This window comes from Granulicatella balaenopterae, assembly GCF_900111135.1.
GTDB classification, from domain to species: domain Bacteria; phylum Bacillota; class Bacilli; order Lactobacillales; family Aerococcaceae; genus Granulicatella; species Granulicatella balaenopterae.
The window spans coordinates 1-40,685 of sequence record NZ_FOGF01000018.1; the positions used below are offsets into that span (position 1 = coordinate 1).

The 40,685-nt window shown below is 32.5% G+C and carries 39 protein-coding genes, 1 tRNA gene, 1 rRNA gene, 1 pseudogene and 1 riboswitch; of the genes and pseudogenes, 30 read left to right on the forward strand and 12 right to left on the reverse strand.

The window, feature by feature from the left end:
• Positions 1-137 precede the first annotated feature (137 nt).
• From rrf to BMX09_RS05220, 3 genes are all read left to right on the forward strand, one after another.
• A 5S ribosomal RNA gene (gene rrf, locus BMX09_RS05210) occupies positions 138-253 on the forward strand.
• A 288-nt stretch (positions 254-541) separates the two neighbouring features.
• Positions 542-841 (forward strand): DUF1827 family protein, encoded by a 300-nt coding sequence (locus BMX09_RS05215; protein ID WP_089746648.1) that lies wholly within the window; start codon positions 542-544, stop codon positions 839-841.
• 92 nt (positions 842-933) lie between these two features.
• Complete coding sequence (locus BMX09_RS05220) at positions 934-2,259, forward strand: DEAD/DEAH box helicase (RefSeq protein WP_089746649.1); 1,326 nt, start codon at positions 934-936, stop codon at positions 2,257-2,259.
• Positions 2,260-2,489: 230 nt separating this feature from the next.
• On the opposite strand, the gene BMX09_RS05225 is transcribed toward BMX09_RS05220, so the two are convergent.
• Complete coding sequence (locus tag BMX09_RS05225; RefSeq protein ID WP_089746650.1) at positions 2,490-3,275, reverse strand: DUF1189 family protein; 786 nt, start codon at positions 3,273-3,275, stop codon at positions 2,490-2,492.
• A gap of 205 nt (positions 3,276-3,480) precedes the next feature.
• On the opposite strand from BMX09_RS05225, the gene BMX09_RS05230 reads away from it, so the two are divergent.
• From BMX09_RS05230 to metK, 7 genes are all read left to right on the forward strand, one after another.
• Positions 3,481-4,500, forward strand: coding sequence for a rod shape-determining protein (locus BMX09_RS05230; protein WP_089746651.1), 1,020 nt, complete (start codon positions 3,481-3,483; stop codon positions 4,498-4,500).
• Positions 4,501-4,529: 29 nt separating this feature from the next.
• Positions 4,530-5,375 (forward strand): rod shape-determining protein MreC, encoded by an 846-nt coding sequence (mreC, locus tag BMX09_RS05235; RefSeq protein WP_089746652.1) that lies wholly within the window; start codon positions 4,530-4,532, stop codon positions 5,373-5,375.
• 1 nt (position 5,376) lies between these two features.
• Positions 5,377-5,931 (forward strand): rod shape-determining protein MreD, encoded by a 555-nt coding sequence (gene mreD, locus BMX09_RS05240; protein WP_089746653.1) that lies wholly within the window; start codon positions 5,377-5,379, stop codon positions 5,929-5,931.
• 115 nt (positions 5,932-6,046) lie between these two features.
• A complete protein-coding gene (locus BMX09_RS05245) occupies positions 6,047-6,619 on the forward strand; it encodes a xanthine phosphoribosyltransferase (protein WP_089746654.1) in 573 nt (190 codons plus the stop codon).
• 202 nt (positions 6,620-6,821) lie between these two features.
• Entirely contained in the window at positions 6,822-7,274 is a 453-nt protein-coding gene (locus tag BMX09_RS05250; protein ID WP_245711130.1) for an N-acetyltransferase, read from the forward strand.
• Positions 7,274-9,241 carry a S9 family peptidase gene (locus tag BMX09_RS05255; RefSeq protein WP_089746656.1) on the forward strand — a complete coding sequence of 656 codons (1,968 nt, stop codon included), beginning with the start codon at positions 7,274-7,276 and terminating at the stop codon, positions 9,239-9,241. Before BMX09_RS05250 ends, BMX09_RS05255 begins: the two co-directional genes overlap by 1 nt.
• Before the next feature lie 98 nt (positions 9,242-9,339).
• Positions 9,340-9,431: riboswitch (SMK box riboswitch) on the forward strand.
• Positions 9,429-10,610, forward strand: coding sequence for a methionine adenosyltransferase (gene metK, locus BMX09_RS05260; protein ID WP_089746657.1), 1,182 nt, complete (start codon positions 9,429-9,431; stop codon positions 10,608-10,610). (Overlaps the previous riboswitch by 3 nt.)
• 45 nt (positions 10,611-10,655) lie before the next feature.
• Here the strand turns inward: metK and gloA are convergent, their stop codons facing one another.
• Positions 10,656-11,036 (reverse strand): lactoylglutathione lyase, encoded by a 381-nt coding sequence (gloA, locus tag BMX09_RS05265; RefSeq protein WP_089746658.1) that lies wholly within the window; start codon positions 11,034-11,036, stop codon positions 10,656-10,658.
• A gap of 169 nt (positions 11,037-11,205) precedes the next feature.
• On the opposite strand from gloA, the gene BMX09_RS05270 reads away from it, so the two are divergent.
• The 13 genes from BMX09_RS05270 to BMX09_RS05330 all read left to right on the forward strand — a co-directional run bounded on the left by BMX09_RS05270 (position 11,206) and on the right by BMX09_RS05330 (position 24,551).
• Entirely contained in the window at positions 11,206-12,051 is an 846-nt protein-coding gene (locus BMX09_RS05270; protein ID WP_089746659.1) for a hypothetical protein, read from the forward strand.
• A gap of 265 nt (positions 12,052-12,316) precedes the next feature.
• Positions 12,317-13,513, forward strand: a complete 1,197-nt coding sequence (locus BMX09_RS05275) for an FtsW/RodA/SpoVE family cell cycle protein (RefSeq protein WP_089746660.1) — start codon at positions 12,317-12,319, stop codon at positions 13,511-13,513.
• A 15-nt stretch (positions 13,514-13,528) separates the two neighbouring features.
• On the forward strand, positions 13,529-13,885 hold the full coding sequence (locus BMX09_RS05280; protein ID WP_089746661.1) for an arsenate reductase family protein: 357 nt from the start codon (positions 13,529-13,531) through the stop codon (positions 13,883-13,885).
• 2 nt (positions 13,886-13,887) lie between these two features.
• On the forward strand, positions 13,888-14,220 hold the full coding sequence (locus BMX09_RS05285; protein WP_089746662.1) for a glycine cleavage system protein H: 333 nt from the start codon (positions 13,888-13,890) through the stop codon (positions 14,218-14,220).
• A gap of 147 nt (positions 14,221-14,367) precedes the next feature.
• The gene (locus tag BMX09_RS05290; RefSeq protein WP_089746663.1) at positions 14,368-16,146 is read left to right on the forward strand and encodes an ABC transporter ATP-binding protein/permease; all 1,779 of its coding nucleotides are present in this window, start codon (positions 14,368-14,370) and stop codon (positions 16,144-16,146) included.
• Entirely contained in the window at positions 16,136-17,809 is a 1,674-nt protein-coding gene (locus BMX09_RS05295) for an ABC transporter ATP-binding protein (RefSeq protein ID WP_089746664.1), read from the forward strand. Before BMX09_RS05290 ends, BMX09_RS05295 begins: the two co-directional genes overlap by 11 nt.
• Positions 17,810-18,400 (forward strand): MptD family putative ECF transporter S component, encoded by a 591-nt coding sequence (locus BMX09_RS05300; RefSeq protein ID WP_089746665.1) that lies wholly within the window; start codon positions 17,810-17,812, stop codon positions 18,398-18,400.
• The gene (locus tag BMX09_RS05305) at positions 18,400-19,092 is read left to right on the forward strand and encodes an energy-coupling factor transporter transmembrane component T (RefSeq protein WP_089746666.1); all 693 of its coding nucleotides are present in this window, start codon (positions 18,400-18,402) and stop codon (positions 19,090-19,092) included. Before BMX09_RS05300 ends, BMX09_RS05305 begins: the two co-directional genes overlap by 1 nt.
• Positions 19,093-20,466, forward strand: coding sequence for an ABC transporter ATP-binding protein (locus BMX09_RS05310; protein ID WP_245711131.1), 1,374 nt, complete (start codon positions 19,093-19,095; stop codon positions 20,464-20,466). It begins immediately after the preceding gene.
• Positions 20,467-20,752: 286 nt separating this feature from the next.
• Entirely contained in the window at positions 20,753-21,601 is an 849-nt protein-coding gene (locus BMX09_RS05315) for a hypothetical protein (protein WP_089746667.1), read from the forward strand.
• Positions 21,602-22,030: 429 nt separating this feature from the next.
• On the forward strand, positions 22,031-23,053 hold the full coding sequence (locus tag BMX09_RS05320; protein WP_089746668.1) for a DMT family transporter: 1,023 nt from the start codon (positions 22,031-22,033) through the stop codon (positions 23,051-23,053).
• On the forward strand, positions 23,053-23,331 hold the full coding sequence (locus BMX09_RS05325) for a hypothetical protein (RefSeq protein ID WP_089746669.1): 279 nt from the start codon (positions 23,053-23,055) through the stop codon (positions 23,329-23,331). The genes BMX09_RS05320 and BMX09_RS05325 overlap by 1 nt, the downstream gene beginning before the upstream one ends.
• Before the next feature lie 107 nt (positions 23,332-23,438).
• Positions 23,439-24,551 carry a M20 metallopeptidase family protein gene (locus BMX09_RS05330; RefSeq protein WP_089746670.1) on the forward strand — a complete coding sequence of 371 codons (1,113 nt, stop codon included), beginning with the start codon at positions 23,439-23,441 and terminating at the stop codon, positions 24,549-24,551.
• Between the two features lie 40 nt (positions 24,552-24,591).
• Here the strand turns inward: BMX09_RS05330 and BMX09_RS05335 are convergent, their stop codons facing one another.
• The 8 genes and pseudogenes from BMX09_RS05335 to BMX09_RS05355 all read right to left on the reverse strand — a co-directional run bounded on the left by BMX09_RS05335 (position 24,592) and on the right by BMX09_RS05355 (position 30,587).
• Positions 24,592-25,419, reverse strand: coding sequence for a mechanosensitive ion channel family protein (locus BMX09_RS05335; protein ID WP_407645250.1), 828 nt, complete (start codon positions 25,417-25,419; stop codon positions 24,592-24,594).
• Between the two features lie 163 nt (positions 25,420-25,582).
• Positions 25,583-28,054 carry an ATP-dependent Clp protease ATP-binding subunit gene (locus BMX09_RS05340; RefSeq protein ID WP_089746671.1) on the reverse strand — a complete coding sequence of 824 codons (2,472 nt, stop codon included), beginning with the start codon at positions 28,052-28,054 and terminating at the stop codon, positions 25,583-25,585.
• A 168-nt stretch (positions 28,055-28,222) separates the two neighbouring features.
• Positions 28,223-28,333: a hypothetical protein gene (locus BMX09_RS10275; protein ID WP_177159549.1), complete on the reverse strand. Its 111-nt coding sequence runs from the start codon at positions 28,331-28,333 to the stop codon at positions 28,223-28,225.
• Complete coding sequence (locus BMX09_RS10280; protein ID WP_245711132.1) at positions 28,318-28,512, reverse strand: hypothetical protein; 195 nt, start codon at positions 28,510-28,512, stop codon at positions 28,318-28,320. Before BMX09_RS10280 ends, BMX09_RS10275 begins: the two co-directional genes overlap by 16 nt.
• A gap of 188 nt (positions 28,513-28,700) precedes the next feature.
• Positions 28,701-28,883: a helix-turn-helix domain-containing protein gene (locus BMX09_RS10285; protein ID WP_177159548.1), complete on the reverse strand. Its 183-nt coding sequence runs from the start codon at positions 28,881-28,883 to the stop codon at positions 28,701-28,703.
• A gap of 63 nt (positions 28,884-28,946) precedes the next feature.
• A pseudogene (locus tag BMX09_RS10290) lies at positions 28,947-29,081 on the reverse strand (IS607 family transposase); the annotation flags it as partial.
• 56 nt (positions 29,082-29,137) lie between these two features.
• Positions 29,138-29,623 carry a CtsR family transcriptional regulator gene (locus BMX09_RS05350; RefSeq protein ID WP_089746672.1) on the reverse strand — a complete coding sequence of 162 codons (486 nt, stop codon included), beginning with the start codon at positions 29,621-29,623 and terminating at the stop codon, positions 29,138-29,140.
• 88 nt (positions 29,624-29,711) lie between these two features.
• Entirely contained in the window at positions 29,712-30,587 is an 876-nt protein-coding gene (locus BMX09_RS05355; protein WP_089746673.1) for a helix-turn-helix domain-containing protein, read from the reverse strand.
• Positions 30,588-31,288: 701 nt separating this feature from the next.
• Between BMX09_RS05355 and tadA the strand changes: the two genes are divergently transcribed.
• Positions 31,289-31,798, forward strand: coding sequence for a tRNA adenosine(34) deaminase TadA (tadA, locus tag BMX09_RS05360; RefSeq protein WP_089746674.1), 510 nt, complete (start codon positions 31,289-31,291; stop codon positions 31,796-31,798).
• 78 nt (positions 31,799-31,876) lie between these two features.
• On the opposite strand, the gene clpP is transcribed toward tadA, so the two are convergent.
• Both clpP and BMX09_RS05370 read right to left on the reverse strand, forming a co-directional pair.
• Positions 31,877-32,470, reverse strand: coding sequence for an ATP-dependent Clp endopeptidase proteolytic subunit ClpP (gene clpP / locus BMX09_RS05365; protein WP_089746675.1), 594 nt, complete (start codon positions 32,468-32,470; stop codon positions 31,877-31,879).
• Positions 32,471-32,948: 478 nt separating this feature from the next.
• A tRNA-Arg gene (locus BMX09_RS05370) sits at positions 32,949-33,020 on the reverse strand.
• 243 nt (positions 33,021-33,263) lie between these two features.
• On the opposite strand from BMX09_RS05370, the gene BMX09_RS05375 reads away from it, so the two are divergent.
• From BMX09_RS05375 to eno, 6 genes are all read left to right on the forward strand, one after another.
• Positions 33,264-34,298, forward strand: coding sequence for a sugar-binding transcriptional regulator (locus BMX09_RS05375; RefSeq protein ID WP_089746676.1), 1,035 nt, complete (start codon positions 33,264-33,266; stop codon positions 34,296-34,298).
• A 31-nt stretch (positions 34,299-34,329) separates the two neighbouring features.
• The gene (gene gap / locus BMX09_RS05380; protein ID WP_089746677.1) at positions 34,330-35,328 is read left to right on the forward strand and encodes a type I glyceraldehyde-3-phosphate dehydrogenase; all 999 of its coding nucleotides are present in this window, start codon (positions 34,330-34,332) and stop codon (positions 35,326-35,328) included.
• Between the two features lie 185 nt (positions 35,329-35,513).
• The gene (locus BMX09_RS05385) at positions 35,514-36,704 is read left to right on the forward strand and encodes a phosphoglycerate kinase (protein ID WP_089746678.1); all 1,191 of its coding nucleotides are present in this window, start codon (positions 35,514-35,516) and stop codon (positions 36,702-36,704) included.
• A gap of 80 nt (positions 36,705-36,784) precedes the next feature.
• Positions 36,785-37,540 carry a triose-phosphate isomerase gene (gene tpiA, locus BMX09_RS05390; RefSeq protein ID WP_089746679.1) on the forward strand — a complete coding sequence of 252 codons (756 nt, stop codon included), beginning with the start codon at positions 36,785-36,787 and terminating at the stop codon, positions 37,538-37,540.
• Positions 37,540-39,069, forward strand: coding sequence for a 2,3-bisphosphoglycerate-independent phosphoglycerate mutase (gene gpmI, locus BMX09_RS05395; RefSeq protein WP_089746680.1), 1,530 nt, complete (start codon positions 37,540-37,542; stop codon positions 39,067-39,069). The genes tpiA and gpmI overlap by 1 nt, the downstream gene beginning before the upstream one ends.
• A gap of 106 nt (positions 39,070-39,175) precedes the next feature.
• Positions 39,176-40,477, forward strand: a complete 1,302-nt coding sequence (gene eno, locus BMX09_RS05400) for a phosphopyruvate hydratase (protein WP_089746681.1) — start codon at positions 39,176-39,178, stop codon at positions 40,475-40,477.
• Positions 40,478-40,685: the final 208 nt, after the last annotated feature.

Here is a 40,685-nt window from a genome sequence, read left to right on the forward strand (position 1 = left end):
AAGTATGGAGCGGACTAGTACTAATCGGTCGAGGACTTAACCAAAATATTGGTAGTCTCAAGAGTAATACTCTATGGTAAGTAATGGTAAGTAATACAGATTCAGTTTTGAAAGAGCAAAGCTTTTTTAAATAAAAGTGTGGTGATGATGGCAAGAAGGACACACCTGTTCCCATCTCGAACACAGAAGTTAAGCTTCTTAGCGCCGATAGTAGTTGGGGGTTTCTCCCTGCGAGGATAGGACGTTGCCATGCATATGATAGAAAGTTCAAGCAGAAATGTTTGAACTTTTTTGGTATTTTTTGAAAAAATTACTATTTCGGGTCGCTATTCAGTGATGATAAAGGTAAAATATAAGTGGCTGAAAGAGCTATAAATAATAGTTGTAAGATAGTATTATAAAATGAATTTTTTCTATAAAACAGATATATTTTCTTAAAATGAGAGTAATTTTTTTATAAGTTATTAGTATTTAATATTGGAAGATTTAAAGAAAAAGCGTATAATAGGAATTAAGAAAACGATTCTTGGAGGGGAAAATCATGAAACTGATCAATATTACGAATAGTCATTCTGAACTAGTGAAAGAGCAATTAGCGAATACAGATGCATCATTTGTAAAAGTATATTCTTTAGGTCAAACTACTGTTGTCTATACTGGTGCACCAACGCATCAAGATGTTCTTATCGTCAATCATAAAAGACGTATTAAAGAGACTGAGGTAGAGTATGTCGTTAAACGATTATTACATACGACTGTTGAAGGTCTTGATGTTATCTATTGTGATAATTGTGTTGAAATTTATATCCCTATTATTCAAGAAAAACCAGTTTTTGAATGAATAAAAAGCTCATTACTTACGCTTATACAGTGTGTAATGAGTTTTTTTATGTTATACTTAATAGTGCTAAATGAGAAAAGAAGGAGATATACATGTTATTTAAAAATTATGAATTAAAGCCATTTTTACAAGAGGCTTTAAAAGAGTTACATTTTACTACTGCTACACCGATTCAAGAGGAGATTATTCCTTTATTATTGGCTAAGAAGAATGTTATTGGGCAATCGCAAACGGGGACAGGGAAAAGTCATAGTTTCCTAGTACCATTAGTAAATCAAGTAGATCCTAATAAAGATTATTTACAGTTAGTAGTTACTGTGCCTAGTCGTGAGTTAGCGGAACAATTGGTATCGGTTTGTCAGCAATTAATTAGTAAGTCGGAACAGCCAATTCTTTTAGAAAAATGTATCGGTGGTACGGATAAGAAACGTCAAGTTCAAAAATTAGCAGCGCAACAACCGCATATCGTTATTGGGACACCTGGACGTATTTTTGATTTGATGAAGGAAAATGTTTTATTTGTACAACAAGTATCAATGATGGTTATTGATGAAGCGGATATGACATTTGATTTAGGTTTCTTAGCAACAGTGGATGATATTGCTTCACGTATGCCAAAACACTTACAAATGTCTGTCTTTTCTGCGACAATTCCAGAAAAAATTAAACCTTTCTTGAAAAAATATATGGGAAATCCAGTAATGGTTCAAATTGAATCAGAACAATTATTGTCAACAACTATTGATAATCAATTATTAGTAACAAAAGGTAAAAATCCTGATGAAGCTTTACTTGAATTAATGACGATGGGGCACCCATATTTAATGTTGATTTTTGCGAATACAAAGCAAAAAGTTGATGAGTTAACAAAATTAATTCGTTCTCGTGGATTGAAAGTGGCTGCTATTCATGGTGATATTCCTGCTCGTGAAAGACGCCGTATCATGAAACAAATTCAAAATATGGAATACCAATATGTTGTAGCGACAGACTTAGCAGCTCGTGGTATTGATATTGAAGGGGTATCTCATGTTATTAATGTGGAAATCCCAACAGAATTAGAGTTCTTTATTCACCGTGTTGGACGTACTGGTCGTAATGGTTTATCAGGAACAGCTATCACTTTCTATACACCGGATCAAGAAGAAAATATTCAAATTCTTGAAAAAAAAGGAATTGAATTTAAAACTGTTGAATTGAAAAAGGGTGAATTAGTAGAAAGTTACGATAGAAGACGTCGTGAAAAGCGTAAAGGCACGAATAAGCAAGAGTATGATGCTCGTGTTGGTGGTATGGTTAAAAAAGCTAAGAAAAAAATCAAACCAGGTTATAAGAAAAAATTAAACTTTGAAATTAAGCGTCAAAATCAAAAGAAACGTCGTGCAGCAAATACTAAAGGTGGCGGAAAGCGTAAATAAAGTAAGGGTTGAAGGATAGGGTGTATACTTTATCCTTTTTTATTATATGTTCGTTTTGGGGATAATGATTATATTTACTAGAAAATATAAGTGAATTCTTGAAGAAGATAAAGCTTAGGAGAGTTCTTTTTAATTGATTTTATAATTTCCTTTCTATAAAAAATACCCCCTCAAAGCTAGATGTGTATATCTAACTTTAAGGAGGTGGTACAAATTACTGTACAGATAGGCTATTTTAATTTTTTAGCAAGTTCTGTATTACCAATAATAAATTGAATAGCGCCCATAAAGACAATTAATTCAACTGATCCAAAATAATTAATTTGGAATAATCCTAGTAGCGCATAAATTATTACTGGGAATATGGATGAAGCGACTGTAATCTGCCAAATCGAGCGACCTTTATAAGGTGATTCATTTTTGAAAAGAATCATCATCAATAATTTTATCATTAATTTTAATAAAACTAAGATTACTAAGAAGAATAGTAATTGAACTACATAAAAACAAGCGATAATAAAAATTGTAAACATAAATGATTGTTGTTTAACAGTAGTCATTGTTTCTTTAAATGTTGAAGAGTTTAAGTCGCTAAGAGTATCATATGGGATATCCATTTGATTGATAGAAAAATCTAGAAAAATTTCATCTTTTAAGAAACCAACAGCAGGTGTTCCCATTTTAGCATCTAGTGCAATATCTTCTTTTGTTTTAGTGCCTGATGGATCAAAGATAAACGTAAATGAATCGGCTTTGTATAACAAACCTTTTGATTGCGAGTCTAGTTGGTTATCCTTAATACTAAATTCTGGTATTACTTCACTAAGTTCAGTAGTATCTTCTACCATTTGAGAGATTGTTTCTTGGATGGTAAATGCACCCGGTAACATTAAAATTAGTGTTAAAATCATAATTAAGCCTTTTGTTGATCGTAATGGTTTGTCTTTTAGTAGCCATAATTTTTTGGGGTTTTTAAGACAAATTACAAATAATTCTTTTATAGTGATAATAATCATCTCCTTCAAAGAGTAGTCTAATCTACCTAAAGAAAAATATCAAGTCAGGTATTTTAAAAATTTTTGGAAATATTTGCAAAAATTGCTTATTTACTTAAAAAAATTTTTAAAATCTACTAAAATGCAAGCGTAAAAGGCTTAGGTCTGTTATAATGAATTAGAATTCTCACAATTAGAGTGGAAGAATTATGAAGGAGGAAAAAACGTGTTAAGTGCATTTAATTTTAACCCTCAACGTATTGGTATTGATTTAGGAACTGCTAATACGATTGTTTTTTTAGAAAATCATGGAATTATAACAAGAGAACCTTCTGTTGTATCAAAAAATATGGTAACAGAAGAGATTATAGCAGTCGGCAAACAAGCTTATGAAATGATTGGGCGTACACCAGAAAATATAGAAACTTTGCGCCCGATGAAAGATGGCGTCATTGCCGATTATCCAACTACAACTGCAATGTTAAAATATTTTATTCAATCAACAGTTGGTAAATCATTTTTTAAGCCAACCGTGATGATTTGTGTTCCATCTGGCATTACAGATGTTGAAAAAAGAGCCGTATTAGACGCTACAAAATATGCTGGTGCTAAGGAGGCTTATGTAATTGAGGAACCTTTTGCGGCGGCTGTAGGGGCAGGGTTACCCGTTCAGGAGCCAACTGGTAGTATGATTCTAGATATTGGTGGTGGAACGACAGATGTTGCAGCTATTTCTTTAGGTGGAATTGTCACAAGTCGATCAATTCGTATAGGCGGCGATAAATTAAATGAAGCGATTATTCAATATGTGCGTAAGAAGCATAATTTGTTAATTGGGGATCGTACGGCTGAAGATGTAAAAATTAATTTAGGTGCAGCTGATAGTCGATATGCAGAACAATACGGTACAATGAATGTTCGTGGTCGTGATATGGTTAGCGGGTTACCTAGAACAATTGAATTAGGTGCTGTTGAAGTTTGTGAGGCGATGGCTGAAAATATTAGTCAAATTTTACAAACAATCAAGGAAGTCTTAGAACTAATGCCACCAGAGATTTCTGCAGATATTATTGATCATGGGATTGTGATTACTGGAGGCGGTGCAATGCTTAGAAATTTAGCTGATCGTATTATGGAAGAGACACAAGTACCATCATTTATTGCACAAGAACCATTAGATTGTGTGGCTTTAGGAACTGGAATGATTTTAGCGAATCCTAGTTTAATGAAAAAACGCTCAATTTAAAGATAGACGAAAGAGGAGGGAAAAATCCATTGAATCCATTTTTTTCAAATAAAAAATTACTCGGAGTTGTAGTGACAGTCATTGCATTAGGGAGTATTTTAGCAATTTCAATGGGAGCAGGTAGCACATTCATTACGCAAGGTGTTAATGATGTAACATCTATTTTAGGACGAGTAGTTGCATATCCTATTAATAGCATGAAAGACTTTATTGAAGATATACAAGATATTTCTGATACATATGCAGAAAATCAAGAATTAAAGCAAAAGATTGAAGCGGTCTATGAACTAGAAGTAAAATTACACGATTTAAAAAAAGATAATGAAAAGATGAAAGAAACACTTGATTTACAAGATACGTTAAATGATTATAGTTTAATTAACGCTTCAGTTATTGCGCGCAATCCTGATAGTTGGACAGATATGTTAACCATTAATAAAGGAAGTACGGATGGAATTGAAAAAAATATGTCCGTAATGAGTGGTAATGGCTTGATTGGTAAGGTATTAGATGTTAACGCGACAAGTGCAAGAGTAGTATTATTATCTAATTCTGATAATACATTAATTAGAGTAGCGGCAATGATTCAAACAGAGAGTGATCCGATTTATGGGATCATTACGGGCTATGATTTTGATACTGATCAATTAATTATGAGTCAAATTAAAGCTAATCAAGATATCCAAATCGGTAATAAAGTAGTCACTTCTGGATTGGGTGGTATGTCACCGAGTTCATTATATATTGGAACAGTTGAAGAAGTTGCGATGGATAGACAAGGTTTGTATAAAGAAGTGAAAATCAAACCAGCAGCTGATACAAATGATATCCGTTATGTGACAGTAGTGAGACGACTAAGTGAAGGCGGCGAGTAATATGACAAAATTTTCATCTACGCGCGGTTATTGGATTCCATTAGTATTAATTATTGCGATGCTAGTGGATGGTGTATTAGCAAGTGTATTTTCGCCATGGTTTATTGACGGTGGTAATATTTTATCACCTCATCTTGTGATTATTGCCTTAATTGTCTTTAGTTTTTTTATTGAAGATAATTCGATGTGGCGTTTAAGTTTAATCATTGGTTTTTTATATGATTCATACTATACAAGTTATTTAGGTGTTTATATGGCAGCTTTTGCGATTATTGTGCGTTTTATTTTGCTTTTTAGAAGTAAAATGAAAATAAATGCTTTTACAATTGGTTTATCATTAATATTTTTATTATCTTTTGTAGAAATATTTGTGTTTTTATTTTATTCTATAATGGGCTTATCACATTTAAGTTGGAGTGTTTTTATTGCTAAGCGTTTAGTGCCAACAGTTATTTTAAATATTGTGTTATATTATATTATTTATTTACCGATTCGCAATTTATCAATATGGATTAATGGTGAAAAAAATTATTTACCACAAAAACGATATAAGTAAAGTTAGTCTATTTGGGAATGTAACTTCTCAATAGACTTTTTTGATATAGGTGCTTGACGAAATCATTTTCATTGGCTAGTATAATAGTACAAAATAGAAAGGTATGGTGTGCACAATGGAATTATTAAAAGAGACAATTTTAGAAAGAGGTCAAATCTACCCAAATAATTTATTAAAAGTAGATTCATTTATTAATCATCAAATCGATCCAATGTTAATGGCAGAGATTGGTAAAGAATTTAAACAATATTTTGGTGATCGTGAAGTGACAAAGGTTTTAACGATTGAAGCATCAGGTATTGCTCCTGCAATGACAACTGCATTTGAATTCCAAGTTCCTATGGTGTTCGCTAAAAAAACATTACCTTCAACATTAATGAAAGATAAAGTATATAGTGCGGATGTTTTTAGTTTTACTAAGAATGTTACGAGTAAGGTTGTTGTAGCAGAGACATTATTAAATAAAGGCGATAAAGTCTTAATTGTGGATGATTTCTTAGCAAATGGTGAAGCTGTTTTAGGCTTAAAAAAATTAATTGAAGATGCTGGTGGCGAAGTAGTTGGTGTTGGTATTTTAATTGAAAAATCATTCCAACCAGGACGACAAAAATTAGAAGATAATGGTTTAGATGTGTATTCATTGGCACGTATCAAATCTATTGCAGATGGCAAAGTAACCTTTAAGTAAAAAAATAAGAGGATTAGTTTAGCGGAAAACATTACCAATATTCGTTTTGGTTTTTCGTTTGAAACTGATGCTCTTTTTTTACTATTGAATATTGAATTAGGAAAGGTGTACAATTAAGTTAAGTTTTTGCAAGTTTTTATTAATAAAAAGGAGTTGATGCATCATTATTTATTTAGCAGGAGAAAAAGATTTAGATAGAATAATGGAAATTTATCAAGAAGCTAAAAAATATATGGTTAAGGAAGGGAATCTAACGCAATGGGATGATACGTATCCAACGCGAGAGATCTTATTAGCAGATATCGCACAAAATGAATTATTTGTTATTAAAATCAATGGGAGTATTCATGGTGTATTTGCGTTTATCATTGGTGAAGACGAGACTTATCAAGAGATTTCAAATGGCGAATGGTTAAATGATTTACCGTATGGAACGATTCACCGTATTGCTAGTTCTTTTGTTTATCCAGGAATTCTGACTTTAGCAATAAAGGATAGCTTAAAGAAAATTTTAAATATTAAAATTGATACCCATCCTGCTAACAAAACTATGCAAGCAGCAATTATCAAACAAGGATTTAGCTATTGTGGTGAGATTAAAGTAAAAGATGGGAGTAAACGTTTAGCTTATCAATATTATAAGGAGGAAAAATAATGAAAAAAATTACTAATGAATCACTATTCGAATTAAAATCAGTTACACAACCTAAAGTAGCTGGAGACAATATTTTCTATATAGAAACATCAATAAATAAAGAAGAAAATCGCTATGATGGACGTATTTGTAGTGTGAATATGGCAACTAAAAAAATAACTGAATGGGGTACAAATGATTATGAAAATCATTCAATGGATATTTCACCAGATAAAAAGACTTTATCATTTATTTCAAGTAAATCTGATAATGAAAAGCCACAAATTTTTATTATGTCAATTGCAGGTGGTCGCGCCGAACAAGTAACAACAGAAGAAGAAGGAGTGTCTTCATATTCATGGCGTAGTGATAGCCAAGAAATGTATTATCAAATCGCTAAAAAGAACAAAAAAGATGATGAAGAAGATAAAAAAGAAGCGAAAAAATTACCAGAACCAAGTATTATTACAAAAACAATGTACAAATTAGATGGCCAAGGTGTTATGCCAACTGATTTAACTTATTACTACAAAAGAATAAATTTACAATCGAAAGAAGTTACTGAATTATATCAATCAGATAAAGGTTTCTCAGTAGGATATGTAGCAAAAGACGAATCTTACTTAATTATTACAAAAGAAGTTGATAGTGAAAAGAATTGGACTTTTGGACGTGGAGAAGTTTACTTAATCGATTTACAAACAAAAGAAATGACTCTATTAACGAAGAGTTTACCACATGGATCATTTTTCTTTGCTAAAATGAGTCCAGATGAAGATACATTATTATTAATTGGTAATGAATTCGAATATGATTTTGTATCTCAAAATAAATTATATACGTATAATATGAAAACTCAGGAATTAGTGTGCTTTACTAAAGATTTAGATATTGAAATTGGCGATTTAATTGTAGCTGATTTCCAACAAAATATGACAGGTGCACAAATCGAATGGTTAAACTCACAAGAATTTTATTTTCCTGCAACTGTTGAAGGGAAGATTGTTTTATATGTTGGAAATGTTAATGGAACAATCACTAAAGCTATTGATAAAAAATGGCATTTAACAGGTACAGAATTAATTAATCAAACTCGTTTGGCTATTACTTATTCAACACCATCAAAACCAAGTGAATTAGCCATTTATGATTTAGTAACACAAGACTATGTTGTTCTTTATAATCCAAATAGTGAATTTGAAAAAGAACACACAATTGTTGAACCAGTTAACTTCCACTTTAAAGGCTATGATAATTGGGATATTGAAGCTTGGTATTTACCACCAGTTGACGGTAGCGATAAGCATCCTGCTGTTTTAAATATTCATGGTGGACCGCAAGTATGTTATGGTCATAGCTTCTTCCACGAAATGCAAATGCTAGCAGCAAAAGGCTATGGGGTTATGATGATGAATCCTCGTGGTGGTAATAGTTATGGTCAAGAATTTGTAGCATCTATTTTAGGTGATTATGGTAATCATGATTTTGATGATCTAATGATAGGTGTCGATGAATTCTTAAAACGTTTCCCATCAATTGATGAAGAACATGTTTATGTAACAGGTGGTAGTTATGGTGGATTTATGACGAACTGGGTTGTTGGCCATACAGATCGCTTTAAAGCAGCTGTTACACAACGTTCTATTTCAAACTGGATTAGCTTCTATGGTACAAGTGATGTGGGTGCTTTCTTTGTAGAATATCAATTACAACATGATTTAAGTGATTTTAATGATTTATGGCGCATGTCTCCATTAGCTTATGCAAGTAATGCTACTACGCCGTTATTATTGCTTCACGGTCAATCAGATTTACGTTGCCCATTAGAACAAGCAGAACAATTTTATACAGCTATGAAGAAAAATAATGTTGATACAAAATTAATAACCTTCCCACAATCAACACATGGTTTATCACGTATCGGTTTACCTAATTTACGTATCAAACGATTAGAAGCGATAACAGATTGGTTTAGCGCACATAAGTAACAGTTTTTGCTGAAAATCAATGAAAGTATTTAAAAATATGAAATTATTGCTTTAAAAGGTTTCATTTTTTTTTATTAGTGCTATAATAGTTTAAGCGCAATAGCGACAAGATATTCCCGATAGGATTTACCTCCACCAAGAGATGAAGATGCCTTGTAACCGGAATAGAATTAGGGGGAAATAAAAAATGGAAAAGATTTTATTTACATCAGAATCAGTTACTGAAGGACATCCTGATAAAGTAGCCGATCAAATTAGTGATAGTGTTTTAGATGCAATTCTAGAACAAGATCCAAAAGCACGTGTAGCTTGTGAATGTGTTGTGAACACTGGATTAGTCGTATTAGTTGGTGAAATTACAACAACAGCACAAATTGATTTTCAGTCAGTAGTTAGAAATACTATCAGAGAAATCGGATATTGTGATAACAAATATGGATACGATGCTGATTCAGTAGCCGTATTAGTATCATTAGATAAACAATCTCCAGATATTGCTCAAGGTGTTAATAGTGCGGTAGAAACTCGTGGAACAGAAGAAGAACAAGAATTTGGTGCTGGTGACCAAGGTTTAATGTTTGGTTATGCAAATAATGATACAGAAAACTTATTACCATTACCAATTGATTTAAGTCACCAATTAGCTCGTCGTTTAGCTTTTGTTAGAAAAAACAAAGAGATTGATTACTTAGGTCCAGACGGAAAAACACAAGTAACTGTAGAATATAATGCAGATCACACTGTTAAGCGTATTGATACAATTGTTGTTAGTACACAACATGATGAAGATGTTTCTCAAGTACAAATTAGAGAAGATATTTTAGAAAAAGTTGTAAAACCAATTGTACCAGAAGCATTATTAGATGAAGATACTAAATACTTCATTAATCCAACAGGTAAATTTGTAGTTGGTGGACCAGTAGGAGACTCAGGTTTAACAGGTCGTAAGATTATTGTAGATACTTATGGGGGATATGCTCGTCATGGCGGCGGTGCTTTCTCTGGTAAAGACTCTACAAAAGTTGACCGTTCAGCAAGTTATGCGGCTCGTTATATTGCTAAAAATATTGTAGCAGCAGGTTTAGCTGATAAATGTGAAATCCAATTAGCTTATGCGATTGGAGTAGCACATCCAGTATCGATTGCAATCGACACATTTGGAACAGGTAAAGTTAGTGATGAAGATTTATTAGTAGCAATTCGTAAAATCTTTAATTTAACTCCAAAAGGAATTATTGAATCATTAGATTTACGCAAACCAATCTTCAAACAAACTGCTGCTTATGGTCACTTTGGTCGTACAGATATTGATCTACCATGGGAACGTTTAGATAAAGTTGAAGAATTAAAAGCATTATGTCATCAATAGATATAATAAAAAAAGCAAGCAGTTTCTTAGACTGCTTGCTTCTTTTTATTTTGTACGAATCACTTCAACACGATAACCATCTGGATCAGTCACAAAATAGTAATTTGGAATATTTCCAGGAAGTCCTTTTAAATCAGTTACTTGATAACCTAAATCAATGTGTTTTTGATGAGTTGCTTCTAAATCATCAGCACTAATCGCTATATGACTAAAGCCATCTCCCACAATATAAGGATCGTGATCGTAATTATATGTTAATTCTAATTCATAATCATCCCCATCAAAAGATAAATAAACGATTGTAAATTTATGCTCTGGATATTCTTTGCGACGTGTTTCTTTAAAACCAAAAGTATCTTGGTAGAATTGAATTGATTTTTCTAAATCTTGAACACGTAAACATGTATGTAACATTCTTTGTGCCATTATTTTCTCCCCTTATGCCAATTAATAAGTTTAGTATAAGTGAAAATGTTTAAGCTTTTCAAAAAAAATGCTTGAATAATATGAAAGTCGTAAAATTCTTCTTTAATTTATGATAAAATAGAATAGGTATAAAAGAGGCATCTATTGTGGTGTATAAGGGGGAAGTTGAATGAAAGAATATATGAATGAACAAACACAAGAATATCAACCAATTGAAGAAAATATCCATCAAGACGTAACTAATGATAAGCAAACAATTATAAATGAGACAAAACAAACTATTAATGAAAATTATGTAGGACAAGTGAATGAAGTTGATACTGAAGTTCCTGCTTTTAATAAAATGGAAAATCGTTCTGAAAAAGAATTTAGAATGAAAAATAATGAATCAAGCTATGATGGCGCTTTTAATCGTTTAGGAGCATATGTCGACTTTTTTAAACATAAAATTACTAGACCAAGTGAAAAAATTGCTAAAAAAAGAAATAATAATAGTCATTATGGGTATTTAACGAATATTTGTACCACTTTAATGTCGGCATTTATTGTGACTCGTTTAATTGAATCAGCCATTGAAAGATATAATTTCTTTGCAGAGCTATCGGTATTCCCAATTTTTACAGGTGCGCCTAATTATTTATTTTTATTTATTAAGATGGTAGTATTTTTTGCAAGTTTCTATTTTGGTATGGCGATTATTAATTTCTTTATTAAGAAAGTTATCTTAAAGCGTCAGCATGTTTTAAAATATTGGATGACACAATATGTTGGAATGAATACAATTGGTTTATTAACTTTAGTATTCACATTTATATTAACCTTAATTGCTCCAGTAGGCTTGTTTGTAGTTAATGTATTTTTATTAGTATTCCATATTATGAGTTATGTGGTTACTTTTGTTGCTTCATTTTATAAGACTGTCAATGAAACAGCAATCGATAATATTTATTTAGCACTGATGGGATTAACGGTACAATTATTTATTTCTATGGGAATATTATTTATTTTATTTTAATGGATAAATGACTAGTTAAATTATAAATAATATGTTATAATATTATTTATGCGATGAGGCGACGTGCAATCTATCTACGGATGAGATTGCGTGTTAGTTTTAGTGGGGCAGGGTGTTTTAGTACACACTACCGGATGTAGCTGCTTGTTAAAAGATGATGTGAACGTCTTTTAACCATATATTATATATGCCACAATTTAGCTAGGGGATTTATTTCTCCTAGCTTTTTTTATAGAAAAAATGTAAAACTGAATAAGGAGATAGTATGAAACATTCAAAACAAGTTTACGACGATAAGGATTCGCGTATTGATTATGGAGTAATTTTACCAGTATTATTGTTAAGTATTATTAGCATCACCACATTATTTGCAACCACTTATTTGCAAGTAAGTAATGGGAGTTTAAGAACTACTTTAATGCAAGTTGTGTGGTATGTGGTAGGTACCATTGCAATTATTGTAATTATGCAATTTGATTCAGAACAATTATGGAAGCTGACGACATTTGGGTATTGGTTTGGGATACTCTTATTAGTAGCAGTATTATTTTTCCATGATCGAGCAACTGCAATAGAAACAGGAGCTAAAAGTTGGTTTAAATTCGGGGGAATCTCTTTCCAACCATCTGAAGTTGTGAAAATTGCTTATATCTTGCAATTAGCTAAAGTTGTGACAGAACATAATGTGAAGACTAAGTGGAAGAATTTACAATCGGATTTTCAATTATTAGTCAAAACCATTCTATGGGCTATGCCACCATTAGTCTTAGTGATCTTACAAAATGACTTAGGGACAACTCTAGTATTTATTTGTATCTTGGGTGGTATGTTAATTATGTCAGGGATTAGTTGGAAAATTTTATTACCATTAATTTTTATAGTAGGTTTGATTGGATTTTTATTAATTTATTTAGTAGTCTATAATCGACCAATCTTATTAGCTATGGGATTTAAAAATTATCAATTTGCTCGTATTGATTCATGGTTAGATCCATATCGTGATCAAGGGGGGGCTGGTTTCCAATTGTTCCAAAGTATGAAGGCGATTGGATCTGGACGTATGTTTGGTAAGGGGTATGGTGTATCAGAGGTATATGTACCAGTTCGTGAGTCGGATTTAATTTTTGCAACAATTGGTGAAAATTTTGGTTTTGCTGGTGGAACAATTTTAATTTTGATTTACTTTATTTTAATTTATCAAATGATTCGAGTTTGTTTTGATACAAAAAATGAATTCTATACGTATATTGCAACAGGGGTTATTATGATGATATTATTCCATGTGGTTGAAAATATTGGGATGACAATTGGATTATTACCGTTAACAGGTATTCCGTTACCATTTATTTCGCAAGGTGGATCATCACTACTAGGCAATATGATGGGGATTGGTTTAATTATGTCAATGAGATATCACTATAAGAGTTATATCTTTGAAGATGAAAAAGAAAGAGCGTTATAAGAAAGGATGATTCATATGAAAATAGTTTATAGTCATGAAAAATGTACAACTTGTAAAAAAGCATTAAAATGGTTAGATAATGAAGGATTTGCATATCAATTAAAAGATATTCGTGAAGAACGTCCAACAGCTGAAGAATTTTTAGCGATTCAAAAACGTCTGGATTTACCAATTAAAAAAATGTTTAATACAAGTGGTGCAATGTATCGTGAATTAGGCTTAAAAGATAAATTAGAAGAAATGACTGTAGAAGAAGCTGTTGCATTATTAGCAAAGGAAGGCATGCTTGTTAAACGACCGTTAATTGTTGAAGGCGATAAAGCAAGTTTTGGTTTTAAAGAAGATATGTATCAACAAATCTGGGGGAACTAAAAATGAAATATAGTGAGAATGGATTTTGGATTGAAGAAAATGATGATGTATATACAATTGGATTATCAACTAAAGGACAAGACGAATTAGGTTCAATAAAGTTTGCAGAATTTTCTCATGATGAATATTTAAAAACCGATCAACCATTTTTAAGTATTGAGGCTCTTAAGGCGGTTACTGATTTAATGGCACCACTTGATGGTAAAGTACTTTATTGGCATGAAGAAGCAGAAGATGACCCTGATTTATTGAATGAATTAGATATGAATCATAATTGGATTGTTAAACTTACCGAAGTATCAAAGAGTCACTTTAATCAATTATTAGATCAATAGACTCATAAAAAAAGATTAATTCCAAGAAATAGGGGATTAATCTTTTTTATTTATGTAAACACCAATATAAGCTATCTATTCAGTAGTAAGTAGTATATAATATTTTAATATGAGTGAGAATAATTCTCAATTAGAAGAGGGGATAAAATGATGGATAATAAACAGCAAAAAATTTCTCGAAAACGAAAAAAATGGCTGAAAAAACAATTAAAATTGCAAATGGGGGAATCGAAAAAGTATTTATACATAACAGCATTTTTTCAATGGTTTCAATTTATGATGCGAGTAATTTCTTTGGGGGTTATTGCTAAAGCGGCAGCAGATTTATATTATAAGGGAACAACTAATTTTGGTAGTTTAGCAAGTATATTGCTAGTTACTAGTATAATGGGTTATTTATTATCTTTTTTTGCTAAAAAATATCAAGGGATACCTTCACAAGTTGCTAGAAATAAATTAAAAAAAGATTTCTTACACGCTTACAAACAAACAAATGGACATTTAGAAAATGTAGATACGAAAGCGGATGTTGTCACAGTAGCAGCGCAAGGTATTGATACATTAGATACCTTTTATCAGATGTATCAATTAACTAATTTAAAAGTTTATTTGAATTGTGCAACAATTTTAGTGATTGTTTCTATCCTATTTCCATTAGGAGGATTAATCTTTCTATTAGCACTACCATTGATTCCGGTAGCGATGATTTCTGTTCAGAAAAAATCTAAAAAGATTATGGCTCATTATTGGGCGACGTATATGGATGTTGGAAATTTATTTATTGATAATTTACGTGGGTTAAATACTTTATATCATTATCAAGTTGATAAAAAATATCAAAAGAATTTTACAAAAAAAGCAGAAGAGTTTCGTTTATCAACAATGGAATTATTATATTTTCAATTGCAATCGGTTGGGTATATGGATAGTGTGATGTATGTTGGGGTTGGAGTTTCTGGTTTTGTGGCAGTTTTGAATTTGGCACAGGGCAAGGTTTCGTTATTTACAGTGTTATTTTTTATCTTAATTGCAACAGAATTTTTTGCGCCAATTCGTGAACTAGGTTATGGTATGCATTTATTAATGATGAATACTAAAATGGCCGATCATATTTTCACCTTTTTAGAGCAAGCAAAACATGTAGACCATACTAATGTGACTAGTGCGCAACCTTTGGAAAAAGTAACTAGTATTAAAGTAAAAGACCTTGATTTTTCTTACCAAAAAACAGTTATCTTACAACAACTAAATGCAGAATTTCATCAAGGACAATTAATTGCCATTTCTGGTGAAAGTGGTGTTGGAAAATCAACTCTTGTAAAAATATTACAAAAACAACTAACACCAACTAATGGGAAAATTTATTTTGGTGAACAAGAAATCGCAATGATTAGTATGGAAGATATTTGGAAACACTCTATTGTCGTATCTTCAGAGAGTTATTTATTTAATGATACTATTTTAAATAATTTATTAATGGCTTGTGATAAAGATGAGTCAGCATTAGTGAATTGGTTAAAAGAGCGTGATTTATTACAATTTGTAACACAATTACCAGAAGGACTGCATACAATTGTGGGTGAGAATGGTGCATTATTATCTCCAGGACAAAGACAGCAAATTCTATGCGTCAGAGCTTTATTGGCTGATCGAGATATTTATATATTTGATGAAGTAACCTCAAGTGTCAATGAAGAGCATGAAGCAGATATTTTAGCGATTATTCAAAGTTTAGCTAAAGAAAAACTGGTATTATTTATTACACATAAGATGAAACAAGTTCAAGAAGCTGATCAAGTCTTATTCTTAACAAAAGATCAAAAGAGTTATCTTCATTCGCCAAAAGACTTATTAAAAGAATGTAGCGAATATCAAACGCTTGTAGCAACACAAGCTGATTTGGAGGCGATATTATATGAAAAGTAATCGATCAAATAGTCAAATAGTTAAACGTCTTATTGGATTTGTAGATTTTTTAATCTATAAAATAGTTATTGCAGTTATTTTTGCGGTGATGGGATTTTTTACTAGTGTCTTAATTCCAGTGATCTTAGTGGAGTTAACATTTATGGTATTAGCTGGTAAATCAATTAGTTACCTTGTATTAGGAATACTAATTATTCTTGGAATATTACGTGGATTATTCCGTTATGGAGAACATTATTATGGACATTATGTAGCCTTTCGTGTATTAGCTAATTATCGTCAGGCAATTTTTCGTAAGTTGCGTCATTTAGCACCTGCTAAGTTGGACCAGCAAGATAGCGGTAAATTATTAAAAATGATTGGTGAAGATGTGGAGGCTTTAGAAGTATTTTTTGCCCATACATTAGCACCATTAACAACAGCTAGTATTATTACTATTCTGTTAATTCCGTATTATTGGAGGGTCAATTGGCTGCTAGCTGTCATTGCTCTCTTGACGTATCTATTGGTTGCTGTGGTCTTCCCGATTGTGTTTGCCAATCACTTAAAACCTTTATTAACAAAACAAAATTCTGAGCGTAAACAGTATATGGCTTTATTTTTAGAAAGCTTAAAAGGGATGACAGATTTATTACAATATTTTACAGTAAAACAAAAATTCAATGAACTCGATCAAAAAAGTCAAGAAGTCAATCAATGCGAACGTCAAGTAGCAATGAGTCAATATATACAAATGGCGAATAGCTTTTTTGCAATTGGATTAGGGATTTCAGCTTTTGCTTTGGTTGGTGTCTATTTAGTTGAAGCAGAAAAGCAATCACTAGTACAAGTTATTAAAGCCTTTGTTGTCTTTAGTTCATCATTTGCACCATATTTAGAATTGAGTCGTCTTCCTCTAGGGTTTAAACGCTCTATTTTAGCAGCTGAGCATGTCTTTAGCTTATTAGATGAAGTAGAACCAATCAAGAGCGGTAAAGGGTTATATGATGTGAAAATTAATACAATTGAAGTGAAAAATGTATCATTTAGTTATCAAAATCGGTCACAAGAAATTTTAGAACAGGTTAATTTATCGGTTGAAGGTCCTCAAATGGTTGGAATTATTGGGGAAAGTGGTTCAGGTAAAAGTACTTTAATGAAATTATTAATGAATTGGTATCAAGCAAGTAGTGGTCAGATTATTTATAATCAACAGTATAGAGAGATTGCGATGGATGATTTACAAAGTCACTTTGCTTATATTCCACAAATACCACAAATTTTCCATCAAACAATTCGAGAAAATGTGACATTTGGCAATCGATTTATAACAGATGAACAAATATTAACGGTAGCCAAGAAATGTCATTTAAAAGAAAGAATCTTACAAACAGAAAAAGGATTGGATACCGTATTATCAGCAGAGCAAAAAATCTTTTCATCAGGAGAATTGCAACGTTTAGAATTGATGCGGGCTTTATTAAAAGATGCAGAAGTCTATATTTTTGATGAACCGACTAGTAATTTAGATTCGTTAAATGAAGCATCTTTATTACAAGTGATTAAATCGGAATGTCAGGGGATTGTCTTTATGATTAGTCATAGACCAAGTACTGTAGCAAGTTGTGATCAAATTTATAAGATGTGTGACGGTCAATTATATTTAGTAAAAGGAGAAAGATAGATGAAAAAGTTAACGATTAAGGATTTAATGAATATTGGGATTTTTGCGGCATTATATTTTGTTTGTGTGGGAATTGGAACATTAATTGGTGCGCTTGTGATGCATAGTGGACATATGTTTTTAGCACCTGTTTTTGCGGCATTAATTTCTGGGACGGTATATATGGTCTTAGTAGCCAAAACTAAGAAATTTGGGGCGATTACTTTAGTAGGAGTATTGATGGCGACTTTCTTTTTATTATCAGGTCATTTTTTCTTTGCTTTTATTCCAAGTTTAGTTTGTGGGGTATTAGCTGATGTAGTTGCAAAAATGAAACACTATCAATCAAATACCGTAAATCTTATCTCTTATATTATCTTTTCTTTTGGTAATTTAGGACCGATTATTTTAATGTGGGTTATGGAAGAAGCTTATGTCCAACGTTTGATTGAAAAGGGGAAAGATGCCACTTATATTGCAAATGTTATGGTGCCATTCAATACGAATACTGTATTATTTTATTTAGTAACCATTAGTATCGCAGCTTTAATAGGTGGATTATTTGGTCAACATTTAATGAAAAAACATTTTGTTAAAGCGGGAATGATTTAATGAAAGAACATTATATTTTAGATATTCGTACGAAGATTATCCTATTATTTTTTGCCAATTATTTATTATTAAAGCGTTTAGGTGATATTCATGAATGGTTGTTGGTAGGGACTATTGCCACATTATTTATATTAGCAGGAAAAAATAAAAAAGCTTATAGTTATGTTGTTGTGTATAGTGTTATGTTTGTGGTGGATTATTGTTTGTTAGAACATCTTAATGGTAAATTAGCATCGTTTTTATCAATGATTGCAGTCGGTGGGCGTGTTATGTTACCGTGCTTTATGGCTGGGAGTTATATTTTTTCAACGACTACTGAGCGTGAATTTATTAATGGTTTACGGAAATGGCATGTACCAGAATATATGATTATTCCTTTTGCAGTGATGTTGCGTTTTTTACCAACAATTAAATCAGATTATCAAACTATTAGGCGGTCCTTAGCTATTCGAGGTATCTTTTTATCAATGAAGGATTATCTCTTGCATCCAGCTCGCTATTTGGAATATATTTTAATACCATTATTATTATCAGCTACACGTACAGCATCAGATTTAACAATTGCAACCTTAACAAAAGGGATTGGGATTAAGCACAAAAAAACGATTTATCAAGACTTACAATTTAAAGGACTTGATTATGGTGTGTTGGTAGCAATGGTATTAATGATCGTAGAAATAGAGGTGTTTTAAGTGATTCATGCAAAAGATTTTATGATGCAATATAGTCAATCAAATCATGGATTAGAAATAGATGATATGCAGATAAAACCAGGCGAATGTGTAGTGGTTTGCGGCAAGAGTGGTTGTGGTAAGACTAGCTTTTTACGTTTATTAAATGGCTTAATTCCAGATTATTATTCAGCTCGTCTTGAAGGAGAATTAACGTGCAACAATTTTCAAATTGGTCAAGCAACCGTTGAAGAAATGTCTTATAAAATTGCTAGTGTTTTTCAAAATCCTGCTACTCAATTTTTTAATCGTTGTGTATTAGATGAATTAGTCTTTCCGTGTGAAAATCAAGGAGTTAATCCTAAAGAAATTGATGAAAGATTACAAAATGTTTGTCACCATTTAAAATTGGAGGCATTATTAGAAAAAGATTTATTAACCTCTTCAGGAGGAGAACGTCAAAAAGTAGCTTTTGCAACAGCTATGATGCAAACACCGCAATTATTATTATTAGATGAACCAACTGCGAATTTAGATCAAGCAGGCGTATTGATGATTCAAAAGCAAATTACTATCTTAAAAGAATTAGGAGTGACAATTATTATTGCTGAACATCGCCTTAATTTCTTAGCAGACTGTGCAGATAGATATCTTTATTTTGAAAATGGTTTGTTAAAAGAACAATGGAACAGGACAGAATTTTTAGATTTAACAACTAAAAAACGTCGTAAACTTGGACTTAGACAATCAGTATTACCGGAATTACAGACTAGTACACAAAACAACAAACGAGCTGGAGAATTTCTGGTAAAAGATATTACCATTAGCTATCAAAATAATAAATTAGCCCATATTCCTGAAATTTGTTTTAAACGCGGGAGTATTACAGGTATTATTGGACGCAATGGTGTTGGCAAAACAACTTTTATTCACCACTTGGCGGGCTTAACGGATAGCTTAACTGGTGAATATTATTGGTGTAATAAACCAGTTGACAAAAAAGACCGTCTATCTAAGACAGCGCTAGTCTTACAAGAAACACGCTTGCAATTATTTGCAGATTCAGTTGAAAAGGAATTGTTGTTAGGAGCAAAGGATTTACGTTTATATGATGAATTGGTTGAAAGATTTCATCTACGCAAATTATTACCCCAACATCCGATGACCTTATCAGGTGGTGAACAACAAAGAGTGGTTATTGCAAATGCTTTATTATCATCGAAAGAAATTATTATTTTAGATGAGCCAACAAGTGGTTTGGATTATGCACAAATGATACAAGTTGCTAGTGTATTAAAACAAGTTAAAGACTTAGGGAAAATAGTCATTATTGTCTCGCATGATGAAGAATTTTTAGAATTATGTTGTGAGCAACTGTATAAAATAAAATCATAAAAAATTAAGTATGATAGCAGTTTTGTTATCATGCTTTTTTGTTGCTTAGGAAGTGATATGTCTATATTACAATCGAAAAATGAAAATTTAGTGAACAATAGTGAAAAAAACAATATGGATAAACTTTTTATGTCATAATATTATAGTTGGATTTTAAGGATATAAAATCCTTTTTTTAATTACAAAAATATGGGTATTAATGGAAAAATAATAAAAAATAATGCTATAATTTTTGAGATTAATAGGAAATAGCTATAGAGATAATAAAGTGAGGATAGATTATTTTATGAAAATTAATAAAATTGTGAGTATTACAGAAACAATGCATCAAGTACAATTTGGGTTAATGAATACAAGGGACTATGCAGATAACCAATATGTAGCGCGAATTTATACGATTAACCAACGTCAAGAATATCAGTTAATTGGTGAATATCCAATCAATCATTATGGCGAGATTATCGCAAGTTTTAGTAAAAATATTTCAGCAAAACACCGTATTATTGCACAAGTGTTTGAAAAAGGAAATGATGCAAAAATTCTTTCTTCCAGTGAACAGTCAATGGGAAAAGATAGTGATGTAGTTGAAATGGTTCGCAAATCTTATTGGTATGATAATAAATTTTATAAAGAAAATGGAACTTTAGCAAGAAATGAGTGGATTTATGATTATGAGTATGGTAAATGGTTTTATATTGATGAGACGGAACAATATTGTAGTAATCAGTGGATTCAAGGATATTATTTACGTAGTGATGGTCAAATGGCACAAAATGAATGGATTCATGATCGAAAAAATAATAAATGGTATTTTGTGGGTGAAAATGGTCACTATTTAGCCAATCAATGGAAAGAGGGAATCTATTTACGTAACAATGGGGAAGTTGCTAAAGAGGCTTGGATTTTTGATAAAGATGAACAAGCTTGGTTTTATGTTGATGGAACAGGCCATTATGTGACAGAATGCTGGGTTAGTGACTATTATTTAGATAGTAAAGGGCAAATTGCAAAAAATCAATGGCTACATGATGGTAAGGGGTGGCGTTATGTAAAAGCAAATGGTTGTTGCGCTCGTGACGAAATGATAAAAGGCCATTATATTCCCAAAGATGGATATTTCGTTAGAATACATTAACAGTATACTATATTTTTAAATGATTAAGAAAGTATTAAAAACGTGTTCATGAGATTTAAATTTGTTATAATAGTGAACGTATCAAGAAAGCGGAAAATACTTTATTAAAAAAAGAATAATATAATGCTTTGGCAATGATTTACTATTGAACCACAAATAAAAACTGTTCTTCAACTAAAAATCAATTTTTGCCTTTTTAACAGTCCAAAAAATTTTTTGTGAAAAAATTAATTTTTTTTAATTCGGATAAATTTATTATATTTAGATAAAAATAAAATAAATTTGATAAAGTATTTTTATTTTAAAAATGTAATTAATAAGAAAAAACACCATTTTTAAGAAAGCGCTTGCTATTGTATTTTTGAGACAAAGAAAGTATATTAATAGCAAGATACCGGTATTTAAAAAAATAGAAGTGGAGAGGATAAAATGAATAATTTGTCAACTGATGGATCGAGCGCCCATAGTCAAATGTTAGCGGATCAAAAAATGGCCAAAATTCAAAAAGTTTTTTCAATTAAAGGAATTGGGCATGGCTTATTGTCTGGCTTTACATATGGAATTTATTCTACCTTAGTTGCTATTGCAGCTAGTTATCAGCCTTTATCAACAGCGGTAGGTCTATTTGCTGCCCCTTTTGTATGTTCAGGATTAAACGATTTACTTTCTGGTATTTGGTTATTTATGTATAATTTTAAATTAGGGAAACTAAAAGAATTACCTCGTACACTTAAGACTAAATCTGGCATGATGATGGTTTTAGGCTTCCTATTAGGTGGACCAATTGCCAACGGAGCCTATCTAATTGGTTTAGCAAAAGCAGGTGTTTATGCCATTCCAATTTCTGCTACGAATGCTATTTGGGGATCAATTTTTGCATGGATATTCTTTAAACAAGTTCCAAGTAAACGTGTTATTTGTGGGATGTTAACTTGTGTTGTTGGGGCTAGTGTGATTGGTTGGACGCCAGTTGAAAATGCTGACAACTTTTTATTGGGTATTTTCTGTGCATTAATTGCCGCTATTGGTTGGGGCATGGAAGGTATGTTTTCTAGTTTTGGAGGTACTATGCTAGATTCTGACGTTATTGTTAATTTACGTCAATTAATTTCTGGTGGTATTTCATTAATTATTCTTGTGCCATTTGTGCATGCAACAGGTTTATTATCAGCTACTTTACAAGCGGGTACTCCTGTATTCTGGTTAGCGTTATCTGGTTTGGCAGCGGGTGTTTCCTTTGTAATGTGGTATAAAGCAAACTCACAAATTGGTTGTGCAATGGGGATGTCATTGAATATTAGTTATGCCTTCTGGGGAGTTTTGTTGGGAATTCTTTTCTTACATCAAGCTATTACAATGAATATTATAGTTGGATCCTTATTAATTATTTGTGGAGCAATTTTAGTTACGATGAATCCATTAGAAATGTTTAAAAAAGGAGATGAACAATAATGACATTACCAGCTAGATCTGCTGTTTTAAATGAAGTCTATAAAGCAGGAAGTATTAGTGTAAATCAAACAATGCAAAATTTAAAACCGATTTATGGTATGGAGCGTCAATTCCAAAAGAAGTTATTTATTGAGCATTTTATGTCGTTGGAAGCAGTGGATTTAATTGTTTTAGATAAATATGAATTAGATAATGAAGGAGAATTAAATCTTTATTATACTATTACAGAAACTGGCAAGGAAATCACTGAGAAATATATACCGAAACAATATCATTAAAAATTAGTGACGAAAAAACTGGGACTTGTACCCAGTTTTTTTGTTGACAAAAAATTTACTAGAGTTAGAATGAAGACATAAAAAGCCAAAGAGAAAGAAGGTTAATTATGTTACAGGAACATTATGAATTATGTCAATCATTAAGACATGAATTACATCAACATCCTGAATTATCAGGGAAAGAAGTGTGGACAAAAGCTCGCTTAATCAGATTTTTACAGGATCATACTAGTGTAAAGATTGTTGATAAGGGAGATTATTTTTATGCAATTTATCATGGTAAAAAGCCAGCAATTGCTTTTAGAGCAGATTACGATGCATTGCCAATCGACGATAAGATTCCAACTGATTATCGTTCGCAATTTGATGGATTGGGACATAAATGTGGTCACGATGGCCATTCAGCTACTCTATGCGGTTTAGTATTGGAAGTTGAACGTATTAAACCTGAAAGAGAAGTAATATTTTTGTTTCAACCAGCAGAAGAAACAGGTGAAGGAGCTAAGATTTGTCAATCAGTCTTTAACGAACAAGATATTAGTGAATTTTATGCATATCATAATTATCCAACCGAACCCTATAAGATGGTTTCTGTAATGCCGGGGACAATTTGTTTAACTTCAAAAGGATTAAGTTTGTATTTTGAAGGGAAGACTTCACATGCTAGTCAACCTGAAGCTGGAATTAATCCAGCGTTTACAATTGCAAAAGTAATTGCGGAAATAGAGCGAATTACGAATGATACTAGTTTATTTGAGAAATTTGTTAGATGTACTATTGTTGAAGTATCAGTAGGAGAAAAGGCATTTGGTGTATCAGCAGGGAAAGGAGTATTGCGCTTAACAATTAGAGCATATGAAGAAAGCGAATTAGCATTATTAGAACAAATGATTGTAGAGCATGCGAATAAATTATCCATTGCAGCAGGGATTAAATTCCATTATGATGAACAAGATTATTTCCCAGCAACGGTAAATCACCAAGTAGCAGTAGATAAATTATGGCAGGCTTGCGAGAAAATCAATCAACCAATACGTGCATTACCTGAGTTCTTCCGCTCGTCAGAAGATTATGGTTATTATATTCAAAAAGTTCCTGGTGCGATGTTTTTTATTGGAGATGGCGAAGATTATCCAAAATTACATACAGTAGAATTTGATTTTCCAGATGAATTAATAAAAGTTGGTGTTGATGTATTTAGCGCTTTAATTACAGCATAATAAAAAAGTGTCACCTCATTGTGGTGACACTTTTTTATATTTAAGCTTGAGTATGGGAAATTGTTACAGTGGGTAAAGGAATACCATTTGTAATTAATGCTGCTTGGTATAAAGTATAAAACTTATGATAGACTCCAAATTGTTGGCCATTCTTTGTATATAGGTTAATACGGTAAGTAAAGCGACCATTATCACTAACTTGTGGTCCAACGATATAAGGTTCTTTAACAATATCCTCGTCTTTTGGAATTTCTTTGGCATTTACCTCTTCAATAATTTGTTTGACTTTATCTAAGTCTGCTGTTAAATATAATGGAATATCAATCGTTGCACGACTTTCAAAACGTGATAAATTACTAACAATGGTAATGGAACGATTTGGAATAAAGTGTAGAGTACCATCGAAACCTTTAATTTGTGTGGTACGTAAACCGACGCTAGTAATATTTCCGGTAATATCATTAATAGATACTGAATCCCCAACATCAAATTGTTGTTCAAAGATAATGAAGAAACCATTCACTAAATCTGATAAGAAGCCTTGAGCACCAAGACCAATCGCGACCCCAGCAATCCCGGCACCTGCTAATAAACTAGAAATAGGAACTCCTAAAATAGTTAGAATTGAATAAATTAAAATAAAATATAAACTATAATCAATCGTATTTTCAATTAATTTTTTAATCGTTTCTTTTCGGCCTTTACGATATTTTGAAAATTTAAGCGATGTTTCAAAAGAACGTTCTAAAATGATATGTAAGATTTTCTTTGTAATCATAAAGACAATGATTAATATAGCTAAGGAGATAGCTTTACGAACAATTCTATCAACATCATCCATCGTAAAATATTTTTTAATAATATCTATTGTAGCAAATAATGATGTATTCATATAAACTTCCTTTCTGAATAAATAATATATTAATAAGTGTAGCAGTTTTTTTCGTGAAATCCAACTTAAAAATGATAGTTAGTTAGGAAAAGAATCAAAGTAAAACACTATAGCAGATTCGCCATAGTGTTTACGGTACTTAAGTATGTTTAATATAAATTTTATTTTGTTTAGCACCAATTGTAATAGAATCTCCAGCAATAATCTCACCAGACAGTAATTTTTCACTTAATGGATCTTCTACTTGTTTTTGAAGGGCTCGACGGATTGGACGAGCACCATATTCTGGGTCAAAACCTGCTTCAGCAATAACACCTAAAGCAGAGCGAGTAATCTTAGCGTTAATATCTAACTCATTTAGACGCTTGATAATTGATTGACTCATTAGGGCAACAATTTGGCTTAATTCTTCTTTTGATAATTTATGGAAGACGATTACTTCATCAATTCGGTTTAATAATTCTGGTTTGAAGGAATGTTTTAGTTCTTGACGAATGCGTTTTTCCATTGCTTTGTGGTCATGTTGGATATTTTTCGCCGCAAAGCCAACTGATTTTTCATCTCTTAAGGCTGTTGCTCCAAGGTTTGAAGTCATAATTAAAATAGTATTTTTAAAGTCTACTTGACGACCTTTTGTATCAGTTAGGTGTCCATCATCTAGGACTTGTAATAAGATATTAAAGACATCAGGATGGGCTTTTTCAATTTCATCCAATAAAATAACTGAATATGGTTTTTGACGTATTTTCTCTGTTAATTGTCCACCTTCATCAAAACCAACATAGCCTGGAGGTGAACCAACTAAACGACTCACCGCATGTTTTTCCATATACTCAGACATATCAATTCGAACTAAAGCGTTGCTATCACCAAACATGGCTTCAGCTAGAGTTTTGGCTAATTCTGTTTTACCGACGCCTGTAGGACCTAAGAATAGGAATGAGCCAATAGGACGGTTAGGATCTTTTAAACCACTTCTAGCACGACGAATTGCTTTACTAATAGCATTGACTGCCTCGTCTTGTCCGATGACGCGTTTGTGTAATTCTTTTTCTAAATTAATTAAACGATCAGACTCTTTTTTCTCCATTTGTTTTAGAGGGATGCCTGTCCATTGTGCTATTATCTCGCTAACATCATTGGTAGTAATTTTATCGTTATAAATGATTTCTGTAGGATGTTCAATGGCTTCCTCCATTAGTTTTTCAGCTTTTTTGCGCTTGCTCATTTCTTTTTTGCGTAAATTGGCAGCTACTTCAAAATCTTGTTCTTTGATGGCTAATTGTTTTTCTTTTTCAATTTTCTCAATTTCAGCTTCTAATTTTTCGATTTTTGATGGAGCAAGAGTAGTTTCTAAACGAGCTTTAGCTGCTGCTTCGTCAATTAAGTCAATCGCTTTATCTGGTAAGCGTCTTGCGGTAATATAACGTGATGATAATTTCACACTTGCTTCAATCGCTTCATCAGTAATTTTGATATGATGATGCTCTTCATAGCGTTGTTTTAAGCCTTTTAAGATTGCGATTGTATCTTCTGTTGAAGGTTCATTTACTTTTACAGAAGAAAAACGTCGCTCTAAAGCTGCATCTTTTTCAATGTATTTCTGATATTCATCTAATGTTGTAGCCCCGATTACTTGTAATTCACCACGTGCCAAGGCTGGTTTAAGAATATTTGAGGCATCAATAGCACCTTCAGCTCCACCAGCCCCGATTAAAGTATGTAATTCGTCAATAAATAAAATAACGTCTTTTTCGCGATAAATTTCCTCGAGAATCTTCTTCATACGGTCTTCAAATTCACCCCGATATTTTGTTCCAGCAACTAATGAGCCCATATCAAGCATCATTAGACGTTTATTTGCAATATCGTTAGGAACTTTTCCAGCAACCATTAATTGTGCTAAGCCTTCAACAATAGCAGTCTTACCAACACCGGGTTCTCCAACTAGTACTGGATTATTTTTTGTACGACGGCTAATAATTTGAATCATGCGTTTAATTTCGTCGTGACGTCCAACCACAGGATCCATTTTTCCTTCTTTAGCTAATTCTGTTAAATCCCTTGCTAAAGAATTTAATAGAGGTGTGCCAACTTGGGGCATTTTTGTTTGTTGTTGCTTAAATCCAGGTCCTCCAGTAGGTACTTTTGGTTGTGGCTTATTAGGTTTTGCTAAGCCAATAGTAGAATAAATTTCATGCACTAAACTGGTAATATTTATCTCTAAATCCATTAATATTTTGTTAGCGATACTTTCTTCTTTTAATAAGGCTAATAATAAATGTTCTGTACCAATTAATGGAGCTTGTAGGCGTTTTGCTTCATTTGATGCAGAAGTTACTAATTTTTTTGCACGAGGAGAGTAAGGCATTAAATAAGGGTCTTTTTCTTTAGTGCTTGTTCCTCTGCCTACTATTTTTATAATTGCTCTTTTAATCATTCGTTCATCAATAGGCAAGTCACGTAAGATATTTCCTGCAATTCCATCCGGCTCTATTACAAGACCTAATAATAGGTGTTCAGAACCGACTTCAGGATGTTTAAAAGCAATGGCTTCACTAGCGCCAATTAGAATGGCATTTTTTGCTTTATCAGTAAATAATTCAGTCATTAACTTTCCGTTGCCAAAACCTTATAAAACTTGTTTGATACCTTATTCATCCTGTCTGATTTTGCAATGAATACATTCATATGCCAACTCTCATTTGATGTGACAGTCCAAAGGCTTAAATTCCCATACAACGAATGGTACATATTACCATGTATCTTTTAGGTGATACTATGCTAATTTATATTTTGAAAGATTGATACTTGCATTGAAGACCCTATCGATTGTTAGTCCACAAAAATATTTGTAAACTCTATCAGATAGTTTTAAATCGTTCTTAATAGCTCCACAATTACTACAAGTTTTTGAAGATGGATATCACTAGTCACTTCAATAAATTCTATTCCATTGAACTCGCAATTATATTTCATTTTATCTTTAAAATCATACAAACGTTGTTCTGCAATAGCTTTTGATAAATGACGATTTTTTATCATCCCTTTGACATTAAGTGTTTCCATAACAACTCTTGATGGCTTGGTTTTCACTATCTTATTCGTTGCTTGGTGAATATGATTACTTCTTAATATTAGTTAATCTTCTATGAAGTAATTTAATCTGCTTTTCAGGTTTTATAATATTATTAGTCTTTTTATATTGGCAACGGATTTCACCACCTTTTTCAATTTTATACATTTCATATTTTCGACTAACTTTTCTTTGCTTTCTTTTTAAGTCTTTTTACTTCTTTAGTTTTATTGATATTTTTATAGTTTTCTTCTTGTCTTTTCAGAGTCCAATTATAAATAAATCTTGCAGTAGTAGCTGATTGCCATAGTTTTTGCTTTTGAGCTTTGGTTGGCTTTAATCTAACTTTTCTCGCAAGAATCATCTTCTAAAAACTCCTTTTATTTAGTTGTTCTTTTGATTTTAAGCCTAAGAAGTAATTAAGTTATTTCTGTGAATAATACCTATAACCACTATTTGTTATATGATATGGGTTTAACACATTGTTCTTATCTCAATTTCTAAAAAATTGTGTAGTTTCTCCTATAAATTTAGAGAATTCTCCTATCGAATAAAACTTAATTCAACATTACTTTTTAATTATATTATAAATAATCAATATAGTTTTATATACTACATTTAACAGTTAGGACCTCCCTTAATTGTTTTATATTGTAATTTATGTAATACATTTCTCATAATCTGACTGCGAAGATAATCTGCTTTATCACCAGCAAGCTCCAATGATTCTTTTTCCATGGTAACTAATAATAATTCTGCTTCATTTTGTGAGATGATATCATTTTCATAGAGATTATGAACCATATGGACAGCTTGTTTGATCGATAATTTTGGTTTTAATAAATCAATTAATGAAGTGATAATATCAATTTCTTCGATTAAATTGACTTTCATGATACGAATATATCCGCCACCACCACGTTTACTTTCAACAATATATCCTTGTTGAACAGTGAAACGAGTTTTAATAACATAATTAATTTGAGAGGGTACGCAATTGAATTGTTCGGCAATTTCATTACGTCTAATTTCAACTTGGTCATTGGATTTTAAAAATTTTTTTAAATATTCCTCAATCACATCGGACATATTAGGTGTTTGCATTTTGTAACCTCCTTATCATTTGACTATTTTTGACTATTATCATTATACAAGATAGTTTAATTTTTTAAAAGAATTAAGCTGCAATTATTTAAAAAGTATCACGATGCAAGATTAGATAGCAAAGGGCTAAATCATCCATACTTTTTAAAGAAAGGCCAGTTAATTCATAAAATTTATCAATACGATATTGTAAAGTGTTTCGGTGTAAAAATAAGTTTTGGGCAGTTTTTGTTAAGATACCTTTTTGCTGCCATAATTCTTCAATGATACTACTAATTGCTTCTTGTTGGTGTAATAAGGTTAATAAGCTAGTATTGATTGAAGGACATTGATATCCATTGAGTAAATACCAGAATAATAATTTATTAAATGGAATAAATTTATGACGATTAGAAGAAGTTAGATATTGTTGTACCATTTTTAATTCGTCGGTAAATAAAGGCGCTGAGAACATATCTTTTGACCAATAATTACCAGAAAAAATAGTCATATGCACAGCAAAGTCATCTTCAATGGGTAATAAATAATGTTCTAAGTCTTTAGAGATAGGAATGGAATTCGATCCATCAATAATAAAGACGGATAAATCTTTTGACAAAGAAAAATGACCGAAACAATTAGGTAAGACGGCTAGTAAGGTATCAATCCACTCATGCTTCGAAAAACTAGTACTATCAATCACTTGACAATCAATATAAATTAGTTGCAAATACTGATAAATTTGAGGGGGATCTTGTCTATGGCCGGTAATATATTCCTGCCATGGATTTGTATGGGATATCATTTGATAATGGTTATTTTGTTGTTGGAGTGTTTTGATTAATTGAATTTCACGCTCAGACAATTGATTAAGAGATACATTGAACCATTGTGAAGCATTGATGGCAATTGAAATCTCTGCTTGATTATGACTAGGTACTTCAGAAATAGTCCCGTCAGGAAAAAGTTGTATTAATGGGTGCATAATATAAAACGCTATATAGAAGATACAAAATTTCTGATATAGCTCCTCCTTTTAGATATAGTAAATGAGTATTAAAAAAAGAATTACTGTTAAATAATGTATGGGTTCATCTGTATATTGTATTACTATATAATTATACCATACTTTCAAAAAGCTTCACTAACAAGACTGAAAAGTGATTTGAAAGATATTGTCAAGAATTCTTTAAAGTTGTAACTAGGTATATAATTGATAGAAATAGACTTACTTCTATAGAATAGAATGATTGGAAACCTTTGTAAGGATATATTATAATATAGATAATAGCAAAAATAGTCATCAATTGTTTATAAAACATAAAACTATCAGTGGCGTAATCGTATATAGAATCATCAGTATAGGATATAGATTTACAAGAAAATAACGGAAAGCCTACTCTTTTAAGTGTGTAGGAATAGCGTTCTCCTAATGTGGTATAATATTTAGAGTGATATCAATGGGTTTTGATATGAGGTTTATACTATCGTTCATTTATTTGTTGGTGTGATTGGTAGTGAAAGTCTTATAGAAACAGATTAGTCTGATATACTTTCGAGGATGATTGGAAGTCTGTGTATATAAGAACTCAACAAGCTTTAACCGTTGGAGTATCAGTTGTAAGTAATGAAGAAAGTATTAGATATTAGTGATTAGGATATACCGTCGAAGGAAAAGAGGGGACAATGGAACAAGAAGAAAAAGAATTTTTTATGAAAGAAGCTATTAAAGAAGCGCAAAAAGCATATGATAAAAAAGAAGTACCGATTGGAGCGGTCGTTGTTTGTAATGGTGAAATAATCGGACGAGGACATAATCTACGAGAAATGGAACAGGATGCTACATTACACGCAGAGATAAAAGCTATCCGTCAAGCCAATCAACACAAAAAATCGTGGCGTTTAGAAGATTGTGAATTATTTGTAACCTTAGAACCTTGCCCAATGTGTAGTGGGGCTATCTTATTAGCGCGTTTAAAAAAAGTAACATTTGGAGCATTTGATCCGAAAGCTGGAACTTGTGGGACATTTATGAATTTAGTACAAGATGAACGCTTTAATCATCAAGCAGCAGTAGAAAGTGGTGTCTTAGAAGAAGAATGTACTGTATTATTACAATCATTTTTTAAAGAATTACGTCAAAGAAATAAATTACGTAAACAATTAGTAAAAGCAGAAGCAAACAAAGGAATATAAACCAGAATAAAAATACCGTAACTAAATGTTAGAACACATTTGGTTACGGTATTTGATTTATTAAATAAAAAATGTGAATTATGCCAAGTCTTTTGAATTGGTCATGACTGCATCAATTAAACCATATTTTACTGCTTCATCTGCAGACATGAAGTTGTCACGATCTGTATCTTTTTCAATAGTTTTTAATTTTTTACCAGTACGTTCTGCTAAAATAGTATTTAAACGATTACGTGTTGATAAAATATGTTTAGCAGCAATTTCAATTTCAGTTGCTTGACCTTGTGCACCGCCAAGAGGTTGGTGAATCATGATTTCTGCATTTGGAAGAGCAAAACGTTTTCCTTTTTCACCTGCAGCAAGTAAGAATGATCCCATAGAAGCAGCCATACCCATTGCGATAGTTTGAACATCAGCTCTAATAAAGTTCATCGTATCAAAAATAGCTAAACCAGCTGTAACGCTTCCTCCTGGTGAATTGATATACATATAGATGTCTTTTTCAGGATCTTGCGCATCTAAAAATAATAATTGAGCGATAATAGCATTTGCCATATTATCTTCAATTTGACCACTAACCATAATAATACGGTCTTTTAACAGACGAGAATAAATATCATAAGCGCGTTCACCACGAGATGATTGTTCAATAACTGTTGGAATTAAGTTCATTTTATTTACCTCCGATATAATTGTTATATACATTGTTTAAAAAATACTAAACCTAGTTTACTAGAGAAATGACATTTGGGCAAACATTTTTAACGAAAACTAGTAAATAGATGATTATGGAAGAGAAAAATTAGTTTAAAATGATTAAAAATAACATAATAAGGAAGAGTGGGTGACGTAAGAAGCTAAAACTTAGGAAGATTATTGGCAATATTTTTAAAAGATGAAAGTGAACATTTTCTTTCAATATAAATATTCACTTTCACCTTTGAGATATTTTACATTATATTATAATCAGTGGCCCTTACACAAAAAACTTGTACCATAAGATTGATACAAGCTAGAATATGATCAAATTGTGTTCAAAAACTAATAATACATGGTAATTGATGAGAAACGTGTTTTTTCAAAAATCTTATTAAATCAATGTTTTTATTATTTTTTGTAATTTATGATGACTAATGAAAATTATAAAAAACGTCGCCTAGGGGAATTGAACCCCTATTTCAAGAACCGGAATCTTGCGTGATATCCATTACACTAAGGCAACTAACTAATATGAAAATATTTTATAGGAATTGGGATTATTTTTCAAGTATAAAGAGTTTTATAAGATAATAGGGACAAAAAACGTCCCTTATTATTTAGAATAAAAAAGAGCTTATAAGTTGAAATTAGTTTTGAATAGTGCTAGAATAATATATGTAATTGAGATAAATATTGATTACAAAAAAATAACAAAAGTATTCGTGGGACTTTTTATGACCCTTAAAAGTATGGAGGTAGAATATGCATGGATAGTTTTTCGATTATACAGCAAGTTGTGCCCGAAAGCTACCATTTGCTTCATACTCGATACAATATATTACAGCTGATTTCTAATGAGGAACCAATTGGCAGGCGCTTGTTAGCTAAAAAAATGGGTTTATCTGAACGTGTATTGCGAACAGAAACAGATTTGTTAAAGCAACAAAAATTAGTTGATTATTCAACTAATGGTATGACAATTACAACATTTGGACAATCTATTTTAGAGATAATAGCTAGTATGTCACAAGAACTGGTACTAATGAATCAAAAAGAAGCCGCTGTCGCTAAGAAGTTAAAGGTTAACTTTTGTCGTATTATCTCTAATGAAAGAAGTACGGTAGACTTTAATAAAATTCTTGGTGAAAATGTTCAAAGAATTTTGAATAGTTTATTACCTATGGGGGAGTCAGTTATTGCTGTAACTGGTGGTAATACCATGGCGACGGTATCTAGTAATTTCAATCCGAAATTATCACAACAGCGCGATTTGGTTTTTGTTCCAGCGCGAGGTGGAGTAGGCGGTTCAACTTTAATTCAAGCCAATAGTGTTAGTGAAGTAATGGCCTTAAATACGAATGGAAGTTATCGTTCGTTATATGTTCCTGAACATGTTAGCAAGGAAACATATATGTCATTAAGTCAAGAACCAGGTGTGGCTGAAGTAATTGAATTGATGAATAAGGCAAATTGTTTGCTTTATAGTGTAGGAAATGCCAAAATAATGGCAGAAAGACGTGGCTTATCTCGAAATGAGCAATCGTTAATTGCTGAAAAAAATGCAGTTGGTGAAGCGTTTGGTTGTTTCTTTAATTCAGCAGGACAAGTAGTATTTAAATTACCTCGGATTGGATTAGATTTAGATAATCTTGCGACATTCCCTTATACAATAGCAATTGTTGTTGGGGAAGAAAAAGTAGAGGCTTTAAAAGCTTATACAAAAATCGCACCAGTATCAAATACATGGTATGTAATTGATGAAGGTGTAGCAAACTTGGTTTTAAACGAGGAATCTCGTTAAAATAATAAAAAATTCCTAGGAGGAAAAGTATATGACAGTTAAAGTTGGTATTAACGGTTTTGGACGTATTGGACGTTTAGCATTCCGTCGCATTCAAGAAGTGGAAGGAATTGAAGTTGTTGCAATCAATGACTTAACAGATGCAGCTGCATTAGCTCACTTATTAAAATATGATTCAACACAAGGACGTTTCAACGGTGAAGTTGAAGTATTAGATGGCGCGTTCCGCGTTAACGGAAAAGACGTAAAAGTTTTAGCTAACCGTAACCCTGAAGAATTACCATGGGGAGAATTAGGAGTAGATATCGTTTTAGAATGTACTGGATTCTTCACATCTAAAGAAAAAGCTGGCTTACACTTAAAAGCTGGTGCAAAACGTGTAGTTATCTCAGCACCTGGTGGAAGCGATGTACCTACAGTAGTTTACAACGTAAACCATGATATTTTAACAGGTGAAGAAACAGTTATCTCTGGTGCTTCATGTACTACAAACTGTTTAGCTCCAATGGCTAAAGTTTTACAAGATAAATTTGGAATCGTTGAAGGTTTAATGACTACTATTCACGGTTACACTGGTGACCAAAATACATTAGATGCTCCACATCCAAAAGACTTCCGTCGTGCTCGTGCAGCAGCAGTGAATATTGTACCTAATACAACTGGTGCAGCTAAAGCTATTGGTTTAGTAATTCCTGAATTAAACGGAAAATTAGACGGAGCAGCTCAACGTGTTCCTGTACCAACAGGTTCATTAACAGAATTAATCACTGTATTAGAAAAAGAAGTTTCTGTTGAAGAAATTAACGCAGCTATGAAAGAATCAGCTAACGAATCTTATGGATATACTGAAGATCCATTAGTATCTTCTGATATCGTAGGTATTTCTTACGGATCATTATTCGATGCAACTCAAACAAAAGTTATGACAGTTGGCGACAAACAATTAGTTAAAACTGTTGCTTGGTATGATAACGAAATGTCATACACATCTCAATTAATCCGTACTTTACAATACTTCGCAAGTTTATAATATAAAGATAAGCTAGTCGTATCAAAGTAATTAGGGCGATGGAGGCATTCTCGCTTCCTCGCCTTTTTAAATATAATACCAAGAGATTCCTTAATCTTTAGCTTGGTGTGTAATTTATTAAAGCAAGATTATATTATGTGAGAGTTTATCTCGCTCCAAATATAAAAATACTAGGAGGCTATTTTATGGCGAAAAAAGTAGTAACAGATTTACAAGTAAGTGGAAAGAAAGTATTAGTTCGTGTTGATTTCAACGTACCATTGAAAGACGGCGTTATCACAGATGACAACCGTATTGTACAAGCATTACCAACAATTAAATATTTAATCGAAAACAATGCTAAAGTAATCCTATTCTCTCACTTAGGTAAAGTGAAATCAGAAGACGACAAAGCTAAATTAAGCTTGCGTCCAGTTGCAGAACGTTTACAAGAATTATTAGGACAAGAAGTTACATTTGTTCCTGAAACTCGTGGAGAAGCTTTAGAAACAGCTATTAATAACTTAGAAGACGGACAAGTATTATTATTTGAAAACACTCGTTTCGAAGACATTGATGGTAAAAAAGAATCTAAAAACAACCCTGAATTAGGCGCTTACTGGGCTGGATTAGGTGATGTATTTGTAAACGACGCTTTCGGTACAGCTCACCGTTCTCACGCTTCTAACGTAGGTATTGCAAGCCACTTAGATACAGCAGCTGGCTTCTTAATGGAAAAAGAAATTAAATTCATCGGTGGAGCAGTAGATGAACCAAAACGTCCTTTCGTGGCTATTTTAGGTGGAGCAAAAGTGTCAGATAAAATTGGTGTTATCGAAAACTTAATCGATAAAGCTGATAAAGTTTTAATCGGTGGCGGTATGGCTTATACATTCTTCAAAGCTCAAGGCAAAGAAGTTGGTATGTCATTATTAGAAGAAGATCGTTTAGAATTAGCTAAAAGTATTTTAGAAAAAGCTGGTGACAAATTAGTATTACCAGTAGACAATAAAGTAGCTAAAGAATTTTCAAACGATGCTGAAATCACAATTGTTGAAGCAGGTAAAATACCAGCTGACCAAGAAGGTTTAGACGTAGGACCTGCAACAGTAGAATTATTCGAAAACATCTTACAAGGTGCTAAAACTGTTGTATGGAACGGACCAATGGGCGTATTCGAATTACCTAATTTCGCTAAAGGTACAATCGGTGTATGTGAAGCAATCGCTAACTTAGACGATGCTACAACAATCATCGGTGGTGGTGACTCTGCAGCAGCAGCAATCTCATTAGGTTATGCTGATAAATTCACTCACATCTCAACTGGTGGTGGCGCTTCTCTAGAATATTTAGAAGGTAAAGAATTACCTGGCGTTGCAGCAATCTCAGACAAATAATCAAAACAATTCAATTAATAATTAGATGGCTGATTAGTCATCTAGTTATTTTATGATCCAATTTTAGGAGGAATATATACATGCGTAAACCAATGATCGCAGGAAACTGGAAAATGAACAAAACTCACGAAGAAGCACGCGCTTTCGTGAAAGCAGTAAAAAATGATATCCCTAGTTCTGAATTAGTAGATTCAGTAATCGGAGCTCCATCTTTATTCTTAGAAGGAATGAAAGAAGAAGCGAAAGGTTCTGAATTACGTATCGCAGCTCAAAACTGTTACTTTGAAAATGCTGGTGCTTTCACAGGTGAAACAAGCCCAGCTGCATTAAGTGCATTAGCTGTTGACTATGTAATTATCGGACACTCAGAACGTAGAGAATATTTCCATGAAACTGACGAAGAAATTAACAAAAAAGCTCACGCAATTTTTGCAAATGGTATGAAACCAATCATCTGTTGTGGTGAAACTTTAGAAACTTATGAAGCTGGTAAAGCTGGTGAATTCGTTGCTCAACAAGTAACTAAAGCATTAAAAGGCTTATCAGAAGATCAAGTTAAATCATTAGTAATCGCTTATGAACCAATTTGGGCTATCGGTACTGGTAAATCAGCTACTAAAGATGATGCACAAACAATGTGTAAAACAGTTCGTGACGTTGTTGCCAAAGACTTCGGTCAAGAAGTAGCAGATGCAGTTCGTATTCAATACGGTGGTTCTGTTAAACCAGAAAATATCGCAGAATATATGGCTTGTCCAGACGTTGATGGAGCATTAGTTGGTGGTGCAAGCTTACAACCAGAATCATTCTTAGCTTTATTGGAGGCAGTAAAATAATGACTAAATCACCTATGGCAATCATTATCCTTGATGGATTTGGTTGGAGACCAGAAGTTGAAGGCAATGCAGTGGCATTAGCTAAAAAACCAAACTTTGACCGTTATTACAATGAATTTCCACATACAACATTAAAAGCAGCAGGATTAGATGTAGGTCTTCCTGAAGGACAAATGGGTAACTCTGAAGTAGGACATACAAATATTGGTGCTGGCCGAATTGTATATCAAAGTTTAACACGTATTGATAAAGCAATTACTGATGGTGAATTCCAAACAAACGAAGCATTATCAGGCGCTTTTTCACACGTTATTGAAAACAAATCAGCATTACACTTATTTGGTTTATTATCAGATGGTGGCGTACATAGCCACATCAATCACTTGATTGCCTTAGTTGAAAATGCTAAAGCAAAAGGAATTGAAAAAGTTTATGTGCATGCTTTCTTAGATGGTCGCGATGTTGCTCCAGATTCAGCACCAGGATATTTAGCTACTTTAGAAGAAAAACTAGCTGAAATTGGTGTTGGTGAAATTGCAACAGTTTCAGGCCGTTACTATGCTATGGACCGCGATACTCGTTGGGAACGTGTTGAATTAGCATATAATGCCATTATGCATGGTGAAGGTCCTAAATTTGCTTCAGCTAAAGATGTAGTTGATGCAAGTTATAAGGAAAATGTTATGGATGAATTTGTAATTCCTTCAGTAATTGAAAAAGATGGCAAACCGGTAGCAACAGTTGAAGATAATGATGCGATTATCTTCTTTAACTTCCGTCCTGACCGTGCTATTCAATTATCAAATGCAGTAACTGATAAAGAATGGAATCACTTTGATCGTGGTACTCGTGCTGAAAACGTTAAATTAGTTACTATGACTTTATATAATCCAAGCATTGATGCTAAAGTAGCATTCCCGCCAATCCCAATGACAAATGTTATTGGTGAAGTATTAGCAAATAAAGGATTAAAACAATTACGTATTGCGGAAACTGAAAAATATCCACACGTAACATTCTTTATGAATGGTGGACGTAATGAAGAATTTCCAGGTGAAAACCGTATTTTAATTCCTTCACCAAAAGTTGCTACATATGATTTAAAACCAGAAATGAGTGCTTTTGAAGTAGGAGATGCATTATATGAATCTATTATGAATGACGAAAATGATGCAATTATCTTGAACTTCGCAAATCCTGATATGGTTGGACACTCTGGAATGTTAGAACCAACAATTCAAGCAATTGAAGCTGTTGATGAAAACTTAGGTAAAGTCGTTGATGCAATTCATGCTAAAGGTGGACACGCAATTATCTTTGCTGACCATGGTAACTCAGAAACAATGGTAACACCAGAAGGTAACCCTCACACAGCGCATACAACAGTACCTGTACCTGTAATCGTTACTAAAAAAGGTGTAGAATTACGTGAAGGCGGACGTCTAGCTGACGTTGCTCCAACGTTATTAGACCTATTAAATGTGGAAAAACCTGCAGAAATGACAGGTGAATCACTAATTATTAAATAAATTTTGAAGAAAATGCTTACATTCGGAAGTAAATGATTGCAAGTATTGTCAGAATTTAATAAAATAAGGTAGTAAAATAAATTAAATATAAAGGAGTTAATAAATCATGCCATTTATTACAGACATTTTAGCAAGAGAAGTATTAGATTCACGTGGTAACCCAACTATCGAAGTTGAAGTTTACACAGAAAGCGGTGCGTTTGGCCGTGGAATGGTTCCATCAGGAGCATCTACAGGTGAACACGAAGCAATCGAATTACGTGATGGAGACAAATCTCGTTATTTAGGAAAAGGTGTTTTAACAGCAGTTGATAACGTAAATAACATTATCGCTGAAGCTTTAATCGGTTATGATGTTCGCGAACAATTAGCAATTGATAAAGTAATGATCGATTTAGATGGAACTCCTAACAAATCTAAATTAGGTGCTAACGCAATCTTAGGCGTATCTATTGCCGTAGCTCGTGCAGCAGCAGAATACTTAGATTTACCATTATACCAATATTTAGGAGGATTCAACTCTAAAGTTATTCCAACACCAATGATGAATATCGTTAACGGTGGATCTCACTCAGATGCTCCAATCGCATTCCAAGAGTTCATGATCTTACCAGTTGGAGCTCCAACATTCCGTGAAGCTTTACGTTGGGGTGCTGAAGTATTCCATTCATTAGCAAAAATCTTAAAATCTCGTGGTTTAGTAACTGCTGTAGGTGACGAAGGTGGTTTTGCTCCTAAATTTGAAGGAACTGAAGATGCAGTTGAAACAATTTTAGAAGCTATTAAAGCAGCTGGTTTAGAACCAGGTAAAGATGTATACTTAGGATTTGACTGTGCAGCATCAGAATTCTACGTTGATGGTGTATATGACTACACTAAATTTGAAGGTGAAGGCGCTGCAAAACGTACTTCAGCTGAACAAGTTGATTACTTAGAAGAATTAGTTTCTAAATACCCAATCATTACTATTGAAGATGGTATGGACGAAAACGATTGGGAAGGTTTCAAATTATTAACTGAACGCTTAGGCGATAAAATTCAATTAGTAGGTGACGATTTATTCGTAACAAATACTGAAATCTTAGCGCGTGGTATCGAAAATGACATCACTAACTCAATCTTAATCAAATTAAACCAAATTGGTTCAATCACTGAAACATTTAACGCTATTGAAATGGCTCAAAAAGCTGGATACACTGCTGTAATCTCACACCGTTCTGGTGAAACTGAAGATTCAACAATCGCTGACGTTGCAGTTGCTGCAAATGCTGGCCAAATCAAAACTGGTTCATTAAGCCGTACAGACCGTATTGCTAAATACAACCAATTATTACGTATTGAAGATGAATTAGGTGAGTTAGCTGAATACCAAGGTATCAATGCTTTCTACAACTTAAAAAACAAATAATTTAAATTTTAATAAAATTGATTAGTTACGGCTAATCGCATGACGTCTTGAAACACTCTTGCTATTTAGTGAGGGTGTTTTTTTTCGGTGTGCCAAGCATGGCACTAATCTATCTGGTGAAAGTCCAGTCACGGGTATTTACCGCCAAGTGTAGCGAACCACAAGTTGGTATCAGAAATGGTATAGATGAAGGAAGTGGTGTAGCAAA

What these genes read in the sequence shown, in the direction of transcription:
- BMX09_RS05215 (WP_089746648.1), top strand. Translation starts at nt 542, where the DNA reads ATGAAACTGATCAATATTACGAATAGTCATTCTGAACTAGTGAAAGAG.
- BMX09_RS05220 (WP_089746649.1), top strand. Translation starts at nt 934, where the DNA reads ATGTTATTTAAAAATTATGAATTAAAGCCATTTTTACAAGAGGCTTTA.
- BMX09_RS05225 (WP_089746650.1), bottom strand. Translation starts at nt 3,275, where the DNA reads ATGATTATTATCACTATAAAAGAATTATTTGTAATTTGTCTTAAAAAC.
- mreD (WP_089746653.1), top strand. Translation starts at nt 5,377, where the DNA reads ATGACAAAATTTTCATCTACGCGCGGTTATTGGATTCCATTAGTATTA.
- BMX09_RS05245 (WP_089746654.1), top strand. Translation starts at nt 6,047, where the DNA reads ATGGAATTATTAAAAGAGACAATTTTAGAAAGAGGTCAAATCTACCCA.
- BMX09_RS05250 (WP_245711130.1), top strand. Translation starts at nt 6,822, where the DNA reads ATGGAAATTTATCAAGAAGCTAAAAAATATATGGTTAAGGAAGGGAAT.
- BMX09_RS05255 (WP_089746656.1), top strand. Translation starts at nt 7,274, where the DNA reads ATGAAAAAAATTACTAATGAATCACTATTCGAATTAAAATCAGTTACA.
- metK (WP_089746657.1), top strand. Translation starts at nt 9,429, where the DNA reads ATGGAAAAGATTTTATTTACATCAGAATCAGTTACTGAAGGACATCCT.
- gloA (WP_089746658.1), bottom strand. Translation starts at nt 11,036, where the DNA reads ATGGCACAAAGAATGTTACATACATGTTTACGTGTTCAAGATTTAGAA.
- BMX09_RS05270 (WP_089746659.1), top strand. Translation starts at nt 11,206, where the DNA reads ATGAAAGAATATATGAATGAACAAACACAAGAATATCAACCAATTGAA.
- BMX09_RS05275 (WP_089746660.1), top strand. Translation starts at nt 12,317, where the DNA reads ATGAAACATTCAAAACAAGTTTACGACGATAAGGATTCGCGTATTGAT.
- BMX09_RS05280 (WP_089746661.1), top strand. Translation starts at nt 13,529, where the DNA reads ATGAAAATAGTTTATAGTCATGAAAAATGTACAACTTGTAAAAAAGCA.
- BMX09_RS05285 (WP_089746662.1), top strand. Translation starts at nt 13,888, where the DNA reads ATGAAATATAGTGAGAATGGATTTTGGATTGAAGAAAATGATGATGTA.
- BMX09_RS05290 (WP_089746663.1), top strand. Translation starts at nt 14,368, where the DNA reads ATGATGGATAATAAACAGCAAAAAATTTCTCGAAAACGAAAAAAATGG.
- BMX09_RS05295 (WP_089746664.1), top strand. Translation starts at nt 16,136, where the DNA reads ATGAAAAGTAATCGATCAAATAGTCAAATAGTTAAACGTCTTATTGGA.
- BMX09_RS05300 (WP_089746665.1), top strand. Translation starts at nt 17,810, where the DNA reads ATGAAAAAGTTAACGATTAAGGATTTAATGAATATTGGGATTTTTGCG.
- BMX09_RS05305 (WP_089746666.1), top strand. Translation starts at nt 18,400, where the DNA reads ATGAAAGAACATTATATTTTAGATATTCGTACGAAGATTATCCTATTA.
- BMX09_RS05315 (WP_089746667.1), top strand. Translation starts at nt 20,753, where the DNA reads ATGAAAATTAATAAAATTGTGAGTATTACAGAAACAATGCATCAAGTA.
- BMX09_RS05320 (WP_089746668.1), top strand. Translation starts at nt 22,031, where the DNA reads ATGAATAATTTGTCAACTGATGGATCGAGCGCCCATAGTCAAATGTTA.
- BMX09_RS05325 (WP_089746669.1), top strand. Translation starts at nt 23,053, where the DNA reads ATGACATTACCAGCTAGATCTGCTGTTTTAAATGAAGTCTATAAAGCA.
- BMX09_RS05330 (WP_089746670.1), top strand. Translation starts at nt 23,439, where the DNA reads ATGTTACAGGAACATTATGAATTATGTCAATCATTAAGACATGAATTA.
- BMX09_RS05340 (WP_089746671.1), bottom strand. Translation starts at nt 28,054, where the DNA reads ATGACTGAATTATTTACTGATAAAGCAAAAAATGCCATTCTAATTGGC.
- BMX09_RS10280 (WP_245711132.1), bottom strand. Translation starts at nt 28,512, where the DNA reads ATGGAAACACTTAATGTCAAAGGGATGATAAAAAATCGTCATTTATCA.
- BMX09_RS10285 (WP_177159548.1), bottom strand. Translation starts at nt 28,883, where the DNA reads ATGATTCTTGCGAGAAAAGTTAGATTAAAGCCAACCAAAGCTCAAAAG.
- BMX09_RS05350 (WP_089746672.1), bottom strand. Translation starts at nt 29,623, where the DNA reads ATGCAAACACCTAATATGTCCGATGTGATTGAGGAATATTTAAAAAAA.
- BMX09_RS05355 (WP_089746673.1), bottom strand. Translation starts at nt 30,587, where the DNA reads ATGCACCCATTAATACAACTTTTTCCTGACGGGACTATTTCTGAAGTA.
- tadA (WP_089746674.1), top strand. Translation starts at nt 31,289, where the DNA reads ATGGAACAAGAAGAAAAAGAATTTTTTATGAAAGAAGCTATTAAAGAA.
- clpP (WP_089746675.1), bottom strand. Translation starts at nt 32,470, where the DNA reads ATGAACTTAATTCCAACAGTTATTGAACAATCATCTCGTGGTGAACGC.
- BMX09_RS05375 (WP_089746676.1), top strand. Translation starts at nt 33,264, where the DNA reads ATGGATAGTTTTTCGATTATACAGCAAGTTGTGCCCGAAAGCTACCAT.
- gap (WP_089746677.1), top strand. Translation starts at nt 34,330, where the DNA reads ATGACAGTTAAAGTTGGTATTAACGGTTTTGGACGTATTGGACGTTTA.
- BMX09_RS05385 (WP_089746678.1), top strand. Translation starts at nt 35,514, where the DNA reads ATGGCGAAAAAAGTAGTAACAGATTTACAAGTAAGTGGAAAGAAAGTA.
- tpiA (WP_089746679.1), top strand. Translation starts at nt 36,785, where the DNA reads ATGCGTAAACCAATGATCGCAGGAAACTGGAAAATGAACAAAACTCAC.
- gpmI (WP_089746680.1), top strand. Translation starts at nt 37,540, where the DNA reads ATGACTAAATCACCTATGGCAATCATTATCCTTGATGGATTTGGTTGG.
- eno (WP_089746681.1), top strand. Translation starts at nt 39,176, where the DNA reads ATGCCATTTATTACAGACATTTTAGCAAGAGAAGTATTAGATTCACGT.